This window comes from Leptolyngbya cf. ectocarpi LEGE 11479 (assembly GCF_015207065.1).
Lineage (GTDB): Bacteria > Cyanobacteriota > Cyanobacteriia > Phormidesmidales > Phormidesmidaceae > Leptothoe > Leptothoe ectocarpi.
The window spans coordinates 1-43,149 of the sequence record NZ_JADEXP010000010.1 but is presented as its reverse complement, the minus strand read 5'-3'; the positions used below and the strand labels follow the sequence as shown (position 1 = coordinate 43,149).

Genomic DNA, 43,149 nt, shown 5'->3' with positions numbered 1-43,149 from the left:
GGTCTATCTGCGGTGGAACTCTCGCTCTGCCTGGATGACCACCCTAGTGTCCGGTTTACTCCTGGCTATCTTGATTGGCCCCCCCCGAAGTCTGCTCTTTGTTATTCCCTACGGTGTGCTGGGGGTTCAGCTCGGATATCACTGGCGACATAAGGCGTCTTGGCTGATTTCACTGCCTGTGGGGGCTCTGATTGTAACCCTAGGTATTTTTTTTCGGATCTGGCTACTGTCATGGATGGCGGGGGAAGACCTGTGGGGCTATTTAGTGGCCCAGGTGGTACAGCTGACCGACTGGATCACCAATCGATTGTTAGATTTTGGTCTACTGGGTTTGGGAGCCATTGGTCAATTGAGTCTTGGTACCATCCAAATTGCAGCCGTTGCGATGGTGTTCTTTAGCAGTGTTGTCTACCTGTTTACTGTGCATTTGACGGCTTGGATTTTACTGGAACGTATGGGGATTGCGATGCCACCTCCACCTCAGTGGGTACAGCAGATTCTCGATGAGTAATGCCCAGCCGAACTGCTCTCAAATGCAGACCCCTTTCGTAGCCCACCATACTAATCGGGCCGTGACCCAACGGTGGCAGCAGCGATATCAGGGACAGCGACCTTGCTATATATGCGTTCTTGGATTTACTGAAACGGCACTTGTGCCCGGTATTTCAGCGGCTGGCAATACACCCGAAGCCCGGATGCTGACGGCAGTGGCGGACGCTGAGTTTATCTATGATGGCCCCGGCACAATGCCTCAATACCCCCTACCTCCTTTGCAGGCAGGGATATCTCCGGCACTGCTCACACGGGCGGTGACCGCCGGTCAAGCTTGGCCCGTTTATATGTTTAATGCGGGGCTACCTTGCAGGCCTAGCATCCCGCACATCGATTTAGGGGGGGCGGTTGCTCACTGTGTGAGTTCCGGGCGGGCTCTGCTCCCAGATAAGGTGATGCAGTAGTTTAATGCCGGTCTTCACTGGGGGGATACCCTAGGGCGTCGTTTTGCTGGCAGTTATTTGGTGCTGGGGGAATGTGTTGTTGCCGGGACGACTACGGCCCAAGCTGTACTGACAGCATTAGGGTTTGATGTGACTGGTTTAATGGGTAGCAGCCATCCTACGTGTAACCATGGGCAAAAAACTGGACTCATTAAAACTGGCTTAACGGATTGGTCGGGGACTGATGATCAGCGATGTGTGTGGTCTGCGATCGCAGCTGTGGGCGATCCCATGCAGCCATTTGTTCTAGGTATGACCTTAGCCGCCAGTCACCACAGCGGTGTCCTTCTCGCTGGCGGTAGCCAAATGATTGCTATATATACCATGCTCCAGAGGTTAGGGACGCAGTACCCATGGCACTCAGATAATGTCGTCCTGGGCACAACTCAGTGGATTGTGAACGATGCTACTAGCCAATTTCTTGCCTTAGCCCACACCGTTCCCACTCCTCCCATCATGAGTAGTCAATTTTCATTCAAACAGTCACGCTATCCACAATTCACTATCTTTGAGCAAGGCTATGTCAAAGAAGGCGTAGGGGCAGGGGGATGTCTAATTGCAGGGCACCTGTACCAACACTGGCACCAAACTCGTACCCTACAAGCGATGGAAACCCTTCTAGAAAGATGTCTAAAAACATCGGCTCTGCCATAGTGATAGCCATAAAAGAACAGCTATACTCTGGTGCTCAGTTACCTATATGTCTTGTAGCGGGTTCCATGGCTTTGTTTGCGGCCTAGTGCGCCCGAAAAGCCAGTAGCTGCTCCTCCAATGCAGCAATCCGGTTGTAGGCAGCCGTCAATTGAGCCGTTAACCGCTGAACTTGAATCTCGGGTGACAGAGCCTGATTGCCCGTGAGCTGATCCAGACCAAAATGGGGCTCATCATTCAAAATATCCTTGTGATCAAAGGCCTCTTCAAGGCCATTAGCCACCATCCTCTCAGGGGGGCTAACCCCAAACTTGGGACGACCAACATCAACACTTGTATCCTGGCGCACCAATAGGTCAGACACCTTGCAATCAATTTGCTCTAGAAGCTGATGCAAAGTATCTACCCGATTGGATAAATGCGCTACTTTCTCTGGAACGATATCCATGGGCTAGCAGATTCTCAAATAACCCTTTCATCCTAAGAACGCCCAACCAATGAAGAGGCCTTATTACTTATTGATTTAACCTTTTGTTGTCAAGATCGAAATCATACAGAGATGAAATCAAAACGGTAGATTTCACTCTATTACTTAAATGCCGCAAGCTCTTCAGATGAAAATCGGGGGAATTCTATCAAACCATGACATACTGTAGCCGCAACTCGCTGAAGTGGTGTATTACTAGCAGTGCCGCTAACTCGATCCTGTTTACGCGTTAATTATGCGCTAACTTTAGAATCAATTTCCATTACTAGTGGGAACATCAGGTGTGCTGTACAAGGTCATGATGTACACTGAAGCGTACGTTTTTCAAGGGCTAATTTACTCAAAACTGGACTGTTCACTACATCTGAGAAAATCCACCTCTGGCTGGAGGTGTCACTCGAGTTGTGTGCGGTAGTATGGGTAAGCCTTGATAAATCTTGACATCATGCTCTCAATCGTATTTATAGGTGTAAGGCCATCAAGAACGTTGCTTCAAAGTCGAGTTAGGTCGCACACGTTTAGTTATCCGTAACAGATGCCAAAGGTTGTGACATCCATCCATCGTAGTCGTGAGCTGTTGGGGGCAGGTGTTTAATTAATGTCACCCAAATCGTCGATGACCGATACTACTGCGTTCGTAGCTGGGTGTGCTACGACCGGTGTGGCTGTCTTAGTTTTGCTACTAGCGCGAGTTGGGTTTCAGTCATCTTCACCGGCTGACAACGTTCGTTCTGATTCTGCTGCCTTAGAAACGGTAGTCCCGGTCCCTCAATCACCGCTTCAGACCATTGATGAGGGCCTCAGCGACGAGATTAAGCAAGAGTTAGATCGGCAGCGAGATTTAACTGCAAAATTAGAGAACCAGCTAGTTCAGCAAGAAATGCTGGCTCGAAATCTTGAAAATCAGCTCAAGCAGCAGCAGGAAGAAACGCGAGCAGTCCTTTCTCAGCTGCGGGAATACCAGCATTCAGTTGATACGCTTTCCTTACAGAATGGTCAGCTAGTGGCCGCCCAGTCAGAACAGGATAATAACTCTACTATTCAAACTACGCTGCTGTGGATTGGTGGTGGTCTGTTGTTGATTCTGGTTTGTGGAGGCGGAGCCATTATTCTTTGTATGGTGTTGGTATCTGGGCGTCGTCGCGAGGAGCGAACCGTTCCTGTTGTCTATCCTTTCCAGATGCCTGTACCGCCCACAGGCTATCGGTACTATGAGCAGGAATTTTTACCACCGCCTCCCGTGCGTCACAAACGAGCTAACGCCACTTATTACGATGTGGATTAGGGTGGACTATTAAGTCAGTGAGGGGAATTTTCTTCAACGATGCGTTGAGAACAGGCTCATCGAACCTGGTGAAGTTGCTCTCAAAAAAACAACCCACAGCTTAGTACTCAAAATCCTTCAAAGGCGGCACCCAGATTCGAACTGGGGATAAAGGATTTGCAATCCTCTGCCTTACCACTTGGCCATGCCGCCGAATTGCCGAACTTCAATATATCAAATTCTCGCCGCATTCCTACTTAGATTCATCGCCAAATCCGCTTTTTTCTGTGTTTGGAAGAAAAAGTCTGCACAAACGGTTATTGCACCTCTGATAGCAGCTGTTGAATCATGCGATTAGCCTGAGCCGCGTAACCACCGCCGAATAGGTTGAAGTGATTGAGGATGTGGTACAGGTTGTAAAGAGTTTTGCGGGTGGGATAGCCTGCTGAGAGTGGATAAACCGACTCATAGCCATCATAAAAAGCGGTTGGAAAGCTGCCAAACAGTTCTGTCATGGCTAAATCGACTTCGCGATCGCCATAGTAGGTGGCAGGATCAAAAATCACGGGCTCTCCTGCTGTTGTAACAGCTGCATTACCAGACCACAGATCACCATGGACCAAGGCCGGGATAGGATCGTGACCTGCCAGTAGATCTGGTAAGGCAGCTAGTAGCGACTGTTCTTGGGGAAAGGAACTACCGCGCCGCTTGGCTAAACGAAACTGATAGGCCAAACGCTGATCTCGCCAGAATGTGAACCAGCTTTCTTGCCACTCATTGGGTTGATGGGTTTCACCGATGGTATTGGCGCGATGCCAGCCAAAGCCCAGATCGCTGGAGACCCGATGCATAGCGGCTAAATTTTCACCCATCGTCCTCCAGGCAGTGCCTCTACCCCCCAGTTCTAACCATTCCATCACAATGTAGGAATTTGCCCCTGCTAGGCCGCAGCATAGCGGTCTGGGGACACGTATGGTTTGACTAGCATGCATCTCTTTAAGACCAGCCAGCTCAGCCTCAAACATGGCCAATTTACTGGCCTGATTGAGCTTGACAAAGAATGTGGTCTGGCCGTCACTGAGGCTGTAGGCCTGGTTGATGCATCCGCCACCGATGGAGCGTGTCTGTTCTGCCTGAAATGGCTGCCCCGTGACTCGACTAATGTGGGCGGCAATGTCGGACCAAATGTCAGCCATGGTTGCGTCCTGATATATCCCAATGCTATCAACACCTAATGAACTTCTGGATGCAGTCTCAGGGCTCCATAGGCTGTAACCGGCAAATAACGCTGCACGGCTGACTGGATACTGGCAGCATCGACGGTCTTAATTGCGGTGGGGTAGTTTAGCGCGTTTTTAATGTCCCCTGTCATGGCGTGATAGTAACCATACATACTGGCGCGCTCGCTAGACGTTTCATTGCCAAACACATAGCGGTTAGCAACTTGGGTGCGCACCCGACTCAGTTCAGCCTCACTCACTGGCTGCTCGTGTAAACGCTTTATGTGCTCTAGGACGGCTGCTTCGACGGTTTCTAGCTGCTCCACGGCCAAATTAGCGGAAATGTAGAACACACCCTGCTCACCATAGGTGATGTTGCTGGTGGAAATGCTATTGACCAGGGCGCGGGTTTCGCGTAAGTCCTGTATCAGACGGGCCGTACGACCTTGACCTAAAATCGAGGCCGCCACATCTAAGGCATAGGTTTCAGGTAGCTGTCTGAGCCCCGGTACCCGCCAGCTGAGCACTAATCGGGCCTGCTGCAGGGTGGCATCGGTGTAGTCGGCCCGAGCAATGGACTCAAACGGTGCCTCAGGGGTGTTGAGTGGGACGCCTTCTAGAGGCTCTGTGATGCTTTCTCGATGGCGGTTAGCTAGGGACTGCTCAAAGCTTTTTTCGACGGTGGCGATCAGTTGCTCCACGGGTAGATCGCCCACAACAACAGCGGTCATATTTTGAGGCTGATACCAGCGACGATGAAAGTCGCGCATTTGCTCAGCGGATAGATTTTCAATTACCGATGTCGGTCCTAGAACAGTGCGTCGGTAGGGCAGCTGCTCAAAATTTAAGGCCATCGAATGCTGAAATATGCGCCGTCGTGGATTGTCTTCTGAACGACGAATTTCTTCTAAAATAACGGGTCGCTCCCGTTCAAAGTCGCTGTCATGGAGTTTGGCATTGAGTAAAAGCTCTACCTGCAGTGGTGCAAGTTTGGCAAAATCCTTGGGAGCCGTAGTGATGTAATAGTGGGTGTAATCTTGGCTAGTGGCTGCATTGGTGATAGCTCCTCGCTCCTCAATCAAGCGTTCAAATTCGCCACATTGAAGCTGAGGGGTGCCCTTAAAGATCATATGCTCTAGAAAGTGGGCCATGCCATTAATGGCATCGGATTCCACCCGTGACCCCACCCGTAGCCAAATGTTGAGGTTGACAGCGGCGGTTGACATTTGTTCAGCAATGATGGTTAGACCATTGGCTAATCGTTTGACAACGGGATGGTTGGTAATTTCGGAGGGTGCTGACGTTGCAACCATGGGCAAACTAAAATTTCGTGATCATTCTCTTTCTTATTCTAGTCATCTAGATACAGTAAAGTCTGGGTAAAAATAACTAAGCAGGACAGAGCGATATCTATGGGTACTTGGATCAAGGAAACGGATAAGGCCATATATCTGATGCAGGGGGGATACTATATTTCCAAAATATCTAAGTACCCTTCTAAGTCAAACCCTAACGAGAGAGTGCTCAACATCAGCGGCATGAAATCGTGGTTTAGTCGCGCGGATTCACCCCGTGGGATGACGGTTTCCCAAAGCGGTCCCGAGCCTAAACCGCTGCCACAAAGGATTACAGAACCCCCTGTTTCTAGAACAAGGCAGACAAATTCTAGCGGTGTGAATTTGATCAAATCCTTTGAAGGTCTGCGGCTAAAGGCGTATCAGGATGCCGTTGGGGTGTGGACCATTGGCTATGGCACTACGCGGGGTGTGAAACCAGGTCAGGAAATTAGTCAAGCCCAGGCCGAGGCACTGTTAAAGACCGACCTCGCCCGATTTGAGCGGGATGTGAGTCAGGCTGTCCGAGTTCCCATCAATGACAATCAGTTTGCAGCCATAGTGTCATTTACGTACAACGTCGGCTCTGGGGCGATGCGAAGCTCTACACTGTTGCGCAAGCTCAATCGTCGCGATATCTATGGTGCGGCCAATGAGTTTCCCCGTTGGAATCGAGCGGGGGGGCGGATTCTAGCGGGACTTACCCGTCGGCGCAATGCGGAGAGGGCTTTATTTTTAGGACAGGACTATCGACGATTTCTATAGCGGGCAGGGCTATCTGCCGTTCATTGGGCGTTAATTTATGATGAGAAGATGACACGTCCGGTTCCCCGCTGGTTAATTCCCTACGCATTTTTGGCACCAGCCCTCCTGGTGCTGGGGTTAACCGTGTTTTGGCCTGCGCTACAGGCGTTTTATCTGAGCTTTACTGAGTATGGTTATGACATTACTCAGCCGCCGCTATGGGTGGGGTGGGACAATTTTGTGCGTCTGTGGCAGGACCAGAGATTTTGGCAAACGTTGAGGAATACCCTGGTTTATTTGGTGGGTGTGGTGCCTGTGCTTGCGATCGCACCCTTGCTACTGGCTATCCTCGTCAATCAAAGACTGCAGGGTATGAACTGGTTTCGAGTGGCCTATTACACCCCAGTGGTGATCTCCATGGTGGTGGCGGGCATCGCCTGGCGGTGGCTGTATGCCGAAACCGGCCTGCTCAACCAGCTGCTCACCAGTTTTACCGGGCAAGACATTCGGATTCCATGGCTGACAAGCCCAAACCTAGCCCTGTTTAGCGTTATGGCCGTCACTGTTTGGAAAGGCCTGGGCTACTACATGGTCATTTACCTGGCCGGATTACAGGGAATTCCTGGAGATCTTTATGAAGCCGCCGCCATAGATGGCTCCGATCGCTGGCGCAAACATTGGGATATCACGCTGCCCCTAATGACCCCCTACATGTTTTTAGTCGCCGTTATTTCCGCCATTTCGGCCACGAAGGTTTTTGAAGAAATTTACATCATGACCCAGGGCGGTCCCCGCAGCAGTTCTAAAACCGTAGTTTATTACGTTTATGAACAGGCCTTTGTCGATCTTGAAATGAGCTACGCCTGCACCATTGGGCTAGTATTATTCATCATCATCTTAGCGCTGTCCCTGGTGCGGTTAAAGGCCACTCCAAGCCAGGTGGATACCTTTTCTGAGGGATAGACACAGCACTGCCTGTTGGCCCAAAAGGCTATGGCCTAACAAGTTTCGGTAATTGAAACACCCTTGGTTTCCACCTCATCCACACCCTCTACCGATAGGGCTAACTCAACCACCTGATTCAATAACTTTGGAGAACCAACCTGGCCACTAAGAACGACTACACGTCCCCGCTGACGTACCTTCAATCGTCCCAGGGCAACATCCACATTGGTATTTAAGCAACGATATACCCGTTTGGATAACCCATAGTAATCAAACTCTCCATGCAGCCCTCTTCGTTCCGGAGGGATAGTGGAAAACCAATGATATTGGCCTGCGCCACTGTTGAACAGCTGGCAGGGCTGAGTAATTCCTTTTAGAGAAATCGCAATGGTTGAGCCATCCATAACGCCACCTTGGCACCCCTAACTCCGTTATCGTCAGACACGTTTTACTATTTCTCCAAACGCGACCTAAATACGTAGGGCGTCGCGGAGAGAGATGACAAAAACGCATCAGTTCATAACGTTTTTACAATGTCCGGATTATATTTTATAAATTCTAAAAAGTTTTTAGGGGGAATAGTGTGTCGCTAGAAACTTTTTAACACAATTGTCCTATATCTCTAACGAGTTATTGGGTTAGTAATACCACTGCATAGGCGGCTATTCCTTCTTCTCGACCGGTGGGGCCTAATTTTTCATTGGTGGTTGCTTTTATCCCTACTTGGTCAGGGGCTACGGTCAATTGTTCAGCCAGACGCTGCTGCATGGCTGCAATGTGGGGTTTCAGCTTGGGACGCTCGGCCACGACCACCGTATCTAAATTACCGATGGACCATCCTTGAGATTTGACCAGCTGATGGACTTGGTCCAACAGCACCAAGCTATCAGCTCCTTTCCATTGAGGATCGGTGGGGGGAAAGTAGTGACCAATATCGCCTAAACTCAGAGCCCCCAGCATGGCATCCATAATGGCATGGGTAAGGACATCGGCATCGCTATGGCCCAGCAGTCCCAGCGTGTGCGGAATGGTGACACCGCCTAGAATCAGGGGGCGATCGGGACCTAAACGATGGATGTCATAGCCATTACCAATGCGAATACCCATGGGAAGCTGCTGAAGTTAGGTGAATACTTGAGGCTGGGATTACGGTTGCCCAGACCCATGCTTATTTTCCCACTGCTGCTGCCAGCGGTCATAAAGATCTCGACGGCGTTTGCGGGTGCGCTCAAGCTGCTGCTGCTGTCGCCATTGGGCAATGGCCGCATGGTTGCCTGAGCGGAGTACGGCAGGTACTGTCCAGCCCCGAAACTCAGCCGGGCGGGTGTAGTGGGGATAGTCCAGCAGCCCGGCTTCAAAACTGTCGTAGTGTAAGGAGTCTCGCTTGGCGACGGTTCCCGGTAGCAGACGGATGACTCCGTTTAATAGGGCCAGGGCTGGAATTTCACCACAGGTCAAGACAAAATCCCCCAGGGACACTTCGCGGGTGACGACATTGAGAATGCGTTCATCAATGCCTTCGTAATGGCCACAAAGAATGACTAGCTGATCTAAACTTGTGGACCATTCCCAAAACAGGGGTTGGGTCATGGGCTCCCCTTGGGGCGTCATGAGTACGACCTCACGGCGAGGATGATGAGGCAAGCTTTCGAGAGCTGCCACCATCGGCGCAATTTTCATCACCATGCCGACGCCACCACCGTAGGGTTCATCGTCAACTTTATGGTGTTTGTCAGTGGTAAAGTCCCTTGGATTGGTAATGTGAACCTCAGCAATTTTCCGCTGGAGGGCTTTACCAATCAGCCCTGACTGGAGAGGGGATGTAAAAAAGTCGGGGAACAAACTGAGCAGATCAAACCGCATTAGTTGCTATCCTGACGGTCTGTAAAACTTAGCAACCGGTTAAAGAGTTCCACTTCGAGCTGGGTTTGGTCAAGTAACCGAGCTAATTCATGGGCGCGCTCGTACTGCTCTTGGGCTAGGGTATCCTCTCCGGTGGCTTCATAAAATTCCCCTAGTCGCTTAAAGGTGATCAAGCGGCCCCATGCGTTATCGGTGTCGAGGGTGAGGGCAATGCGTTCATCGAGATAGGAACGAACTTGGCTCCAATCGCGGCGGTCACTGTAGATCTCAATCAGACCGTCGATGGCCTGTAGCTGAGCGGTGGCATCCCCTGCGTCGCGACTATAGCTAAGACCTAGGAGGTAAGCCCCCAGAGCCCGATCCGGTTGATTATCGGCAAAATAGGCATCCCCCAGATTGTTATTGGTGTTGGCACGACCGATTAAATTACCGGTGCGGATGCGATAGTTCCCTGCCGTTTCGTAATAGTCAATGGCAGCCATATAATCGCCGGTAGCAGCGGCCAATAGACCCAGGTTATTTAAGGATAGGCCAATGCCTTCATAGTCTTGGATGCTTTGGGCAATGCTCAGGGCTTCTTGATAGGCCTGGGTAGCTGAGGAAATGTCGCCCTGCTGGAGTCTTAGGGTGCCTAGAGCATTCCAAGCAAAAATTTGAGTGTTGAAGTTTTGGTTGTCCCGCGAGATCGCAAGCTGACGGCGAACGGCTATCTCAGCGCTGTTATAATCCCCCAGCTGGACATGGGCACGGCCAATATTGGCATAAACCTGCTCTATCGCAGCGGTATCACCAATCTCATAGTAGAGTTCAGCTGCTCGACCCCAGGCCCGTAGTGCTGACTGGTAGTCAGCCTCAGCCGCCTGACACTCTCCCAGACGGAGAAGCTGATCGGCCACATCGCGCTGTTGGTAGATGGCCTCACGGTTGACGGGCTGTCGCAGCTGTTCATCAAGCGTGTCTTGAGCCTGGGTAGCGGGTATACCCACCAGTGTTATTGCAGCCGTCATGGCTACCCCGTACCAGAACCGAACTGTACCGTGCACTACCTAAACTCTCCCCAGCTTAAAAATGTGCTCTAAACGCGCTCTGTCTATTTATTGACCCTCTGGAGCTAGATTCGGCTGTTCCAAATCGAGATCCGACACATCTAATAAATCAGCCAGATCGTCTGGCAAATTCTCTGCAGCAGTTTTAGTATCCCCAAAGTAAATCGCCTGAATATCATTCGGTAATGCGGCACTTAACGAGTGTTGGGCATCGGTGAGTAAGGTGGCTACTGACTTGGGAGAAATACGCTGTCCCTCAGCCTGTAAATAAGCGGCAATCCGAGTGTTACTCCAGCGAAAGGTTTGGGCCATGACAATCACCAGCCGGTGTAGGGGCTGCAACCGATCTAGGGCCTGGGTAACATAACACCAAAGGGGAGGAGACGCCTCCTGCAGGCTGTAGTGAATCTCTTCCACATCAGGCAGGGCCGCTTGATTAATGCAGGCGGCTGTCAGATTAACCAACCAGGCTTGTAACGAAAAGTCTGCCGGGGGCTCAGCCGGTAAATCTAGACCGCTTAGCTCGTATAAAATGTGTCGCCAGGTCAGGGCAAACAGATATTCTGACTGTACGGTCGAGCGGGCTGAATGACGAATCAGCGTGTAGACCACCGGGCTATAGCGACAAAACACAGTGGTAAAGTACTTGCCCTCTTCAGGATGTTGCTTTATCTGTTGCACCAAATCATAGTCACTGTATTCAAACAGCGACTTAACGATGGCATGATCACACTCAGGAAAATTAGGAATATCCACAGTACTGCGAACGGAGCTCCTGCCAATTACCGGCACAATGGCAAACCGGTCTTAACCAGACTGAGACTACCGTATAAACAGCCATTACTATACCCAGGATGAGTCGAATCTTAAAGATTTGGCGGCAAATACTCGGTTGAAACTACCACCATTGATATCTGTACCAGATCGGTCCATCCCCTAACTCAGCAACGGCGTCCCCAAAGCCTTTCGGTAAAGGATCGGTTAACCCGGTAGGTTCCCACCAGTCAGTCGGTTTTACCCTTGATACACTAGGGGCAGCCACACTGTATTCTGACTGCTCTAATGCCAATCTAATGCCAAGAGCAGCACATTTCCCCAGATAACCCCATGGATTTTCCCCTCACCGTTTTTTCGCCATTTTTGGCTTCCATCTGGCAAGGGCTACCGCTGGATAGCCTGGTGTCTACCCAGGGCATCATGGTGCTCCTGTTAGTAGCCTACGCTGGTGCCATGTGGATGTTTTTGACCAGCGCTCCCAAAGTTCATACGGTGATGGTCTCCGATTTGGAGTTTGCCCGACGGTTTTATGAGGGCATGTTAGGGCTGCCTGAGGCCGATGTGCCGCTCCACTATTACTACAACTATGAGCAAACCTTGGGAACGGGGATGGATCCGATGATGGGCATGGGATCTGCGATGCCTCGCCCCATGGAGTCAGAGGCGGGCAGCCCTGATGGCCTGTGGTATCAGTTGAAAAAAAATACCCAGCTGCATGTGATCTCAGGGGCAAATCGAGGGCATAAAGATCGTCAACGCCATGTTTGTTTTGACCGAGATTGTCTAGAGCTACTGCTAATGCAGGTACAGACAAATGGTGTACGTCATAAAATTCGTCGTGAGCGACCGCTCAATTTTTTGGTCAAAGATTATGATGGCGAGGTCATTGAAATGGCCGAGGTCGCTGATTAGAGTCTGAGACGTTTTTCCGTAGAGACGTTCCATGAAACGTCTCTACACCGATTTTTTGGTATAGGTTTGCCCATGGTGATTGATCTTGCGACAGTGCCTGTGATTCAGGGAACGGGGTATCCAGAACCTTTTCGCTCTGCTGTGGCTGGGCGCTCCCGACAACGGTTAGGCAATGCTGCCGGACTTATGAATTTTGGGGTCAATCTGACCACGTTAGCGCCCGGGGCGCAGTCTGCACTACGACACTGGCACAGTCATCAAGATGAATTTATCTATGTGGTCTCGGGAGAGCTGGTGTTGGTGACTGATGCCGGAGAAACCTTACTAAAACCCGGCATGATGGCTGGGTTTCCAGCTGGAGTAGCCGATGGTCACCATCTGATTAATCGGTCTGGTGAGATCGCAACCTATCTAGAAATCGGCGATCGGACTCCTGGCGATCGCGCTGACTATCCCGACGATGATCTGCTAGCCTTACCCCAGCCTGAAGGTGGGTACTACTTTGCCCACCGTGACGGAGGGCCTTACTAGATGCCATCAGTAAAGGAGCAAAAAAGGAGCCAACCCGCCATGAGAGCTAGCCGCGCGATCGCTGGAGTGCTGCTGTGTGCGTTAGCTAGCTGTCGGTCTGCACCGCCCGCAGAGATACCGGCTGAACCTGAAAACCCATCCTCAAGTGAGTCAGAGACTGAGGCAGATGCACCGTCCTCCGAAAGTGCGCCACCTCCCCCCCCGACAAATTCCTATTTAGCACAGCTGCCCCCAGAGGCCACCAATCAGCTAGTGGATCTAGGTATCAATATTGTGATTCCCACCTATTTGCCCCCAAATATGACCTTAGCTAACTACGGGGTGGGTGAAAAAGAAGCTGGTGTCGGCGGTGGTCCCTACTATTGGCTGGTATATCGTGACGACCAAAATCGCTGTTTTTCCATTGAATACACGTCCGGCGGCATTGGTGGGATTTCCCTAGAAAACCAAGAGCCGCTAAATAACGACCTCTTTGACGATGACTACAGCCTCTACCATGGCAAATTTCCCAATGGTGATGTGGGTGAACTGCCTGAAAGTGATTTATTTACTGATTGGTTAGAGGGCGAGGATGGCTTTTACCGCTTGGTGGGGGCTGGCTTGGTCAATGCCCAAGACTATGGGCAAGGGGACTGCAGCAATATTTCGGTTAAAGAAGCCATCGCCGTGGCGGAATCCTTAAGCTATTTACCCATCGATATCAAAACGCTGGATTTGATCCCTCCCGCATCGGATCTGCCAGAATAGCTTGCCAGCATCAGGCTGCTATAGATAAAAAAAGACCCGCTCTTAGAGCGAATCTTTTTAAGGTGAAATCAGTAGATTAAAACGCCAGCTAACCAGACGCCTAGGACTTTTCAGCCGCAGGGGTAGAGCCCTTGGCGTCAGAGGAGGATTTTTCGGCAGCGGTTTTAGTATCTGCAGATTTAGTCTCTTTGGCAACAGCGTTCACCTTATTGATGGTCACTGTGGCTGGAGCCGGTGGGGTTTTAGCCACGGTTTTAGCTGCTGCCTTAGCAGGCTTAGGCTCTTCAGCCTTAGCAGGACGCTCAATTTTCTCTAAACCGAGCTGCTCACGCGCTTTATCTAATAAGAAATAGGCTCCGTTTTGGCTGACATCTAACAATGCTTTACCAGTAGCGGCGGCAGCTTGATTACCGTCATTAGTTTCCTCTCCCGCCTGTTGAGCTTGCCACCAGGTCCGAGCATTCTGCCCGGTACTAATGGCGGTATTGCTAAACCAAGCACCAAATACAAATACAGAGCAAATTAACAGCCAGCTCAGAAGAGCGACTTCCTTAATAATTTGTCCCGTCAGGACAAGAACATTTTTATAAGCGTCTGCTGTTTTGGGATCAAACAGGAGCTGAGATACCACAGCAGCCTGAGACTTAACGCGATCCATGGGATTACCTCATCTAAAACTTAATGAAAAACTTAATGAAACAATTGCAGCAGATATTTCACAGTAGAGCCATCCTACCGAAAGATAGATCTTACCTACTGGGACTGCGTATGTAGTCTTAAGCTTTTGCTTTAACCGACGACTTATTACCTATGGGTGCTCCCATAGACTCCAGGTTTTTTCTTAAACGCTCAGAGTATACCCAATACTCAAGTGCCCCAAACTTTTTGCAACACATTACCTGGGGGCAGGTCGGCCAGATTCTCTGTGGCAGACTGCACGCCCAGGGCTCGCATTTCCCCATCGGTAGGCGGTAAAGGCTGGCTGAGTGTCGTTTGCAGTACCAGGGTAAATACCTGCAGGGTCATGGCTACCTGGCTCACATAGCTGTCGGGACTAATTACCAGGTTTGCCCCCGCCAGTAGGGCCGCTATCTGTCCCAGATTTGCAGCCGTAACGGTCTTGAGATTCCGCTGACGACCGAGGGATGTTGTGGTGTCCTTACTGTCCACCGTTTCTAGGATGATGACGGGCAGCTGAGGTTGCTTGGCTTGAAAATCATCAATCAGGCTCATCCAGCTATCTAATGGATAACTGTCCGCTTGTGCATTGAGACCGGGATACATGACGACGTAGCCACTATCTGCTACACCTAAGGACTGGCATTGAGCATCAGCCCAAGCAATGTCTTCCTCAGGCACATTGAACTCAATGGGGGGCGCGGTGGGTGATATGGCCAAACTTTGCAAGAGGGCTGGGCTAGTCGAGGACTGCTGCATGTCAGTAGCTACGGTGCTGGTATACAACCAGGGAACCTGAGTACTGCTATAGCCAATGCGTGTGGGAATACCGCTCAGCCAGAGTAATACTCCCTCTTCCCAACGATGGCTAGCACATAGAGCCAGCTCAAATTCGCGATCGCGGATAATGCCCAGCAAGTTAGCCCAATCAGACGGACTATTTTGTCCTTGATAATCAAAGGGAATCAGCTCACTGACAGCTCTAGACACTCGGTAAGCTGACTTAGCTGCAGGTTCTACCACGATGGCAATTTCAGCATTGGGGTAGTTTTTCTTAAGGGTCGTTAATGTCGGAAAAAACTGAAGCTGATCGCTGATTCCACCAGGGACTAAGGCCAGAACGCGCATGGACTTCGGGTAATACTTCGCTACTCATTCTAGTGGAAGCTGGCAGTGCTATCGCTTTTGAAAGGTCACTAAACGGCGAAATTTCAAAATTTGGCTGAAATCGAGGCTAAGGAGAGCGTTGGCGTTTTCTAGGTACAGTCATGGAATGCCTCTCGCGTACAGGCGTTCTGTGGAACGCCTCGGCAGAGCGTATACAATCCCTATCCCTTAGACCTTTTCCCTGTAAACTTTTGGAGGCCTTGTGGCAAAGAGCATGCACCTACTCATACCGGCAGCAGGCGTTGGCAAGCGCATGGGAGCCGATGGCAACAAATTACTTTTGCCCCTGCTGGAGCATTCGATTATGGGCTGGACCCTAAAGGCCGCTGTGGCTGCCAGCACCATTGAGTGGATCGGCATTATCTGTCAGGCCATTGACGAGCCAGTATTTAAGGAACTTGTGGCTCAGCTAGGGATTACCAAACCTGTCGTATTTATTCGTGGAGGGGATACGCGGCAGGCATCAGTTAGCAATGGCCTCCAGGCCTTACCTAGCCATGCTCAACAGGTGCTGATCCATGATGGGGCTCGCTGTTTAGCGACTCCAGCCCTCTTTGATCGCTGCACCGAAGCGTTTGCTAGCTGCAAGGGGTTTATCGCGGCGGTGCCGGTTAAAGACACCATTAAGCAAGTGGATAACTTGGGCATCATCAAAGCCACCCCCGATCGTTCTTGCCTATGGGCGGCCCAGACTCCCCAAGGCTTTGATGTGGCCTTACTCAAGGAAGCTCATCAAAAGGGGGATGCTCAGGGCTGGTCGGTGACGGATGATGCTGCTTTGTTTGAGAAATGTGGCCTAGCGGTCCACATTGTGGACGGGGAAGAAACCAATTTAAAGGTGACGACACCTGTTGATCTTGCGATCGCAGAATTTATCCTACGTCAGCGGCTTTAATTCAGACCCCCGGTCTCTACAGTGCTCTTAAAATACCCAAACACTTAATCCAAATACTTAGAGGCTTAAGATTAGAGACTTAAGAAGCTACTAGAGACCGGGGGAATAAAGATTAAAGATCTCCGCCTCGTGCAACTAGCAAAAATACGATTACTGGACCGGAAATAACCACCATTGCTAGAACAGTGAGCTGAGCTATTACCAGAAAATTAATACTGCTGAGAGTGTTGCCGATAAAATCTAGGAAACCCAGAAGAGCCATGAAACCTCCGATAACCAAATAACCGTGACCTTTGCGCAAGCGCTTCGCCATTTTACCTGGTTCGATCCCTTCACTTTTAAGAAAGTTTACAAAATTCCAAAAACCTTTGTAAGGAAGTCTGCTGATATTCTCATCAGAATAGATTCCGAGGCCTCTATTCTGATAAGGCAAATCTAAGTAAACCGACCCTCGCAAGGATAAACAACATGGCCACTTGGCAATGTGTAAAGAACTGTGGTGCCTGCTGCAATCTCACCCCAACTGACCGACCAGATTTAGCAGACTATCTCACACCGGAGCAGCTAGAAACCTATATGGGGATGGTGGGTGCAGATGGCTGGTGCAAAAACTATGACGCTGAACAACGTTTGTGCAAAATCTATGAGCAGCGTCCTAGTTTTTGCCGTGTCCAGGCCGATACCTTTGAGCAGATGTTTGGCATTCACGGCGATGAACTGGATGAATTTGCCATTGACTGCTGCCAGGCACAAATTAGCGGTGTCTATGGACCCAAAAGTGAAGAAATGGAAAGGTTTACAGCTGCATTGGAGGTTGAAAGTTAGGAGAAACGTTTCCTAATCTTGCTCTTACAAGCTCTCTGGCAGATAATGAAAGAAATATGAAAGGCTTGCCCGTGACGTCCTCACTACCTGCTAAAGCAACCTTCTGGGGTGTTTTTATTTCGACGTTTATCACTATTTTTTTGGCTGAGCTAGGGGATAAGACCCAAGTTGCCACATTGCTGATGAGTGCTGAATCCCATAAACCATTGACCGTATTTGTCGGGGCCGCCCTAGCACTAATCTCCACCAGTTTGGTTGGTGTGCTGGTAGGGCAATGGCTAGCCCGTCGGGTTTCCCCCGATACCCTAGACACCTTAGCCGGAATTTTGCTGCTACTTATTTCCGTTGGACTGGTGGCTGACGTGATTGGCTTGTAGTGTATTGCTGCCAAAACATCACCGCCAAAGTATTTCTTAAACATTGATTCCAAACCAATGCCATTTGACTGGAACTTACTCAGTATTAGCTTTATCACCGTATTCCTATCGGAACTGGGGGATAAAAGTCAGATTGCGGCCATTGCTTTGGGGGGAAGCTCATCATCGCCAAAGGCCGTATTTTTTGGAACGGCAGGTGCCCTAGTGCTGGCTAGTTTCCTCGGCGTTTTATTGGGAGAAGGAACAGCGCAAATCCTTCCTGAGCAGACCGTTAAGGGGATCGCTGCGATTGGATTTGCGCTGATGGCAATTCGATTACTGTGGCCTGAGGGCTAGTTTTGCTGATTAAACTGGGCTGCAATATCGATGTAACACAGACGCAGCAAAAATCCGAGCAGGAGCATCTTCGTCGCTTCTAATAGCCAGTAAGTGCCATGCAACCAGTTCATTGTGTTGGGGATGATGTGGATGGTACCTGGCATATCCAGAGCGATGCCGATGGCTCCCATGTAAGGTGTCAGCACATAGGTGCAGGTTAGTGCGATCGCAACCAGGATACCGGCGACTAGAGATGCCCAGCGGCTACGGCTGCCACTCACCTCGACTGTTCTCTCAGGGTGGGGCTGACGCAGGGCCAACACCCCAGTTAAAATCAGTCCAGACAGTAGCATTTCGACATGGTTGAATGTCTCAAACAGGCTGTAACCAGCGCTGGCAAAGCCAGGGGCGGTCATCATGCCACTCATATAAAGCATGGGCATGACCACTAAATCGAGAATTAAACTGCCCCCGAGCCAAAAAATTGCGAGAAATAGAACAGCGCTATCCCAGGCAAACTGACGCTGTGACAGCTTGGGAAACGGCAATGTGAACTGTGTCATGGATAAGACCAATAAAAGATGGGTATGTCCCATACGCTAGCCGATATCTATGGCCATAAACATGACAAATCGTTGCGACACCTAGATCGCAACGATTTGTTTAGACTCCTAACGACAGTCTTTAGACAGAGATTTGCACAGATATCAGACCCATCAGTAAGTAGCTAAGCGCTGGCAGCTTCGCCATCGTGGATTGTCTTTACCCACTTTAATCGCTTGGGTCGTACAGCCATCCGGGTGGTGGCAAAGGCCATCACGATAATCCAGTGGGTCATGTAGAGGGTCCCTTTGATAGCCTTGACCATAGCCAGCAGCAGAGATACTTTCTGGGTGCGACGAATCCCCATGGCCATACCCCAGTAGGACACACCCACCGCTAGCGTGGTCAACGGGGCAAAGACCGGGGGCTGACGCAGGACGATCGCCACCAAAAAATCCGGTAGCGCCACAATCGGCAACATATATTGCAATATCCAATACATCAGCATATCGATGGACTTATTCCAGCCCAGCTGATTGCGTATTAATAACCGCCAGTAATCCAGATACCGTTGGTAGCCCCCTTCGGCCCAGCGATTACGCTGATGCCAGAGAGCGATGCCTGTGGTTACCCCCTCTTCCCCGACGGTCGGGTTAGACACAAAGCCAATATTCCACTGGTGCAGGTGCAGCTGCACCGTCAGGTCTAAATCATCGGTGATGGTCATTTCATTCCAGCCACCGCATTGGGCGATGGCGGTCTGGCGCACAAACTGACCATTACCGCGCAGTTCACCGATGCCGCAACGGGCCGATCTCTGCTCCTGGTAATAGCGATCGAGGGCCATTTCTGCGGCCTGTCCCTGGGTCCAAAAGTTAGTGTCGCTGTTCACAATGGACTTACGCACCTGAATAGCGCCCGTCCGTTCATTGGTAAATAGCGGCACCACCCGCCGCAGTAGATCTGATGGCACCTGGGCGTCGGCGTCAAACACCGCGAGGATGTCGCCTTTAACCCGTGGCCAGACTAGATTCAGGGCACCAGACTTGCCCCCGGTGGCTTCCGGGCCACGATGGAGAACGTTTAACTTGGGATGCGTTTGAGCCAGGCGGTCTAAGATGTTGCTGGTGCCATCGTCGCTGTTATCATCAATGACCCAAAGCTCGTAGCGCTCTTCGGGATAGTCCAAACTACAGAGCGAGGCTACTAAATTGGTAATGACAGCCGCTTCATTTTTAGCGGCCACCAGTAGCGATACTCGGGGCCATTCTGCCTCTGTCAAGGTGGACTGAATATCTGCTTTATTGGGGCTGACGGCATAGTTGGGATTTGCGATCGCAATGCGCACCACATAAATTGGCTTTTAGGCGACGTCCCTCCGAAAGCTCATCTAGCGAAACATCAGATATCATTTCAGTCGCCATAGGTTTAGTGTCATCAGGCATAGGGTCACAGGCTAGTAATATCTTATTGAAATCTGTTACATATTGTTGCCTTTAGACATACCTTCTCCGCAATCCCCTTGTCCAGCCGTGCACGGGGCTGAGGCTTCTGTGGGTACACTAGGTGTTGGTAATTCCAGTCAGGTCAGACCCCACTGCTCAACGCCATGCCTATCGCAGACATTCAACCCGCTCCCAAACAAGATGTCGGTGTTTATATGCCCTATTACCAGGGCAATAAACGCAAAGCGCTACCCTATGCCATCGGTCTTTATAAAAAAGGCAATCTTGAAGGTGAACGCCGCATTGAGGGAGGTGAAAGTATTGCTTTTTTGGCAACATGGAATGTATCAATGTTGCCTGCCGACCTGACGCGCTGTCGGATGCAATTTGCGGGTGATGCAGAACTCACCTACGAAATCACCATGGCCACCTTTGAATTTGTCGATTTTCTCATTGATGTGGTGACTGCAATGCGTTTAAAGCGGTCACCCGACTTTTCCAAAACCTTCTATCGCCGGTTGCTTCGCATGGACGAGTGAATGGGGAAGTAGTGACGGTTTAACCGTCTAGCCTTAGCTTTCTATGGGCACCCCACAAACCTTCGTCAAAAGTTAACGTTTTTCCCAGCTGTCAACTACTCTCCATGGCACAATGAGGGACAGCCCTATTGGTAGTTAGGAGTGATAGTGTGCCCCATCCATCCAAGCATCTGCTGATTGGCTCAACAGAGCCCTACAGCGGCAAATCGGCCACGGTAACAGGGTTGGCCTTACAGCTTCGGGATCGCGGTATTGATATCGCCTATGCCAAGCCAGTTGGTACCTGTCCTAGCGATGAAGCTGGTATTGATGAAGATGTTCGGTTTATTTCCGAAATATTAGAGTTACCTACATCACGGTTACGACCGACTCTTTTATCTTTAGATGCTCCCACCATTGAGCAGCAGCTGACAGAAGAGAAATCTGCCGTCGATCCACAGCAAATGTCCACCTATTTGGGCGGCCAAGGTGAGGATCTACTCCTGATTGAAGGTACTGGCACCCTGGAAGAGGGCACCCTGTTCGGTCTATCGCTATTACAGCTGGCTGAGGCCACCGAGGCTCAGGTAATGTTGGTCGCCAGATTTCATTCGGTGCTGATTGTGGATGGTCTGTTAGCAGCTAAGCAAAAGCTGGGGGATCTGCTGATGGGCGTCCTGATTAATGATGTGCCGGCAGATCAGCTTCAGGCTGTGGAAACAAATGTAAAAAGCTGTCTTGAGCGCCATGGCATACCGGTTTTGGGGATTTTGCCGAGTACGCCTTTGATGCGTAGTGTGAGCGTTGGTGAGCTAGTCCACCAGCTCAACGCTGAAGTACTCTGCTGCCAAGATCGTATGGATTTAATGGTGCAGAGCCTGAGTATTGGGGCGATGAATGTAAACTCCGCCTTAAAGTATTTTCGCAGGGCCGACAATATGGCTGTGATTACTGGTGGAGACCGGGCTGACCTTCAGCTCGCCGCCTTGGAGACCTCCACCCAGTGTTTGGTTTTGACAGGACACATTGCCCCCCAAGCAGACATTATTAGCCGTGCTCAAGATTTGGAAGTGCCAATCTTGTCAGTGGATTTAGATACGTTAACGACCGTTGAAATTATTGAAAAGTCGTTTCAGCAGGTCCGTTTACAAGAACCGATCAAAGTGCAATGTATTCAACTGTTGATGGAAAAGCACTTTGACGTCAATCGCCTAATGGCTGAGTTAAATTTGTCATCACCTGCCATGACGGTATAGAAGGCTATCGGTAAGAAATTCACGGGTGATAAAGCAAGGTAGGTGTAGTGACGAGGGTTTGGTAGAATTGGCCAGTCCCTTCATTAGAACTACATAAAACCCTTGAGTCAGTCCCTTGATACTCCCATCGAATCGCTTAAGGTAGATGATTTTTTGCAAGAGCTGGCCGCTATTCAGCAGTCAGGTTCAAAGCGTATTGCTATCTTGGGGTCTAGACATGTACCCATTACTCATCTGCGGTTGATTGAGCTGATGAGCTACGCGCTGGTACTTGGCGGTAATCGTTTGCTCACATCTGGGGCGACGGGGACTAATTCTGCGGCCATTCGCGGTGCGATGAAAGCAGACCCTAATTTGCTAACGGTCATTTTGCCGCAAAGTTTGGACCGTCAGCCTCGGGAGTCCCGCGATCAGCTTGATTCTGTCATTCATCTGGTGGAAAGTTCGGCTAACGATCGCTTAGAGCTAGCGGAAGCCAGCACTCTGTGCAACCAGGAAATTGTCTCCCGATGCCAACAGCTGATCTGTTTTGCATTTCATGACAGCCACACGTTGTTGAAAACCTGCAAAGATGCTGAAGAACAGCGCAAAATTGTAACGCTGTTTTATTTCGATTAGTTGACCTTGGCGCACAGGCCACGGACAGGCTGAAATTTTGGTCTGAACTCGAGGCCGAGGTGGTGTCTTGCCCAATATTTAGTGGGCTGTGTTAGTTCGTTTGTGAGTGTGGTGGAGCTGTGAGCTTACTATCTGTACCCAGTATTTTTTTGTATAGTTTGCCAATTGCGGCCTTTCTGATTTACGTGCCTTATACGGTAGTGGCGCTGGAGCGCATTAAGCTAGCCCAGTCTATGGATAGTTCCATGGAGGTATTGGGGCGACCTCGTTTTTATTCAGATCAGCTGCCAGAGTTTGCTCAGCGGGCTAATTGGGCTCACCAAAACTCGTTTGAATCATTTATTCTGTATGCTCCGGCGGCGGTTATGGCCTATGTAACCAGTCAGGAAAGTACGGCTGCTTTATTGGCTGTTGTAGCCTATCTGGTCGCTCGGCTATTTTTCTCAGTCTTTTATATTTTGAATGTGCCGCCGTTGCGATCGCTGATGTTTGGCATCGGCAGTCTGAGTATTTTTAGCCTGTATTTCATGAGTTGTAAAACCATCTGGCTACAATAGCAACTAGTCGATTCACCCACGATTGATTTTCTCCCATGGCTTCTACTTATTCGTTTGATGTCGTTAGCGATTTTGACCGTCAGGAGCTGGTAAATGCCCTTGACCAGGTACGCCGCGAGTTAAAAAGTCGCTATGACCTCAAGGATACTAAAACAACGCTAGACCTCGGTGAGACCAGCATCGCCATTGAAACAGCGAGTGAAATGACCCTAGAGGCGGTACACACGCTGATTCAAACCAAGGCGGCCAAACGCAATTTGTCGATGAAGATTTTTGACTTTGGCAACATTGAAGCCGCCAGTGGTAATCGCGTGCGGCAAGATATTGAGCTAAAAAAAGGGCTGAGTCAGGAGACCGCCAAAAAAATTTCGAAGATGATCCGCGACAACATGAAAAAGGTCCAGGCCTCTATTCAAGGGGATGCCGTACGCATCTCGGCTAAAGCCAAAGACGATCTTCAGTCGGCTATTCAACTAATCAAAGAAGAAGACTGGCCGGTAGCACTGCAGTTCCAGAACTATCGCTAATTCATTAGACGGCTCACCATTGGCCAAGCTATGGTGGGGCTAGAGCGTTAGGCTAGGCTCCTATGGCTACCGTAAAAAATCGCCCGATGACCTTAGCAGAGTATCTGAACTACGAGGCAGATACCGACACTCGCTACGAGCTGGTGGATGGACTATTAGTTGAGATGGGCGCTGAAAGTACTCTCAATATCAACATTGCGATCTTTTTGATCGTGACGTTTGCCCAGATGATACCGGTGCACCTTATCCACAGAGGTACGGAAATTGAAGTCAAAGGTGAGCTGGCCAACACACGCTATCCAGATTTGATGGTTTTGAGCGAGGACTGTGCAGCCTCACTAGCGGGCAAAAAACGAGCCTTAATCACGCTGGATATGTCTGCACCTGCCCTCGTGATTGAGGTAGTGTCGAGTAGTGATACTGATGCCAGGTCACGCAATCGAGACTATGTTGACAAACGTCAGGAATATGCCCAGCGAGGGATTCCAGAGTACTGGATTATTGATCCGATAGCGGCCAAAGTTTTAATTTTGAATCTAGTTAACTATGCTTACGAAGAACAGCGTTTTACAGGTGACGATCAATTAGTATCGCTACTGTTTCCGAGACTGAACCTGAGCTGCAAAAGCCTTTTGAAGGCGGGTCAATAATGATGCTGACTGGTTGTGAAACCATTACATCGCTTGTCCCTGACCTTTACAGCTACAGCTCTAACGTCAGCAACGATGCCGTCGGCGTGTAGCCGAGACTCTTATAAAGCGTGAGAGCAGCCTGATTGTGGGCAAAGACCTGAAGACTGAGCTGGTCATAGCCCTGATCGCTCGCCCAGGCTTTAGCATGATCCATTAGCTTTCCTCCCAATCCCTGACGACGATGGGTAGGTGCTACATAAACCAGGTAAACGTAAGCCTGCAGTGCCCCTGTCAGCTGATTGATCGACTGCCCCAGCCATAGGCAGCCCATGGGAGGGACTACGCTCGCCGTAAACCCAACCCGAGGGGCACCGGCTTTCTCTAGCCACCACAGAGCCGACGAGTCAGCCAGATACATTTCCACCGTCTTGGCTAAATGGCCCAGCTGGGTTGCCCCCAATTCCCTGTAGGCGTTACCCATGGTTGTGAGCAGCCGGGCACGATCCAGACTAGACCCTGGCACCAGCTGATATCCCTGGGGCCAGTTAGACTCCGAAACCATTGAACATTGCCTTAGCAGCCATGGCCAGTTCATCCCCCTCAATCGGCGCTGGAGCCATCATGTCACTGGGTAGCCAAATCCGGGCACTCACTGCCAGCATAGCCACGAGGAAAACAATCAAAATCAAAAACGGAATTACATAGGAGCGAATAATCGACATGGTAAAAATCTGAGATGTGAACAGACGAAAGTAACAAAAGCAGTCAGCTTCTATTAAGCATCGTAACGTTTCTTAGTCAGCAGGACTCTGCTGTGAATTCAAACTAGGACCACAGATCGTCATCATCTAAACCAGGTCTGGGCACAGGGGCAATAGGGCGATGGTTCAACTGACGTAGCCACCACCAGCCGGCAACGGCAATGATGAGCGAGCACCAGCCGAGTAGCGATCGCAACAGCAAAAAGCCCCCCACGGCAAACATAGCCCCAAACAGTAATAACAGCGCCGCCATCACCCGTTGCAGCTCCAGACCAAGATTTTGCAAGGGTCTCACCCCGGTGCGCTGCTGCTGTTGCCGCCAACCTGGCCCTCCGGGGCGGACACGACGGTAGAAATTATCCAGGGTTTCATCAGACTCAGGGGGCGTAAGCACCATAACCGTCACCCAGACCACTGTGGTGATGCCTGCTGTCACTAACAGCCGCAGCCCAAAGTCAGATATCTTGACCACCTCTAGCACACTGGTGAGCAGACCGATGACAAACCCAGTCACCATGGAACTGAGTTCAGCTGCCGCATTAATCCGCCACCAGAACCAGCGCAAAATCAGCACTAAACCAGGGCCGGTCCCAATGGCAATCACCAAACGAAAAACGGTCGCCACATCCGAGGCAAAGAACGCTGCTGTTGCTCCCAGTACTGTGACGATGACTGAGGTTATTCGACCGACATTGACCAATTCTGCCTGGGTAGCGTTGGGGTTAATAAATCGGCCATAGAGGTCATTCGTTAAGTAGGAAGCCCCCCAGTTAATCAAGGTGGACACCGTACTCATAAACGCTGCAATCAGGGACGCAACCACCAGCCCTAGTAACACGGGCGGCAAAAAGTCGAGCATCAGCTTGGGATAGCCCAGCTCCCGATCGGCTAAATCTGGATAAATCGCCACTGCGGCCAGGGCCACAATGATCCACGGCCAGGTGCGAATGACATAGTGCAAAATATTGAAAAACCAGGCCGCTTTTTCCGCTTCGTTTTCATCTTTAGCGGCCACTAAACGCTGGATAAATTCGCCACCGCCGTCGCTGCGGCGAAAGGCCCACCATTGCAAAAACACGTAGGCCATAAAGGCACTGGCGGGAATACCGGCGACCGCACTCCAGCCAATACCACCGTCAAAGGTAATCGGTAGAATGCTAAGAATATCGAACTCGGTGTTGGCCTGGGCCTGATTGACCAGGTTTTCCATGCCGCCCACGGAGGCCACGGCGGCAACGGCTACGACAATGGCACCAAATAGCGCCAGAAAAAACTGGAAGAAGTCTGTCGCGACTACCCCCCAAAGCCCTGAAAACCCGGCGTAGAAGAGCACCAAAATACTAACAACAATCACGCTCCACAGCTTTAGACTGTCGTTGGGTTCCACGCCTACGCTTTGCCAAAGCTCTAGAGCATCCACGACTTTAACCATGGCCAGCATGGCATAGCCGATACCAATGCAGTTAATCGGGACTGCAAAAAGAAATGCCTTGACCCCACGTAGCACGGCAGCGGTGTTGCCACCGTAGCGAATTTCGGTTAGCTCTGCATCGGTTACCACTTCAGACCGTCGCCACAGACGGGCAAACACATAAATCATCACCACGTGGGCAATACCAAAGCTCCACCACTCCCAGTTACCCGCGATGCCACGGGAACCAACGACCCCGGCTACATAAAGCGGGGTGTCAATGGAAAATGTGGTAGCAGCCATGCTGGTACCGGCTAACCACCAGGGCAGTGAGCGACCGGACACAAAAAAGTCAACTAGACTGCCAGAGGCCTTGCGTGATAGATATACGCCTATCGCCATCGTAAAGACGAGATAGGCCACGACAATTAGCCAATCAATGGGACGCATGGGCTTGAAATGTAGGGAAATCTGAAGCGGTAGCCCAAATCATCCCACACGGTGATCGACTGTTGCAAAGGGGAAAGCGGGGAAGGGGAAAACGGGAATTTTTAGGGATGAGATTTATAAACTGATGGTTTTGTAAAGCTTGTGTTTGTGACTCCTCGATCTTCGAAAATGCTGAATGCTTCACTGAAGGTATTCAAGGATTCCTTAATATCGATTGCTATGCTTCGTACTACTGCGCTGCTTGCCACGAGTCTGCTGCTAACGGCTCCTAACGCTATGGCAGCAGGTCTGTCTCCATCTAGTCATGACGCATTTGAGCGGCTGGACGATTTAGTTTTGCCGGTTAATGTTGTGTCAGGCAGCTGCCCTGAGCAGGTGCGATTTTGGCAGGAAACGCGTCGTGAGTTTGAAGCTGGCGAGAATAATGGCACGATGCTTGATGTTTCATGGCTCAGTCGCGGCAAGACTGAATTTATTGATAGCCAAGAGTATTCAGTTACCTTTAGAGCGCCACTTATTCCAGAATTTTATAGCTGTGTTGGGAATCTGACTGAGAGCGATGAGCACTCTCAGTCGCTACATCATCTATGGTTTGGGCAAGGCTATGTTTATTTTCGGTTTGATATTGGTGCGATCGCACCAGCCCCCGACGAAAATTGGTATTTTGCCACCATCACCCATCAAGAAATCGTCGGCCAGTATCCCTATGTGCGCTGGGCCGTTGGGGACTGAGACCAGAACAATGTTCTGCAACTGCAATTCATCTAGTATTGACAGCTTTACAACGGGATTTTGGCAATTCGGTTAATCCATTCTTCCGCTGTGGTTGCTGACCAAACTAGAATTAATTCTTCGATAATGGTTTCCAAAGCTGTTTTTCTAGAAACTATTAGCACACCTGAACTTTGGCTGTTAACCATGAACTCTGCAAATTCAGCTGGCATTGTTCTACGGTCATGAGTCACTAAAATGCGCTGCTGCTTAGCTGATAGAGCTAATACTTCTAAGTCCTGCAAGCCCTCCAAATTTGCTTCGGTAGCGGTTTGAAAGTTGATATTAGACTGTCGGCGGATAACGCCTGTCACTATCGCTTGATTTAGGTCAGCATCGGCTTGAAATTGAACGCTGGTCATTAGGTTTGCTGTACTGACTTCTTAGCAGCAATCAATTTTTGATGTAATGCAGGAGCCTCTATCTGTAAAGGCTGTGGCAGGGAATCAAATGCCTGCTCCTCTGCCATCAAGTAAGCGTCGATATCGGAACGGTTAGCTAGATAAAAGGTGATCGCTCCGTATACTTTCTCTAAATCAAGTAGAGGATAGACCTGAGCAATGCTTTCAGGAAGTAGACCTTTGCGGAAAGCATAAACAATAGAATCCAGAGAAATCCGTGTACCAATAATCCAGTACCCTTCCTTTTTGAACTCTACATAAGGCTTGGTGGCGACGATAGTCATAGGATTAACCTAGGATATATGCATCAATTGTACTGGGTGCCCAGAAAATGACATTTGGCAGTTTTATCGTGCCTTGAGATCGCACCAGCCCCCGACGAAAATTGGTACTTCGCCACCATCACCCATCAAGAAATAGTCGGCCAGTATCCCTATGTGCGCTGGGCCATCGGGGACTAGAATCGGGGCGCTATGCTACCCCAATCTGCTCAAGCCTTATTCCAGTAGCCAAGCAAACAATTCTTTGATCGTAAGCTGTAGCTCACTGGCAAACGCTGGTACAGGAACGACTTCATCTGGCTCATCCAATACTTCAGGTTCCTGCTTTGAACGATAGACAAACACCGTTTGTTCATCGGGGTCAATTAACCAGCCCGCTTCGGTGCCGTGCTGCAGACAGTGCAAAATATTCTTCGTTACTTTTGTTTGGCTTTGGTCAGGAGACAGGATTTCAATGGTCCAATCTGGCGCAGCAGAAAATGTGTTGGCGACCTCCCCATTCTCGTCACGAGGAATGCGGTTCCAAAGAAAAACTGCAATATCAGGAACAGTCGAACGACCACCAAAGGTGCAGCGTAACTCAGGAAATGCGCGAGCAATACGCTTAGATTTAACTACCCCATTGATAGCGGGTACAAGCTCTCCTTGAATAACGCTATGTTTTCCTTGGGGCATCGGCTTTTGGATAATTTGGCCGTCAATATATTCACTTGCAGGTTTTGTTTCTGGAAGCTGTAAAAACTCTGCCAGGGTCAGTGTTTTGGATAGTGCTTGTACCATTTGGGTTTCCCTATCTGCCTGCCAGATCAGAAGCTAATCACTATTTTATCTAGAAACTGAATGAGGCGTGATTCTGCCCTGGGGAGCGCCACAACTACTTGAGCCTAAAAACCAACTGGATAAGTAAGCACAGAATTTGTCTTTGGTGCGACAATAGGTTGCAAAAAGCAACAAAATGACGCATATTGGTGGTGTATTCAATAGGAAAAGCACCATGGCCACAAGCGTAAGGCTAGATGATGCCTTTGTCGCGACAGCAAAAGCCCATGCAAAAGCTGAGTCGCGGAGTGTTCCGAAGCAGATTGAGTACTGGGCTACAATTGGTCGCATTGCATCAGAAAATCCTGATCTCCCCTTCAGCTTTATCCAAGGCGTTCTTTTAGCGAAGGCCGAAGTTGACAGCGGACTTGCCAAGCCGTACAAGCGTAGAACCGCACGAACGGCGACGACAACTATTGGCGAGTAGTCAACATGGATGTGTATCTATCATCGCGGTTTGATAAAGCACTAGACAAGCTCAGCGAAGATGATCTTGTTCTGGTTGAAGATCAGATCGACTTTATTGTTGAACATCCAAACTGTGGCGTGCTAAAGAAAGGCGATCTTTCTTATCTGCGCGTCCATAAATTCAAACTAAGTGGCGATGAGATCTTGCTTGGCTACAGCTGGCTGGAAGAACGTGTTGAGTTGTACTTGTTAGATTTGGGGCCTCACGAAAACTTCTACCGTGACATGCGGAGGCGTCGCAAAAGCGATATCACGTTTATGGCTTAGGGAGCTGGGATTGAGTTCGGGGTTATGTTTGTCTGAAAAGTATTCTTATCCGACTGGGCAACCCTGCGTTTATTGGAGTCGTCGTAATTGACTGGGTTATTTTTGGCTTGACGTGAGAAATACTTAGCGGTAACTTAGTTCTCACGCCCTGCGGGGCCAACACTACAAAGCTCAATATTTGGCACCAGCGGCAGGTGTTGTCACCACCTAACCGCTGATTGACCCCCGACTGAATTAGGCAGTCCGAGGCTTGGGATACTTTATCTCATTGCTACCCCGGTTTGCATCACATTATCGGGGTAGCTAAATTTGAGCTTTGGTTTCTTACCTGAGCGCGTTCAAGGTGCAGTTTGCGGTTTGCCGCAGATTGTCCTGAGCGTGGCGATGGTTAACAACTCAACGTTTGGAGACCAAAGCTTATGTTTATTGAAAAAACTGATGGCGCGGGGACATCTGCGCCTGGAACTGACCTGCTGCCTGATTATCAGCATGAGACGGTTCGCCATATGGTATTTGGCGGTCTAATGGGGGTACGGCTGATTATTCAGGATTTGCACCAAAGGCGATACGCTGAGCCTAATGACTGGAGTAAGCCGATTTCTACTGGACGGCCCAATGAGGTGATGATGATTTTGACTAAGCGGGTTGCGATCGCACCCTAACTCGCTTATCCGGTCAATTACCCACATTTGTATTGGTGACCAAGTGGGCAAAGCTCCAACCTTTGATGGTGCGTTCTCAGATCTACTGGTGAGATATGGGAGTTGCCGTCGGGAACGCACCCTACAAGACTAAGAAAACGCTCCCAGGTGGGGCTATAGATAGAAGGAGCCAGGCGTAAGTGCCCTATCGAATCTAGAAATCCTCTTGTTCTATTTCTTCAATCACCTGTAGTCCTCTGGGATCGCCCAAGTTCAGAATGGCCGCGCGGGCATCGTCTCTGACACCTAAATCCTCATCATCTGCAAAGGTTTCGATCAGGGCATCAATGGCGGTGGCGTAGACCACGTTATAGGGCAGATCCTGACATAGCTCACCAATGGACCAGGCACAGTTACTCCGCACAATGGCGATGGGGTCGTTGCGCATGGTTTCCACCAAGGCTGGAATTGCTTTGAGAATGGCCTCAAAGCTGATTTTTCCCATTTGGCCCAGGGCGCTGGCAGCCCACAGTCGTACCACCGACATATCAGTTTTAATAGCATTGACCAACGGCACCACTGCTTTCTCATTTTGGCAGTTACCCAAAGCCCAAACCACAGCTTTGCGCACATAGCCGTGGGAATCATTGGTGAGCTGAGCGATCAGTGCATCCACTGCTGTCTCGCTAGGGTTGCGCCCCAAGGCATAGGCGGCATTGACGCGGACCAAGGGGCTGTCGTCCTCTAGCAGTTCAATTAGCCGAGGAATAGCGCGGGGCTCTTGAATTTTATAAAACGCACGGGCTGCCAGCATACGCTGCTGCAGATTATCTGATAGCAGTCGCGGCAACATTTGGTCAGGATTATACCGGGGCGTGTCGTCCTCTAAGGGGATGTCGTCTAAAGGATCGATGGGGGCCTCTAAACCTACCTCGGTGTCTAAAACCTTAAGCGCATCAATATCGTCCATGACTTGAAATAGGGTTAGCAGCCCGTGCGGATGGAATAAAACACGGGTAAACGGTTTGTATCAACCATTAAACCCGTGTTTATTGAGAAATCAAAATGTAAGGCCAGCGCTAGGCCCTTGGGCGCTAGATAGCGGCCATGACTGTGCGGGCAGCGGCCAGCGTATTGGCAATGTCGTCATCGGTGTGGGCCAGGGATGTAAATCCGGCCTCAAACTGAGACGGTGCCAGGTAGACACCTTGCTCCAACATGCCTCGATGGAAGCGGCTAAACTTTTCTAGATCCGACTTTTTGGCATCGTCATAGTTATGGACAGGTCCCTCGGTGAAGAACATGCCAAACATGGCGCTGATATTGCCACCGCAAACAGCGTGGCCATTTTCACGGGCAATTTCTAGCAAACCGGTAATCAGTTTGTTGGTTTTAGCCTCAAGCTGCTCATAGGTGCCGGAACGACCTAAGATTTCCAGGGTCTTGATACCTGCAGTCATGGCCAGGGGATTACCTGACAGTGTACCGGCCTGGTAGACAGGACCTGCAGGCGCAATCATTTCCATAATTTCACGACGACCGCCGTAGGCTCCGACCGGCAGACCCCCGCCGATGATTTTACCTAGGGTAGTGAGGTCAGGGGTAACGCCCAGCTTTTCTTGTACACCGCCATAGGCAATGCGGAAACCGGTCATGACTTCGTCAAACACTAGCAGTGCCCCATTCTCTTGCGTGATTTCCCGCAGTCCTTCCAAGAAACCAGCATCGGGGGTGACAAAGCCAGAGTTACCAACAATGGGTTCTAGAATAACGCCGGAAATCTCATCGGGATTTTGCTCAAATAGGGCCTTAACTGCCTCTAAATCGTTATAGGGAGCTGTTAGCGTGGCTGCAGTTGTACTCTTGGGCACACCGGGGGAGTCGGGCAGACCTAGAGTAGCGACGCCAGAGCCTGCTTTGACCAGGAACATGTCCGCATGGCCGTGGTAGCAGCCTTCGAATTTGATTACTTTGTCGCGCCCGGTAAACGCCCGCATTAGACGTAGTACCGCCATACAGGCTTCGGTACCGGAGTTGACAAAGCGGACCATCTCAATGCTGGGGACAGCGGCAATCACCATCTCAGCCAAAACATTTTCGAGATAGCAAGGCGCGCCAAAGCTGGTGCCTTTTTGTAGCGCTTCGACTAGGGCGGCGTTGACGTGCTCATTGGCATGACCGCAAATAGCAGGTCCCCAAGTACCGACATAGTCAATGTACTCGTTACCGTCAACGTCCCAGATATGGGAGCCCTTAACGCGGTCAAATACGATAGGTTGGCCGCCAACGGACTTAAACGCACGTACAGGAGAGCTAACGCCTCCGGGCATCAAGTCTTGGGCAGCCGCAAAAATCTCATCTGATTTTGTCGTTTTTAATGATGTGGTGGTAACCAACGGGCTCTCCTTATGGTTCAAGTCGGTGTCTAGGGGTGACAGCTCCTGTAGCTGCCGTTTGTGTGAGACGAATGTGTGAGACGAAGATTGCAGTGTTCTCAATCCTAGCGTTTGTGCTTACATCGATTGCAATTATGTTAAGGAATGTAGCAGTGTGGGGAAAGCCCGCAAACTGAGACAATGGGGCTGCACTGAGCCGACGCTGATTTAATACGGAACATGAGTACCCCGCTTTCTTTTGTAGGCGCTATTCCCACAGACGATATTTGCTACAACGAGCAGGGGCTGGTACCTGCGATCGCACAGGACTATCTCGATGGCACGGTGCTGATGATGGCCTGGATGAACCAGGAATCGTTGCAGAAAACCTTGGAAACTGGTGATGTGTGGTACTGGAGCCGTTCTCGCCAGGAACTCTGGCACAAGGGAGCCACCTCGGGCCATCTGCAAAAGCTCAAGGCGATTCGCTACGACTGCGACAGCGATGCCCTGTTGCTGTCCATTGAGCAGGTGGGTGATATTGCCTGTCATACGGGGGAGCGCAGCTGTTTTCACCAGGTGGATGGTGGGATTACAGCGCCGACGGCGGATACGTTATCCCAGGTGTATGGGGAGATTTGCGATCGCAAAGCCAACCCTAAACCTGACTCTTATACCAATAAGCTCTTTGATGGCGGCGACAATAAAATCCTCAAAAAAATTGGCGAAGAATCCGCTGAAGTGGTCATGGCCTGTAAAGATGACGACCCTGACGACATTGCTGGGGAAGTGGCGGATCTGCTGTATCACACCCTGGTGGCCCTGGCCCACCACAATGTGGATATCAAAGATGTCTATCGAAAGCTACAATCTCGGCGATGAATGTTTTTGATGGTGGGCAGTGCCCACCCTACCAACGACATAAACCCATGGCACAATAGCAGTACAAATGCTCTGCTCTGTCCATTTTGCCCATGGCGATCAAACCCTCTCAAATCCAGGCAATCTTGCAATCCAAACGCAGGGACTTTCGTACATTTGAAAGTAATAATCAGTCAGGATTAGACACCTATCAGGCCGCCTGGCAAGACCTCTGTAAAACACCGATAGAAAAGCTGCAGAATTGGCTAAGTGCCCATCCAAGTAATGTGGGAGCGCGGCTGCTAGATCCGCACCTAAGTGAGCTAGCCGATCGGGGCATCTGTCGCAGCAACCTGCAATGGGGCAGTCGTGAACACAGTCTGCAGTGGGTGAATGAACACCTCAGCGGGGTGACTACGTTTGCGGTGGACGGCTCTCAGATTTTTCCGAGTAAGGATTTATCGCTGCCTATTGCGCTGGTACAGGTGGGCTGGTTTGAAAATCCCCACACACCGGATGCTGAGTATATTAAGGATATTGAGCTGGATGTAATGACCCCTCGCGATCTGCAGGCGGCTGACTCGGCTCAGCCCTTGGAGCGATTAGTTAATATCCGACGGTTCCAGATGGAAACCGATCGGCTGGTCAGCTACATCGAGCAGGTGAGCGATCCAGAGCACTGTCTTGTCTTTTTTGATGGCTCCTTAGTGGCCACCTTTGCCGATGCCTATGAGGATGAGGCGAAACGTGCCTATGTCAAAGCGCTGTTGAAGTTGCTGCGGGCAAGTGAACATCACCGGGTGCCGCTGGTGGGCTATGTGGATACCAGCTATGCCCATGATTTAACGACGCTCTTAGAGTTATTTATCGGTGTGGAGGGTATGCCTGCAGTGCACGATGCCCAGATGCTCAATCGGTTTATGAAGTGGGGGGACTGTACGCTGGTTTTTCAGTGCGATCGCACCGGCATCCTCGATCAATATAAAGAACAGTCCGACCGGGTCACCTTTACCTATCTCAAAACTAACCAAGGCTACCCGGCCCGCGTTGAAATGCCGCGCTGGATGCATGAAGCTGGCATCACCGATCGGGTTCTCAACTGGGTCAGGGCCGAAACCATTGTGGGCGGCGGTTACCCTTATGCCATTGAAACCGCCGATCAAACCGCTGTTCTACAAACCAACGATCGCCAGGTCTTTTTCCGCATTCTTCAAGACTGGGCCAGTCGCGAAGAACTACCGCTATGCTGGTCGCGCAAAATGATGAGCAAAATCCGTCGTCGCTGAGCGTAACGGAATATTAAGCATTCTCAGATTCGTAACTAACGTCACCCAGATACTGCGAACAGCTCTTTAGTCGCAAGCCACATAAGTATTTTTACTCAGCCTCAATAGACATAGGCTCTACAGCTGAATCAAAAGCCCATCAACCATTCATGGACTATATCTATGGTTAATTAGAAAACCATTTACTTTTATTTTGTTTGATTGAGTTTCCGTACAGATGTTTCTGGCCGTTCACGCTATATCCCTAGGATTAGACACTAACGGAGGACGAGAACTCCTTATATAGCTGCAGGGCAGTCGTTATGATTGCCCTGCAGTTTTTCCCTGGCACCGTTTTAGCAAAAGGATTTGAATTTCAATGACGCTTCCCTTGTTAAGCTATCCTTCGAATTGCCAAAATCAACGTGTAAATGGCTTTGAAGTGGCCGGTGATGAACAGCCTCGCATTTTTTCTACGACGATATCGCCTGATTCACAGGCAGTAGAAAACCTGATTCGGGCTGCCTATCGTCGCATTTTTAATGAGCAGCAGATGTTAGTCTCTCATCGCGATCGCTTTTTAGAATCCCAGCTCCGCAGCTCTCAGATAACGGTTCGTGACTTCATTCGCAGTTTGCTACTGTCTGACTCCTTTAGACGTCTCAACTACGAATGCAGCAATAACTATCGCTTTGTAGACATGTGTGTTCAGCGGGTGCTGGGCCGCCAGGTATATGATCAGCGTGAAACCTTGGCCTGGTCAATTGTGCTCGCCACTGAAGGCATCCAAGGCTTTGTGGATGCCCTGCTCAACAGCGATGAATACATGAACAACTATGGTGAGGATACCGTGCCCTACCAGCGGCGACGGATTTTGCCTCAGCAAGCTATGGGAGAGGTCCCGTTTGAGCGCATGCCTCGCTACGGTAGCGATCACCTAGAGAAACTCACAGCTTTGGGAAATGATTTCTCTGCTACCGGTGGTGAGAGCGGCTACTATGGCCTACCTCCAGCTCAGTTGAGCAAGATTGGTGCGGCGATTACGGTCGCAGGTGCTGTTCTTCTCTCCGGTGGCTTAATTGTGGTCATCCTATCTTGGTTTGGCTGGTTCAAGATTTAGAAACAGAACCGTCATGCTGATACTTCTCTATTAGCATGACGCCTTACAAATCTGGGCCATTCAATTTGCACCAAGTTAGTAGGACTAGTGCCATGGCCCTACTCCCATTCATTAAATGTGGGTGGTGCCTGGCGTTGTCTAGACCGCCGAGTATCCTGCCAGGCACTGCCAACGCCTTGCAAAATGCCACGACCGACTAGGCCAATGCCGCGACCGACGACCTCGGTGAGCACATACACCACACTGCTGCCCACCAAAGAAATCAGAGCACGAACCCGTGGGCTAAGGGCATCGCGGGTTTCCAATAGCAGAGTCATGGCCCAGGGCAGCCCCGATAGACGGTCGAGTTCGGCCCGTCGCGGCGCATAGATGGGCGTGAGCATAATGCCACGCGGCCCCAGGGTATATAGACGATACTGGCTCTCAAAAATGGCTGTGGGTTCGTTGACCAATCGATCCCAGCGGTAGCGCCAGGACAGGTCGTTGCGGAAGCGCTCAATATCGCGAGTGGAAATAATCCGGCGGCTGTATAAACCTTTTTTAATCACTTCCACATCGGCCAAGCGATTAAGTAGAGGCTGCATGACCGCATTGCCCACATTGATCAGCAGATTTTCTAGAAGCTGTTCGCTCTGGGCCAACGCTTCGGGGGTGGGGGCGATGTAGCTGTTTCCCTCCACTACCATGGCATCGTGAAACAGCCAGTGGGCCAGGAGTTCGGGCAGCAGTGGGATGTGTTTAAGAATTTCGCGCTCAACGGTGTCTTTTTCTTGGTAGAGCACCGCCACAAGTTCTTGCTCCACGCCGTTTAGGGGCACCGTGTAGTACCGACCAAAAAACTCTTCAATGGTGGCGACCCACAAATCGCGCAGGATTTGAGGCGCTTTATCCCGCAGCTGTCCAGGCTGGGGAGCTGACTGCCGCAGGTCGTCTAACAAATCTTCAAACCGACGCAGAATGATAAATAGCAATTCTCGTTTTTTATCGAGGCGCAGAATATCAATCTCGATGGGTTCTGACGTTGTGTTTTCTAAATCGGTCTGGAGTTTGGTAAAGACAGCTTCAAATACCCGATTTTGGACATCACCGCTGCGCAGATCGAGAGGAGCAGCGGCAGCAGGGGTAATGGCCGCTGCCCCCACCGAGCGTGGGACAGAGGCGCGTGGAGCTGACAGACCTGTCGGTGTATTAGACGCTTGCCAACGGGGGGGAGCATTCTTTTTGACCCAGGTGGCATCTGGGTATTTGCGGGTGGCCCATAGCTGTCGGGTAAACCAGCGCGCGGCCTTAAGCTCTCGCTGTTGACCGGCTAAAACTTGGCGTTCTAGCCAGGATAGACGGGGCTGACGCAGCGCAGTGGTGGTTTTGGCCAGCTGTTTTTCAATGTGGTCTAGTCCTGACAGTCGCATACTGAGGCGCATTGCAGTCAGGGGGCCAGGAATTTGAGGGGGAAGCTTGGGCTGTTTTTTAGCAGGTTTGCTCGCGGCAGCTACGGTGCGGATCAGCTGGGCTAGTTCACGCACAGGCATACTGCGAGTCCCATAGCCATCGGCTCCGACCTGACGGGCAGCCGCCTCAAGCACAGGTTCACTGCGGGCACTCAGGATCAGGACCGGCAGTTTGGGAAAGTCGGTTTTGATGGATTTACACAGCTGGAGTCCGGAGCTGCTGGCCGGTTCGCCGCTAGCGCCCAGTCCCAAATCAACAATGACGAGGTTAATGGGTGGTTGTCCCCGCAGGGTGGGGTCGGTAAAGGCATTGGCCTGGGTGCGATCGCACTTCCCAATAATGGCCATGGCCTCAGCGGCATCGGCAGCCTCAGCGGCAATCTGAAATCCGGGCAGCTGTTCCAGCCAGACCCGTAATCCCAACCTAAAGGTGGGGTCTTCATCCACCAGCATTAATTGCAAGGGACGTTCACTCATGCCGCTTGATCCATCTCACCGTTCTAGTAGTATCCCCTACTAGTTTCCGTTTGCGGTGCCAATGATGGTACTTAACAGCACTTAATCGTCGTAACCATCGTCTTCGTAGAACTCGTCGTCTTCGTAATAGGTATCCTCTGCCGGTTCCTGCAGCGATTGGATATAGGCCCGTTCTGCATCCCAAATGGTAATGGCGTTGCGTGCTTCACGGTATAGAGCCCGACCGGAGGCAATGCGGGCAGCGGTTGCGATCGCATCTGACAATCGACCTTGATAGGCCAGTTCCTCCGCCTCATTCAAAATGGGCCGGTCTTCTGCAATCTGAATCCGATTTGTCCACTCCTTAATCGAGGTTTGGGCCTGACTGTGGAGAGCCCGCCCCGGCTGAATCTTACGCGCCTCTTTAATGGCATTCTGCAGCTTACCCTGGCTGGCCAGTTCCAGCGCCTTGCTATACAGCGGCTGGTCCTCTAAAACCTGGATCTGCTTAGACCACTGAGCAATCTTGGTTTGGGCATCAATCCGCAGGGCTCGACCCGTTTGAATTTTTTTCGCTTCGGCAATTGCTGTCTGCAAACTTGCTTTGTCCCCATTGTCAGCCAGCTGCTGAGCCCGAGCCAAAAAGGGCCGATCCTCAATCCGTTCAATTTCCTTAGACCAGTGGGCGATGAGCGTTTGAGCCTGCTGCCGTTGGGGCCGATCCGCTCCCACTTCCTGGGCTTGAAGGATGGCTATTTCTAATGATGCCTTTTGATTGAGCCGGGCCGTGAGGGTGGCCCCGTAGAGCTGTTGCAGATCGTTAAGCTGATTTTGCCACAGGGCTAATTTAGTCTGGGCCTCTTGATAAAAAACACTGTCGCTGCCAATGCGCTGGATGGCCTGAATCGCATCCGTCAAATTGAGGATCTCCCCATAGGCAGGCTCCCAGTCCTGACGGAACGTCGCTAGGCGCTGAGCATGGGCAAACTGCACCAAATCCTCAGCTTCCGGTTCTGTCGCCAGATCCACCGGCACCTGTTGAATAATGGCAATAGCTCCGTCTAAATCTTCCTGCTCCCATTTTTGAAAGCCATAGTTCAACAAAGACCCAGCCCACTCGGCCACCAGGGGTTTAGCCTCAGGCCAGGCGTGACTTTGCACGTCGATCTGTCGGACTAGAGTGAGCGCTTCTGCCAGACTATCCATTTTGCCAGTACCGGCCAGGGTTTGTGCTTGGAGCAGGTGACGCCGAGCATCTTCTTCGCTTTGAATATGCTGTCCTAAATAGTTATGGCGCTCCTTGAGCCAATAATCACTGGTGAGGCGCTTCATCGTGCGTAGTTGCTTACGCGCACCGCTCCAGTTTTGGTTACTGACATCCTCAGTGACAGCGGTGGAAATCTCTGCTCCTTTGTCCCACTCCTGCTGCCATCGCTCTAACGAAGTCTGAGCATCGTTATAGATCTCGGCACGCGCCGGAATATAGCCTAAGAGCTGAGATGCCCGCTCCAAATTCCCCGTTTGCATCCGCTGCTGGGCCAGCTTAAACAATCCCTTGGACCACCGATTGGTCACGTCTTCAGAATCTTGATAAAGCGGGTGGGTATCATCCCAAGCGGCAATTAGCTGGACCCCCGCGACTAAATCTTGTTCGGCCCCTGACACGGCGGCTTGTTTGGCACAGTAGAGTCGTTCGCTATCGGCGCTAAAGGCGGAGATGCGATCGCAATTTGGCAAGGGCGGCAGGCGAGTAATAAACACCACGGCCCAGATACCCAGAGCGCTTGACGCGGCCAAAAATAACAGCCATAGTCCAGACCAAAACCAGGCCTGTCCGCCTTTTGGCTTCGTGATCCTAGGCTCTAAGAGAGCCCGCTCATCCCCCTCTGCCTCCATGGGAGATGGGCTAAACTGATGCGGGTCGGTGGGCGTAGCTGTCATTTCGGCAGTGTCCAAAAATTAGAGGCTGTTAGCGTCTGGGTAGCCCCAAAGCCATTGAGAAAATTCCCAATAATGCACATACTTCAACCTACGTGTCTCAACGCAGGCTATCGGGTGGGCAAATATCTTACTTGGCCTAATGTATTCAAGCTCACCTTTAAAGAAGCATGTGGGCTAGTCCGTTTTCAGGACCCTTTCTCCACCAAAGTATTGACTGGGTTGGGAAAGCTTTGAATAACTAAACCAAAAAATTTGCTGTCATTGTAGAGGCAATTGACCGAGTTAGGCAGGTTTTTGATAAAAACCTTTGCTGAAAGAGAATATTCGGAGGCTAAAAGCTCAGCAGACTAAAAAATCGGTGTTGCTGATCCTCTCTAGCTACATAATTAAGATTAGACACAAAGTCATTGGCAATGGGCTCAAGATGACGGCTGAAATTTCCCTCAGACAAACATCACTGTATGAAACGGATTACCAGCTGTGGTTGGAACAGACCGTGGTGGATTTGCGATCGCAAAACTTCCACAACCTAGACTTAGAAAACCTGATAGAGGAAATCGAAAGCTTGGGCAAACGAGATAAACGGGCTATTGCCAGCTACCTCAGACGCTTATTGGAGCATCTCCTAAAAATTAAACACTGGCAAACCGAGCGTCAAACATGCTTCAGAGGATGGGATTTAGAAGTTAGCAACTTTCGTTTAAACATTGCCGCCCTGCTCAAAGACAGCCCTAGTCTTAAAAATCACCTAAGTGAAAGTTTTGTATCTGAGTACAAAAGCGCTCGCAAACTATTTCTAAAAGCCAGTGAGCTAGACGCAGCAATAGTACCCCAGGAACCTAAATTCACCCTAAGCGAAGTTCTTAATGAAGATTGGCTACCCTGGCGACCGGAGTAAGGCGTGACTGCCAACAAAAATAAGGCAAATGCGGCTTACTGAGCTAAGAAGAGCTTTCTTGTCCTATTTGTAGTTCCTTCAGCAGCGCCTGGGTCAGCGGATGGTTAGATAGCTGGTCGGTCTTACCGGTTGCGATCGCCTTCTCAAGCAACCTTCGAAAGTTATTTTTATCTTTTTCAATATATGGATGGTCTGATGGGAAAGCTTTTTCATCGATTTGAATTGCACGTAGGAAAAGGGGTTCCGCTTCGCCATAGCGCCCTATCGACTCGTACAGCGCTGCCAAATTATTCAGACTCTCCGCTGTATCGGAATGATCAGCGCCAAGATGCAATTCTCGGATTTTGAGCGATCTCAGATATAACGGTTCTGCTTCGCTGTATCTGCCCATATAGTAGTACAGTGCTGCTAAGTTATTCAGACTCCTCGCCATCTCAGGGTGATCTGCTCCTAGCTGCGATTCTATAATTTCGAGCGATCTCACATACAACGTTTCCGCTTCGCCATAGCGCCCCATCGATTCGTACAGCAAAGCCAAATTATTCAGACTCGTCGCAGTCAAAGGATGATCTATTCCCAACTGCGATTCTTTGATTCTGAGCGATCTCAGATATAGCGGTTCTGCTTCGCTATAGCGCCCCATCGACTCGTACAGCAAAGCCAAATTATTCAGACTCATCGCCGTATCAGGATGATTGGCCCCCAGCTCCGACTCATAGATTTCGAGCGATCTCAGATACAGTGATTCCGCTTCGCCATAACGTCCAATACGCTTATATAGCAATGCCAAGTTGTTCAAGCTCGCTGCGGTATCGAGATGGTAAACTCCCAGCTGTAATTCATTGATCTCTAAAGAGCGCTGATATAGCGATTCAGCCTTAGAGTAGTTTCCCATCAACTCATATGAGCAAGCTAACTTACCGAGGCTCATTGCCACATCAACATGTTCAGCGCCTAGCCGTGCTTCCCCCAATTTCACCGCTTGCTTATAAGCACCTACCGCGTCTTCATAGCGCACCGCTGTTCTGTAAGCAGCTCCCAAATCCATATACAAACTGGTCAGTAAAGGGGATTCGGGATCCTGTGCTTCCAGTTCAGCAATTTGCTTTGCGATATCGGCGGGATTTGCCTTGGTGCTGTCTGGTTTGTCTTCTAAGCCGCTAAGAGTCTTCGCCACTGGCCTATCAGCCAACGTCCAGGCAATCGGCTTTGAAAATTCAAACACTCCTCCACGCCAGCTCCAAAAGTCCGGGGCAGCCTGGGCTAGCTGCCCAGCAATCTGCGGCGTCAGCCATAGCACCACCGGCACCTGAAACTGTCGCAAAGCTTCCCGAGTCCACTGCAGCGAAAAAAACAGCTTTTCCTGGGACGATTTTTCGTCCTGCCGTAGCCGTACTCCTAATAGCTCATCGGCCCCTAGCACGGTCACCACAGCATTCTCGTTACCCAGCTCAGGTTCCTGCCTGGCTAAATCAAACAAGCACTGCTTCAAACTGTATTGCTGCTGGTCAAGCTTTATCCGATAGCAGTGGGTACCTTTGCCTGTCAGCTCAGTTTCGTACTTTTCGATTAGCTCATTCCGATGCTTCCAATTGTCAGACAGCGCCATCAGCAGGCTCAGCTTGCCGTAGCTGGCTTCAATGGCAAGCACCAGCTTCCGAAAATTACGCCTGTTATCTGCTGATTCTTCTGTCATGCATCTAATCTTTCGTAAATGTCCCCTTCGACTCCGCTCAGGGGACGTTGGCTGAGCGGAGCCGAAGCCAACGGTGCAATGCCCCACCTTACCCTGCGACTAACTGCTTCTGTTTTAGCAGCTCCACCACAATTGGATGCACGTCATACCAAATCGAATCATTTTCGTATTCCAGCACCATTAGCCCATGGAGCAGCCGCATAAATTCTTCACCCCGAGCATCGGGCGTTTCAGCCGTTTCATAAACCGTTGCCATCAGCTGGTACAGGTCGCTACCAATCTGCCGAGCAAAGTCATTGCGCAGGTTGCGTAGGGCAATAGTCAGCACCTCCTGGTTAATAGTCACGGTGTCATCGTCAGCTTCAATATCGAGCTGCACCATACATTCCAGACAACACTCACGCGCCAGCCGCACAATCTCCCGCACCACGCCACCACTCATCAGCACGAGCTGCCGAGCGATTTCGGGTTCTAATAATCCTTTGGGAATTCGTTTATTGAGCAGTTCGACAAAGGTGTCTAGATATTTAGCATCGGGTTCAACTCCAGAAGTGTGACGATTTTCTTTGCCAAAAAATTTGGCCACGGGAAACAGTCGCGGTCGCACGATGCCTTCTGACTGCAGTGCGCTGACAACTTTTGTCTCCCTAATGGCGGCTATCGGCACCGTAAAGACGATGCGAAAACCCGGCGAAAACAAGGATTTGATGTTGTTACGAAAGATGGCCTCAGCCAGGGGTAAATCCAGCTTGTCCAAATCGTCAATGATGACTAGAACAGGTTGCTTCTTGGCAATTTGAATAGCAGCGGCAATTCGGTCACATTTCTGCACCAAATCAGAAATTTTCTTGTCGAATGTAGTTTCTAGCTCATACCGAAAGACCTGTTCTCGCTGCAGACTCAGATTCACTACCTGCAATACTTCCGTACTCAGCTTGATATCACCT

At 50.4% G+C, this 43,149-nt stretch carries 52 protein-coding genes, 1 tRNA gene and 1 pseudogene; 28 read left to right on the top strand and 26 right to left on the bottom strand.

Annotated elements, in window-relative coordinates; all coding sequences use genetic code 11:
- The 3 genes from IQ260_RS02690 to IQ260_RS30825 all read left to right on the top strand — a co-directional run.
- On the top strand, window positions 1-511 hold a 511-nt coding region (locus IQ260_RS02690), incomplete at its 5' end, for a DUF2232 domain-containing protein (protein ID WP_193990607.1).
- Window positions 512-533: 22 nt separating this feature from the next.
- Window positions 534-956 carry a nicotinate-nucleotide--dimethylbenzimidazole phosphoribosyltransferase family protein gene (locus tag IQ260_RS30830; RefSeq protein ID WP_228015423.1) on the top strand — a complete coding sequence of 141 codons (423 nt, stop codon included), beginning with the start codon at window positions 534-536 and terminating at the stop codon, window positions 954-956.
- A gap of 57 nt (window positions 957-1,013) precedes the next feature.
- Window positions 1,014-1,649, top strand: coding sequence for a nicotinate-nucleotide--dimethylbenzimidazole phosphoribosyltransferase family protein (locus tag IQ260_RS30825; RefSeq protein ID WP_228015421.1), 636 nt, complete (start codon window positions 1,014-1,016; stop codon window positions 1,647-1,649).
- 82 nt (window positions 1,650-1,731) lie between these two features.
- Here the strand turns inward: IQ260_RS30825 and IQ260_RS02680 are convergent, their stop codons facing one another.
- Window positions 1,732-2,094 carry a hypothetical protein gene (locus IQ260_RS02680; protein WP_193990604.1) on the bottom strand — a complete coding sequence of 121 codons (363 nt, stop codon included), beginning with the start codon at window positions 2,092-2,094 and terminating at the stop codon, window positions 1,732-1,734.
- A 655-nt stretch (window positions 2,095-2,749) separates the two neighbouring features.
- Here IQ260_RS02680 and IQ260_RS02675 point away from each other — a divergent pair.
- Window positions 2,750-3,418: a hypothetical protein gene (locus IQ260_RS02675; RefSeq protein ID WP_193990603.1), complete on the top strand. Its 669-nt coding sequence runs from the start codon at window positions 2,750-2,752 to the stop codon at window positions 3,416-3,418.
- A 121-nt stretch (window positions 3,419-3,539) separates the two neighbouring features.
- On the opposite strand, the gene IQ260_RS02670 is transcribed toward IQ260_RS02675, so the two are convergent.
- The 3 genes from IQ260_RS02670 to IQ260_RS02660 all read right to left on the bottom strand — a co-directional run bounded on the left by IQ260_RS02670 (window position 3,540) and on the right by IQ260_RS02660 (window position 5,930).
- Window positions 3,540-3,610: transfer RNA gene (locus IQ260_RS02670), tRNA-Cys, on the bottom strand.
- A gap of 104 nt (window positions 3,611-3,714) precedes the next feature.
- Complete coding sequence (locus IQ260_RS02665) at window positions 3,715-4,593, bottom strand: fructosamine kinase family protein (protein WP_193990602.1); 879 nt, start codon at window positions 4,591-4,593, stop codon at window positions 3,715-3,717.
- 35 nt (window positions 4,594-4,628) lie between these two features.
- Complete coding sequence (locus IQ260_RS02660; RefSeq protein WP_193990601.1) at window positions 4,629-5,930, bottom strand: M16 family metallopeptidase; 1,302 nt, start codon at window positions 5,928-5,930, stop codon at window positions 4,629-4,631.
- A gap of 99 nt (window positions 5,931-6,029) precedes the next feature.
- On the opposite strand from IQ260_RS02660, the gene IQ260_RS02655 reads away from it, so the two are divergent.
- A complete protein-coding gene (locus tag IQ260_RS02655) occupies window positions 6,030-6,716 on the top strand; it encodes a lysozyme (RefSeq protein WP_228015419.1) in 687 nt (228 codons plus the stop codon).
- 48 nt (window positions 6,717-6,764) lie between these two features.
- Complete coding sequence (locus IQ260_RS02650; protein WP_193990600.1) at window positions 6,765-7,658, top strand: carbohydrate ABC transporter permease; 894 nt, start codon at window positions 6,765-6,767, stop codon at window positions 7,656-7,658.
- 35 nt (window positions 7,659-7,693) lie between these two features.
- On the opposite strand, the gene IQ260_RS02645 is transcribed toward IQ260_RS02650, so the two are convergent.
- The 5 genes from IQ260_RS02645 to IQ260_RS02625 all read right to left on the bottom strand — a co-directional run bounded on the left by IQ260_RS02645 (window position 7,694) and on the right by IQ260_RS02625 (window position 11,305).
- Window positions 7,694-8,044 carry a BON domain-containing protein gene (locus IQ260_RS02645; RefSeq protein WP_193990599.1) on the bottom strand — a complete coding sequence of 117 codons (351 nt, stop codon included), beginning with the start codon at window positions 8,042-8,044 and terminating at the stop codon, window positions 7,694-7,696.
- Between the two features lie 226 nt (window positions 8,045-8,270).
- Window positions 8,271-8,747: a 2-C-methyl-D-erythritol 2,4-cyclodiphosphate synthase gene (gene ispF, locus IQ260_RS02640; protein WP_193990598.1), complete on the bottom strand. Its 477-nt coding sequence runs from the start codon at window positions 8,745-8,747 to the stop codon at window positions 8,271-8,273.
- Between the two features lie 39 nt (window positions 8,748-8,786).
- Window positions 8,787-9,503: a tRNA (guanosine(37)-N1)-methyltransferase TrmD gene (trmD, locus tag IQ260_RS02635; protein WP_193990596.1), complete on the bottom strand. Its 717-nt coding sequence runs from the start codon at window positions 9,501-9,503 to the stop codon at window positions 8,787-8,789.
- Window positions 9,503-10,510: a tetratricopeptide repeat protein gene (locus IQ260_RS02630; RefSeq protein ID WP_193990594.1), complete on the bottom strand. Its 1,008-nt coding sequence runs from the start codon at window positions 10,508-10,510 to the stop codon at window positions 9,503-9,505. The genes trmD and IQ260_RS02630 overlap by 1 nt, the downstream gene beginning before the upstream one ends.
- Window positions 10,511-10,597: 87 nt before the next feature.
- Complete coding sequence (locus tag IQ260_RS02625) at window positions 10,598-11,305, bottom strand: RNA polymerase sigma factor (RefSeq protein WP_193990593.1); 708 nt, start codon at window positions 11,303-11,305, stop codon at window positions 10,598-10,600.
- A 351-nt stretch (window positions 11,306-11,656) separates the two neighbouring features.
- Here IQ260_RS02625 and IQ260_RS02620 point away from each other — a divergent pair, with 351 nt between their 5' ends.
- The 3 genes from IQ260_RS02620 to IQ260_RS02610 all read left to right on the top strand — a co-directional run bounded on the left by IQ260_RS02620 (window position 11,657) and on the right by IQ260_RS02610 (window position 13,516).
- Entirely contained in the window at window positions 11,657-12,238 is a 582-nt protein-coding gene (locus IQ260_RS02620) for a VOC family protein (RefSeq protein WP_193990591.1), read from the top strand.
- Window positions 12,239-12,310: 72 nt separating this feature from the next.
- Window positions 12,311-12,769 (top strand): cupin domain-containing protein, encoded by a 459-nt coding sequence (locus tag IQ260_RS02615; protein ID WP_193990589.1) that lies wholly within the window; start codon window positions 12,311-12,313, stop codon window positions 12,767-12,769.
- 39 nt (window positions 12,770-12,808) lie between these two features.
- Window positions 12,809-13,516, top strand: coding sequence for a hypothetical protein (locus tag IQ260_RS02610; RefSeq protein ID WP_193990587.1), 708 nt, complete (start codon window positions 12,809-12,811; stop codon window positions 13,514-13,516).
- 100 nt (window positions 13,517-13,616) lie between these two features.
- Here IQ260_RS02610 and IQ260_RS02605 read toward each other — a convergent pair whose 3' ends face one another.
- Together IQ260_RS02605 and IQ260_RS02600 are read right to left on the bottom strand one after the other, a co-directional pair.
- Window positions 13,617-14,174, bottom strand: a complete 558-nt coding sequence (locus tag IQ260_RS02605; RefSeq protein WP_193990585.1) for a hypothetical protein — start codon at window positions 14,172-14,174, stop codon at window positions 13,617-13,619.
- A 209-nt stretch (window positions 14,175-14,383) separates the two neighbouring features.
- Window positions 14,384-15,322, bottom strand: coding sequence for a glycosyltransferase family 9 protein (locus IQ260_RS02600; protein WP_193990583.1), 939 nt, complete (start codon window positions 15,320-15,322; stop codon window positions 14,384-14,386).
- Between the two features lie 241 nt (window positions 15,323-15,563).
- Here IQ260_RS02600 and ispD point away from each other — a divergent pair, with 241 nt between their 5' ends.
- Window positions 15,564-16,256 carry a 2-C-methyl-D-erythritol 4-phosphate cytidylyltransferase gene (gene ispD, locus IQ260_RS02595; RefSeq protein ID WP_322744883.1) on the top strand — a complete coding sequence of 231 codons (693 nt, stop codon included), beginning with the start codon at window positions 15,564-15,566 and terminating at the stop codon, window positions 16,254-16,256.
- Between the two features lie 112 nt (window positions 16,257-16,368).
- Here the strand turns inward: ispD and psb30 are convergent, their stop codons facing one another.
- Window positions 16,369-16,689, bottom strand: coding sequence for a photosystem II reaction center protein Ycf12/Psb30 (psb30, locus tag IQ260_RS31960; RefSeq protein WP_456152049.1), 321 nt, complete (start codon window positions 16,687-16,689; stop codon window positions 16,369-16,371).
- A gap of 35 nt (window positions 16,690-16,724) precedes the next feature.
- Here psb30 and IQ260_RS02585 point away from each other — a divergent pair, with 35 nt between their 5' ends.
- The 3 genes from IQ260_RS02585 to IQ260_RS02575 are packed head-to-tail and all read left to right on the top strand — an operon-like array spanning window position 16,725 to window position 17,794.
- Complete coding sequence (locus IQ260_RS02585) at window positions 16,725-17,081, top strand: YkgJ family cysteine cluster protein (RefSeq protein ID WP_193990581.1); 357 nt, start codon at window positions 16,725-16,727, stop codon at window positions 17,079-17,081.
- 56 nt (window positions 17,082-17,137) lie between these two features.
- Entirely contained in the window at window positions 17,138-17,458 is a 321-nt protein-coding gene (locus IQ260_RS02580) for a TMEM165/GDT1 family protein (protein ID WP_193990579.1), read from the top strand.
- A 57-nt stretch (window positions 17,459-17,515) separates the two neighbouring features.
- Entirely contained in the window at window positions 17,516-17,794 is a 279-nt protein-coding gene (locus IQ260_RS02575; RefSeq protein ID WP_193990577.1) for a TMEM165/GDT1 family protein, read from the top strand.
- On the opposite strand, the gene IQ260_RS02570 is transcribed toward IQ260_RS02575, so the two are convergent.
- Window positions 17,791-18,339 carry a DUF4149 domain-containing protein gene (locus IQ260_RS02570; RefSeq protein ID WP_193990575.1) on the bottom strand — a complete coding sequence of 183 codons (549 nt, stop codon included), beginning with the start codon at window positions 18,337-18,339 and terminating at the stop codon, window positions 17,791-17,793. The two genes, IQ260_RS02575 and IQ260_RS02570, sit on opposite strands and share 4 nt — an antisense overlap.
- A 164-nt stretch (window positions 18,340-18,503) precedes the next feature.
- Window positions 18,504-19,670 (bottom strand): glycosyltransferase, encoded by a 1,167-nt coding sequence (locus IQ260_RS02565; RefSeq protein ID WP_322744882.1) that lies wholly within the window; start codon window positions 19,668-19,670, stop codon window positions 18,504-18,506.
- 258 nt (window positions 19,671-19,928) lie between these two features.
- Between IQ260_RS02565 and ebsA the strand changes: the two genes are divergently transcribed.
- The 6 genes from ebsA (at window position 19,929) to IQ260_RS02535 (ending at window position 23,890) form a co-directional block, all read left to right on the top strand.
- Complete coding sequence (ebsA, locus tag IQ260_RS02560; RefSeq protein ID WP_193990573.1) at window positions 19,929-20,303, top strand: type IV pilus biogenesis protein EbsA; 375 nt, start codon at window positions 19,929-19,931, stop codon at window positions 20,301-20,303.
- A gap of 149 nt (window positions 20,304-20,452) precedes the next feature.
- Window positions 20,453-21,538: a phosphotransacetylase family protein gene (locus IQ260_RS02555; protein ID WP_193990571.1), complete on the top strand. Its 1,086-nt coding sequence runs from the start codon at window positions 20,453-20,455 to the stop codon at window positions 21,536-21,538.
- Between the two features lie 102 nt (window positions 21,539-21,640).
- Entirely contained in the window at window positions 21,641-22,156 is a 516-nt protein-coding gene (locus IQ260_RS02550; protein ID WP_193990569.1) for a DNA recombination-mediator protein A, read from the top strand.
- 119 nt (window positions 22,157-22,275) lie between these two features.
- Window positions 22,276-22,713: an MAPEG family protein gene (locus IQ260_RS02545; RefSeq protein WP_193990567.1), complete on the top strand. Its 438-nt coding sequence runs from the start codon at window positions 22,276-22,278 to the stop codon at window positions 22,711-22,713.
- A gap of 35 nt (window positions 22,714-22,748) precedes the next feature.
- A complete protein-coding gene (locus IQ260_RS02540; protein WP_193990565.1) occupies window positions 22,749-23,240 on the top strand; it encodes a YajQ family cyclic di-GMP-binding protein in 492 nt (163 codons plus the stop codon).
- 62 nt (window positions 23,241-23,302) lie between these two features.
- On the top strand, window positions 23,303-23,890 hold the full coding sequence (locus IQ260_RS02535; RefSeq protein WP_193990563.1) for a Uma2 family endonuclease: 588 nt from the start codon (window positions 23,303-23,305) through the stop codon (window positions 23,888-23,890).
- A gap of 52 nt (window positions 23,891-23,942) precedes the next feature.
- Here IQ260_RS02535 and IQ260_RS02530 read toward each other — a convergent pair whose 3' ends face one another.
- The 3 genes from IQ260_RS02530 to IQ260_RS02520 form a co-directional block, all read right to left on the bottom strand.
- Window positions 23,943-24,434 (bottom strand): GNAT family N-acetyltransferase, encoded by a 492-nt coding sequence (locus tag IQ260_RS02530; protein WP_193990561.1) that lies wholly within the window; start codon window positions 24,432-24,434, stop codon window positions 23,943-23,945.
- Window positions 24,418-24,594, bottom strand: coding sequence for a hypothetical protein (locus tag IQ260_RS02525; RefSeq protein ID WP_193990559.1), 177 nt, complete (start codon window positions 24,592-24,594; stop codon window positions 24,418-24,420). Before IQ260_RS02525 ends, IQ260_RS02530 begins: the two co-directional genes overlap by 17 nt.
- Before the next feature lie 103 nt (window positions 24,595-24,697).
- Entirely contained in the window at window positions 24,698-26,494 is a 1,797-nt protein-coding gene (locus tag IQ260_RS02520) for a sodium:solute symporter family protein (protein ID WP_193990557.1), read from the bottom strand.
- Between the two features lie 219 nt (window positions 26,495-26,713).
- On the opposite strand from IQ260_RS02520, the gene IQ260_RS02515 reads away from it, so the two are divergent.
- Entirely contained in the window at window positions 26,714-27,226 is a 513-nt protein-coding gene (locus tag IQ260_RS02515) for a hypothetical protein (RefSeq protein WP_193990555.1), read from the top strand.
- 47 nt (window positions 27,227-27,273) lie between these two features.
- Here the strand turns inward: IQ260_RS02515 and IQ260_RS02510 are convergent, their stop codons facing one another.
- Entirely contained in the window at window positions 27,274-27,627 is a 354-nt protein-coding gene (locus IQ260_RS02510) for a DUF5615 family PIN-like protein (protein ID WP_193990553.1), read from the bottom strand.
- Window positions 27,627-27,950 carry a DUF433 domain-containing protein gene (locus tag IQ260_RS02505; RefSeq protein ID WP_193990551.1) on the bottom strand — a complete coding sequence of 108 codons (324 nt, stop codon included), beginning with the start codon at window positions 27,948-27,950 and terminating at the stop codon, window positions 27,627-27,629. The genes IQ260_RS02510 and IQ260_RS02505 overlap by 1 nt, the downstream gene beginning before the upstream one ends.
- Window positions 27,951-28,004: 54 nt before the next feature.
- On the opposite strand from IQ260_RS02505, the gene IQ260_RS31385 reads away from it, so the two are divergent.
- Window positions 28,005-28,127 carry a hypothetical protein gene (locus IQ260_RS31385; protein ID WP_265579497.1) on the top strand — a complete coding sequence of 41 codons (123 nt, stop codon included), beginning with the start codon at window positions 28,005-28,007 and terminating at the stop codon, window positions 28,125-28,127.
- A 36-nt stretch (window positions 28,128-28,163) separates the two neighbouring features.
- Here the strand turns inward: IQ260_RS31385 and IQ260_RS02500 are convergent, their stop codons facing one another.
- Complete coding sequence (locus IQ260_RS02500; protein ID WP_193990549.1) at window positions 28,164-28,727, bottom strand: Uma2 family endonuclease; 564 nt, start codon at window positions 28,725-28,727, stop codon at window positions 28,164-28,166.
- A gap of 214 nt (window positions 28,728-28,941) precedes the next feature.
- On the opposite strand from IQ260_RS02500, the gene IQ260_RS02495 reads away from it, so the two are divergent.
- The 3 genes from IQ260_RS02495 (at window position 28,942) to IQ260_RS02485 (ending at window position 30,163) form a co-directional block, all read left to right on the top strand.
- Window positions 28,942-29,193 (top strand): TA system antitoxin ParD family protein, encoded by a 252-nt coding sequence (locus tag IQ260_RS02495; protein ID WP_193990547.1) that lies wholly within the window; start codon window positions 28,942-28,944, stop codon window positions 29,191-29,193.
- Between the two features lie 5 nt (window positions 29,194-29,198).
- Window positions 29,199-29,501: a type II toxin-antitoxin system RelE/ParE family toxin gene (locus IQ260_RS02490; protein ID WP_193990545.1), complete on the top strand. Its 303-nt coding sequence runs from the start codon at window positions 29,199-29,201 to the stop codon at window positions 29,499-29,501.
- A gap of 419 nt (window positions 29,502-29,920) precedes the next feature.
- Window positions 29,921-30,163 (top strand): hypothetical protein, encoded by a 243-nt coding sequence (locus tag IQ260_RS02485; protein WP_193990543.1) that lies wholly within the window; start codon window positions 29,921-29,923, stop codon window positions 30,161-30,163.
- 193 nt (window positions 30,164-30,356) lie between these two features.
- Here IQ260_RS02485 and IQ260_RS02480 read toward each other — a convergent pair whose 3' ends face one another.
- Both IQ260_RS02480 and hemL read right to left on the bottom strand, forming a co-directional pair.
- Window positions 30,357-31,112 (bottom strand): HEAT repeat domain-containing protein, encoded by a 756-nt coding sequence (locus IQ260_RS02480; protein ID WP_193990541.1) that lies wholly within the window; start codon window positions 31,110-31,112, stop codon window positions 30,357-30,359.
- Window positions 31,113-31,236: 124 nt separating this feature from the next.
- On the bottom strand, window positions 31,237-32,538 hold the full coding sequence (hemL, locus tag IQ260_RS02475; protein WP_193990539.1) for a glutamate-1-semialdehyde 2,1-aminomutase: 1,302 nt from the start codon (window positions 32,536-32,538) through the stop codon (window positions 31,237-31,239).
- A 219-nt stretch (window positions 32,539-32,757) separates the two neighbouring features.
- Here hemL and hisIE point away from each other — a divergent pair, with 219 nt between their 5' ends.
- The 3 genes from hisIE to IQ260_RS02460 all read left to right on the top strand — a co-directional run bounded on the left by hisIE (window position 32,758) and on the right by IQ260_RS02460 (window position 35,763).
- Entirely contained in the window at window positions 32,758-33,399 is a 642-nt protein-coding gene (gene hisIE / locus IQ260_RS02470) for a bifunctional phosphoribosyl-AMP cyclohydrolase/phosphoribosyl-ATP diphosphatase HisIE (protein WP_193990537.1), read from the top strand.
- A gap of 92 nt (window positions 33,400-33,491) precedes the next feature.
- Window positions 33,492-34,664, top strand: coding sequence for a DNA double-strand break repair nuclease NurA (locus IQ260_RS02465; RefSeq protein WP_193990536.1), 1,173 nt, complete (start codon window positions 33,492-33,494; stop codon window positions 34,662-34,664).
- Window positions 34,665-35,022: 358 nt separating this feature from the next.
- Entirely contained in the window at window positions 35,023-35,763 is a 741-nt protein-coding gene (locus IQ260_RS02460) for a phycobilisome rod-core linker polypeptide (protein WP_193990534.1), read from the top strand.
- A gap of 98 nt (window positions 35,764-35,861) precedes the next feature.
- On the opposite strand, the gene IQ260_RS02455 is transcribed toward IQ260_RS02460, so the two are convergent.
- Entirely contained in the window at window positions 35,862-37,688 is a 1,827-nt protein-coding gene (locus tag IQ260_RS02455; RefSeq protein ID WP_193990532.1) for a DUF3685 domain-containing protein, read from the bottom strand.
- 81 nt (window positions 37,689-37,769) lie between these two features.
- Entirely contained in the window at window positions 37,770-39,608 is a 1,839-nt protein-coding gene (locus IQ260_RS02450; protein WP_193990530.1) for a hypothetical protein, read from the bottom strand.
- A gap of 307 nt (window positions 39,609-39,915) precedes the next feature.
- On the opposite strand from IQ260_RS02450, the gene IQ260_RS02445 reads away from it, so the two are divergent.
- Window positions 39,916-40,506: a DUF29 domain-containing protein gene (locus IQ260_RS02445; RefSeq protein WP_322744880.1), complete on the top strand. Its 591-nt coding sequence runs from the start codon at window positions 39,916-39,918 to the stop codon at window positions 40,504-40,506.
- Window positions 40,507-40,549: 43 nt separating this feature from the next.
- On the opposite strand, the gene IQ260_RS30820 is transcribed toward IQ260_RS02445, so the two are convergent.
- On the bottom strand, window positions 40,550-42,202 hold the full coding sequence (locus IQ260_RS30820; RefSeq protein WP_228015417.1) for a tetratricopeptide repeat protein: 1,653 nt from the start codon (window positions 42,200-42,202) through the stop codon (window positions 40,550-40,552).
- Window positions 42,203-42,290: 88 nt separating this feature from the next.
- Window positions 42,291-43,149 (bottom strand): annotated as a pseudogene (locus IQ260_RS02435) (ATP-binding protein); the annotation flags it as partial.

Excerpts from the sequence above, each read along its gene's own strand:
- IQ260_RS30830 (WP_228015423.1), top strand. The coding sequence starts at position 534 with ATGCAGACCCCTTTCGTAGCCCACCATACTAATCGGGCCGTGACCCAA.
- IQ260_RS02680 (WP_193990604.1), bottom strand. The coding sequence starts at position 2,094 with ATGGATATCGTTCCAGAGAAAGTAGCGCATTTATCCAATCGGGTAGAT.
- IQ260_RS02675 (WP_193990603.1), top strand. The coding sequence starts at position 2,750 with ATGACCGATACTACTGCGTTCGTAGCTGGGTGTGCTACGACCGGTGTG.
- IQ260_RS02665 (WP_193990602.1), bottom strand. The coding sequence starts at position 4,593 with ATGGCTGACATTTGGTCCGACATTGCCGCCCACATTAGTCGAGTCACG.
- IQ260_RS02660 (WP_193990601.1), bottom strand. The coding sequence starts at position 5,930 with ATGGTTGCAACGTCAGCACCCTCCGAAATTACCAACCATCCCGTTGTC.
- IQ260_RS02655 (WP_228015419.1), top strand. The coding sequence starts at position 6,030 with ATGGGTACTTGGATCAAGGAAACGGATAAGGCCATATATCTGATGCAG.
- IQ260_RS02650 (WP_193990600.1), top strand. The coding sequence starts at position 6,765 with ATGACACGTCCGGTTCCCCGCTGGTTAATTCCCTACGCATTTTTGGCA.
- IQ260_RS02645 (WP_193990599.1), bottom strand. The coding sequence starts at position 8,044 with ATGGATGGCTCAACCATTGCGATTTCTCTAAAAGGAATTACTCAGCCC.
- ispF (WP_193990598.1), bottom strand. The coding sequence starts at position 8,747 with ATGGGTATTCGCATTGGTAATGGCTATGACATCCATCGTTTAGGTCCC.
- trmD (WP_193990596.1), bottom strand. The coding sequence starts at position 9,503 with ATGCGGTTTGATCTGCTCAGTTTGTTCCCCGACTTTTTTACATCCCCT.
- IQ260_RS02630 (WP_193990594.1), bottom strand. The coding sequence starts at position 10,510 with ATGACGGCTGCAATAACACTGGTGGGTATACCCGCTACCCAGGCTCAA.
- IQ260_RS02620 (WP_193990591.1), top strand. The coding sequence starts at position 11,657 with ATGGATTTTCCCCTCACCGTTTTTTCGCCATTTTTGGCTTCCATCTGG.
- IQ260_RS02615 (WP_193990589.1), top strand. The coding sequence starts at position 12,311 with ATGGTGATTGATCTTGCGACAGTGCCTGTGATTCAGGGAACGGGGTAT.
- IQ260_RS02610 (WP_193990587.1), top strand. The coding sequence starts at position 12,809 with ATGAGAGCTAGCCGCGCGATCGCTGGAGTGCTGCTGTGTGCGTTAGCT.
- IQ260_RS02605 (WP_193990585.1), bottom strand. The coding sequence starts at position 14,174 with ATGGATCGCGTTAAGTCTCAGGCTGCTGTGGTATCTCAGCTCCTGTTT.
- IQ260_RS02600 (WP_193990583.1), bottom strand. The coding sequence starts at position 15,322 with ATGCGCGTTCTGGCCTTAGTCCCTGGTGGAATCAGCGATCAGCTTCAG.
- IQ260_RS02585 (WP_193990581.1), top strand. The coding sequence starts at position 16,725 with ATGGCCACTTGGCAATGTGTAAAGAACTGTGGTGCCTGCTGCAATCTC.
- IQ260_RS02580 (WP_193990579.1), top strand. The coding sequence starts at position 17,138 with ATGAAAGGCTTGCCCGTGACGTCCTCACTACCTGCTAAAGCAACCTTC.
- IQ260_RS02575 (WP_193990577.1), top strand. The coding sequence starts at position 17,516 with ATGCCATTTGACTGGAACTTACTCAGTATTAGCTTTATCACCGTATTC.
- IQ260_RS02570 (WP_193990575.1), bottom strand. The coding sequence starts at position 18,339 with ATGACACAGTTCACATTGCCGTTTCCCAAGCTGTCACAGCGTCAGTTT.
- ebsA (WP_193990573.1), top strand. The coding sequence starts at position 19,929 with ATGCCTATCGCAGACATTCAACCCGCTCCCAAACAAGATGTCGGTGTT.
- IQ260_RS02540 (WP_193990565.1), top strand. The coding sequence starts at position 22,749 with ATGGCTTCTACTTATTCGTTTGATGTCGTTAGCGATTTTGACCGTCAG.
- IQ260_RS02535 (WP_193990563.1), top strand. The coding sequence starts at position 23,303 with ATGGCTACCGTAAAAAATCGCCCGATGACCTTAGCAGAGTATCTGAAC.
- IQ260_RS02530 (WP_193990561.1), bottom strand. The coding sequence starts at position 24,434 with ATGGTTTCGGAGTCTAACTGGCCCCAGGGATATCAGCTGGTGCCAGGG.
- IQ260_RS02525 (WP_193990559.1), bottom strand. The coding sequence starts at position 24,594 with ATGTCGATTATTCGCTCCTATGTAATTCCGTTTTTGATTTTGATTGTT.
- IQ260_RS02520 (WP_193990557.1), bottom strand. The coding sequence starts at position 26,494 with ATGCGTCCCATTGATTGGCTAATTGTCGTGGCCTATCTCGTCTTTACG.
- IQ260_RS02515 (WP_193990555.1), top strand. The coding sequence starts at position 26,714 with ATGCTTCGTACTACTGCGCTGCTTGCCACGAGTCTGCTGCTAACGGCT.
- IQ260_RS02510 (WP_193990553.1), bottom strand. The coding sequence starts at position 27,627 with ATGACCAGCGTTCAATTTCAAGCCGATGCTGACCTAAATCAAGCGATA.
- IQ260_RS02505 (WP_193990551.1), bottom strand. The coding sequence starts at position 27,950 with ATGACTATCGTCGCCACCAAGCCTTATGTAGAGTTCAAAAAGGAAGGG.
- IQ260_RS02500 (WP_193990549.1), bottom strand. The coding sequence starts at position 28,727 with ATGGTACAAGCACTATCCAAAACACTGACCCTGGCAGAGTTTTTACAG.
- IQ260_RS02495 (WP_193990547.1), top strand. The coding sequence starts at position 28,942 with ATGGCCACAAGCGTAAGGCTAGATGATGCCTTTGTCGCGACAGCAAAA.
- IQ260_RS02490 (WP_193990545.1), top strand. The coding sequence starts at position 29,199 with ATGGATGTGTATCTATCATCGCGGTTTGATAAAGCACTAGACAAGCTC.
- IQ260_RS02485 (WP_193990543.1), top strand. The coding sequence starts at position 29,921 with ATGTTTATTGAAAAAACTGATGGCGCGGGGACATCTGCGCCTGGAACT.
- IQ260_RS02480 (WP_193990541.1), bottom strand. The coding sequence starts at position 31,112 with ATGGACGATATTGATGCGCTTAAGGTTTTAGACACCGAGGTAGGTTTA.
- hisIE (WP_193990537.1), top strand. The coding sequence starts at position 32,758 with ATGAGTACCCCGCTTTCTTTTGTAGGCGCTATTCCCACAGACGATATT.
- IQ260_RS02465 (WP_193990536.1), top strand. The coding sequence starts at position 33,492 with ATGGCGATCAAACCCTCTCAAATCCAGGCAATCTTGCAATCCAAACGC.
- IQ260_RS02460 (WP_193990534.1), top strand. The coding sequence starts at position 35,023 with ATGACGCTTCCCTTGTTAAGCTATCCTTCGAATTGCCAAAATCAACGT.
- IQ260_RS02455 (WP_193990532.1), bottom strand. The coding sequence starts at position 37,688 with ATGAGTGAACGTCCCTTGCAATTAATGCTGGTGGATGAAGACCCCACC.
- IQ260_RS02450 (WP_193990530.1), bottom strand. The coding sequence starts at position 39,608 with ATGACAGCTACGCCCACCGACCCGCATCAGTTTAGCCCATCTCCCATG.
- IQ260_RS30820 (WP_228015417.1), bottom strand. The coding sequence starts at position 42,202 with ATGACAGAAGAATCAGCAGATAACAGGCGTAATTTTCGGAAGCTGGTG.